Source organism: Desulfobacterales bacterium, assembly GCA_034003325.1.
GTDB lineage: Bacteria > Desulfobacterota > Desulfobacteria > Desulfobacterales > JAFDDL01 > JAVEYW01.
The window spans coordinates 1-49,758 of sequence record JAVEYW010000024.1 but is presented as its reverse complement, the minus strand read 5'-3'; the positions used below and the strand labels follow the sequence as shown (position 1 = coordinate 49,758).

Sequence of the window (49,758 nt, the reverse complement as noted above, 5' to 3'; positions counted from 1 at the left end):
CTATCTCTGACATTTTCCCGGTCGAGAATGGGCCCACAAATGCTCGTCGGAGACCGGGAAAATGTCAGAGCGTGTATCTGCCACTGACGGTCTCAGGATTTGCTTGAGGCCATAACAAATATCAATATAATCCAGCGGACGCAAAAAGCCGCGCCACTTATTTTGACTTTAGCTACCCAACTTTTCATCCGGTTCAATACCAAAGGAGACACAAAATGATAAAACGCACAAGACTCATCGCGCTGGGGTGCATCATAGCGCTGCTTGCGCTTCCACAGATCCAAGCTCACGCCCAAGACAAGATCAGCGCAGCGGAGGCGCGTGCCATCGCCAAGGAAGCCTACATCTACGGTTATCCCATGGTGGACAGCTACCGCATCGAATACGGCTACTTCGTTGACAAGAACGACCCCGAATACAAGGGGCCGTGGAATGTGATCCACAACATCCCGCGCGTCTACACCCCGGCGGACAAGGCTGTCCAGACGCCCAATTCCGACACCCCGTATTCCTTTCTCGGTGCAGACCTCCGGGCCGAACCGCTCGTGCTGACCGTCCCTGAATTTCCCAAGGACCGCTATTATTCGATACAGTTCGTCGATGCCTATACATTTAACTTTGCCTATGTCGGCAGCCGCGCTACCGGTAACGGCGGCGGAAACTTCCTGCTCGCCGGCCCGAACTGGAAGGGCAAAAAGCCAGCCGGCATCAAGGACGTCATCCAGTCAGAGACCAAGATAAACATCCTTCTCTACCGTACCCAGCTGTTCGATCCGGCCGACCTCGACAACGTGAAGAAAATCCAGTCGGAGTACAAGGTGCAGCCCTTGAGCCAGTTCCTCGGCCAGCCCGCGTCCGCCCCCGCCCCGGCCATCGACTACATCAAGCCGATCAGCCAGGAAGAGCAGAAAAGCTCTCTCGAGGTGTTCAATATCCTGAACTTCATCCTGCAATTCTGCCCGACCGATCCGTCCGAGAAGGAACTCATGGAGAGGTTCGCCAAGGTTGGCATCGGCGCCGGAAAGACCTTTGATCCCACAAAGCTTTCCCCTGAAATGAAGAAAGCCTTCGAGGAAGGCATCGGCGACGCCTGGAAAGAATTTGCGGGCGGCGTGCAGCTTCTCAACGAAGGGAAGATCACGTCGGGCGATGTCTTCGGCACCCGCGAGTTCATGAAGAACAATTACCTCTATCGCTGGCTCGCAACCATTGGCATCTGGGGAAATTCAAAACAGGAAGCGATGTACCCTATTTATTTTACTGACGCTAGCGGCCAAAAGCTCAACGGCGCTAACCGCTATACTCTGCATTTCTCCAAGGGAAAACTGCCACCCGCGCATGCGTTCTGGTCGCTCACCATGTATCAGCTGCCGGAGAGCTTGCTGGTGGCCAATCCCATCGACCGCTACCTCATCAATTCGCCGATGTTGCCGGACATGAAAATGGATACCGATGGCGGCCTCACGCTCTACATCCAGCACGAGTCACCCGGCAAGGACATGGAATCGAATTGGCTTCCTGCACCCAAGGGACCATTCTCATCTTACCTGCGCATCTATTGGCCAGAAGCAGCTGCTCTGGATGGTACGTGGACCGCTCCGAAACTGGAGATGGTGAAATAATCGATTCACCTCATGAAGAAAGGCGCATTAGCGCCACCACCCGAGTTGCTGCCGGCAACGCGGGCCTCACCCGATACAGGCTGGTTTGCCTAGCGCTGGGTTTTCACACTTCTCTACACGGCACAGCAACAGAAGGATAGGTTGCCTGAACCAAGCCAGAAGGCCAGGGAGGCAGTGGAAGAGGGTGGATTCAGCCGGAAATCCAGGGGGTTGAATAGATTGAGGCCGGAAAGACGGATATTTCAGGCATATCCAGCCTCCAGTTCTCAGCCTTGATATACAGGGGTGTTGCGGTTATTCTCCTTATACTTAGGGCCGTTCAACCTGACCATGCGTATTTACGCCCCGAAGCCCGATGCGCTCACCGGCAAATGGAACCCTCCGCCGGTGAAGCTAGTGCCCTAGCATAAAGAATCGGCCTGAGGCTTGGGATTCGTCAGGCCAGCTAACAAGTCGCTCAACCGGAGCGGCGGATGGACGCGGAATCAATATTCAACGCCTCTGCCGCCGCCCGGTTAGCTCAGGCGTTCAACTCAAGGATGATTATCCCATGTGCAACATTAACGGTAGGTTAAATAATCAACGATACCAACAATATCCGAAACACCCAAAAGTGAACAATGTGGCTATGTTCCTGGACTATCGCGATTTTCCCACGGCATGGACTGGCAGATACATTCTTTCGAATTGAAACCCGGGTAAACCAAGAAATGACCACCGGGTACTGACCCCGACGGCAACTAAAAACGTCAACTGAAAAATTGACAGGCAAGACCGGATTCGGTTACGGTGATCCATATCGAATACAGTCTTGCTATTTTAATAGATTCCGGAATAGTGATGGTTTTGGCAAGTATGGTGGCCTTATAACGATCCAAAAAGGAGGTTCAAATGGCGCTGATCAATACCGTTTCACCTGAACAGGCGGAGGGCACTATCAAAGAAGCTTACGATATGTTCATGAAAAACTTGGGCGTCATACCCAAGCCCTTGGAGATGATGAGCGCCAGCCCGGCCATTTTTGATCTTCAGCTTCAAAGAATCAAGTATTATACTGATCATCCTACGCTCAGTTTTGCCCTTCTATCCCATATCCGCTACCTGGTGTCCCGCAACCTGAACTACAGTTTCTGCACGGACTTCAACAAACATATTCTAAAAAAACAGGGTTTGAAGGATGATGATATTCTCCAAATGGAAGCTGATCCGACAAAGTCTCTGTTGGAGGAGAAAGAATCTGCCATGCTGGCTTTTGTCGTCAAGGCTGTCAGAGCCCCCGGCTCAGTGGGGGGTGGTGAAATTAAAAGACTCAAAGAGATGGGATGGGAGGACAGGGATTTGGTCGATGCCTTAGCTCACGGTGTCAACATGATCGATCATTCCATCATGATGTAAGTTTTTCAGATGGACCAGGACTGTTTGGTCGGTTGATAAAAATCGTAAAAAGGGATTGTGCTGATTACTGCTTTCACTCTGATGATTTCTGAAATAGTTTAATCTGACTTATCACGGCGCTGTCGGTTGCCGGACAAAGTGGACACTGTGGCAAGAAGTATTGCTAAGAAAAATAGATTCTAACCACGGCTCAAACTAGACGCTGAAATAGGGTATTTAGCTTCTTCGGGAGGGCACTCTTTCAATACCCCTGCTATCTCTTATAAAGTCCCTAAAACCTAAAGGGGGAGGAAAAGGATGAACCATGAATAGAACCCGTACGTTTTTCCTCATGTTATTACTGACTATTCTATTCGTCGTTGTTGGTGGTGCCATGGGAGGGAGCGAAGGTGCGGTCATGGCTTTTGTTTTTGCTGCCGCAATGAACGTCTTCTCCTACTGGTTCAGCGACAAGATCATCCTGAGGCGGTATGCGGCTTCAGAGGTCGGACCGGAGGATCAGTCACGCTTGTATAGAATTGTTGGTGAGTTGGCCCAAAAGGCCGGTTTGCCCATGCCGAAGGTTTTCGTTATTCCCGAAAAAATCCTAATGCCTTCGCAACCGGTCGCAATCCAGAGCACGCAGCGGTCGCGGCGACAGAGGGAATCCTGGAAAATCTTGATGATGATGAACTGGCAGAAGTCATGGGGCATGAACTGGCCCATGTGAAGCATCGTGACATCCTGACCGGGACTATCGCTGCAACGTTTGCAGGGGCTGTTGCCATGCTCGGACAGTTTGCCCGTTTCGGTGTCGGGAGTCGGGATCGGCGGGGGAATCCTCTGGGCCGCATGCTCATTCTGATCGGAGCGCCTCTGGGGGCCATGTTAATTCGCATGGCAGTTTCCCGCGTGAGGGAATATGCCGCTGATGAAGGGGGGACGGAAATAAGCGGGAAGCCTTTGGCTCTTGCAAGCGCCCTGGGAAAACTGCACCGGGGAGTTCAGGCCGTTCCCCTGACACGAGGGAATCCCGCCCATTCTCATATGTTCATCGTGAACCCCTTCTTCGGCGATTTGCAAAGGCTGTTATCAACTCATCCGCCTGTGGAAGAGCGGATCAGGCGTTTACGGCTTCTTGGTGGTAAAGAAGGGGATTTAGCGTGAAGGGTGTAGCGGCTTCATTCCGTGATGGAAGCCTGAAAAATGACGAGCAGCCTAATGCAGACCTATTGCCGCAACCAAAGAGAGAGTTTAAAACACTTGACACCATACCAGAAGGAGGACTCCATGGGATTATTCGATTTTGTTAAGGAAATCGGGAACAAGCTGTTCAACCGCGATGAAGAGGCGGCTGAAAAAATCAAGAAACATATCGAAGCGATGAACCCCGGCATCACCGGACTGGGAGTTGACTTCAGCAAAGGGGTGGTTTCCCTTTCGGGTCAGGCGCTGAGCTCCGAGGTGATGGAGAAGGCGGTGCTCATGGCGGGCAACGTGCAAGGGGTTACGGACGTAAAAATCGATGGATTGAAAGCCCCGCCGGTTAAGGAGAAGGTTGAATACTACATCATCAAGAAGGGCGACACCCTGTCCGCGATTGCCAAACAGTTCTACGGGAAGGCGAACGACTACCCCAAAATCTTCGAAGCCAACCGGGAAGTCATCAAAGATGCGAACCTGATTTATCCCGGCCAGAAAATCCGCATCCCCCTTGGCTGAGGCGTTAGGGTGAGGCGGGCGAAGGAGATGGCGAATTAAACTGAGAAGTACAGGAGGATTACGAAATGGGCATCAGTGATTTGTTAGGGGCGATGATGCAGGCGGGCATGGCGCCTTCATCCAACCAACGGCTGCAGAACGCTTTTGGTGGCGGCAGCGGAGGTCTCCTGGAAAGCCTGGGTGGCTTGCTTGGCGGGCAGCGGACCAGCGGCGGCGGGTTGGGAGACGTCCTTTCCGGTATGCTGAGCGGGGGGGGCGGAGGTCTGGGCGGCAGGCTCGGAGAGGTATTTGGACAGGTCGGGCAGGCGGCAGGTGGTAAACAGAACCTGGCTCTCGGCGGCTTGGGGGCGTTAGCCGGCGCACTGCTGGGCGGTGGGGGCAAATCCTTGGGTGGCGCCCTTGGCGGAGGAGTGATGGCGCTCCTCGGGGCAATGGCCTTCAAGGCGCTGCAAGGCAGCGGCCAGAGCACAGGCCATGTGCCTTTGGGTCTCATGGAGCCTCAAAGCGAAGTGGAGCGCAGGGAACTGGAAAATCGTTCAGAGCTCGTGCTGAAGGCGATGATCAACGCCGCAAAGGCGGACGGTAAAATCGACGAAGGCGAGGCCCACCGCATCGTCGGCAAGCTACAGGAAGCGGGGGCGGATGCTGACGACCAGCGCTACATCCTTGAGCTGATGAAACGGCCCATGGAAACCGAGACGCTGATTAGCGCGGCGGAAGGCCACCCGAATCTGGCAGCTGAACTTTACGCCGCCTCGCTCATGGCGATCGAGGTGGATACGCCGGCTGAGAAGGCCTACTTGGGGAAACTGGCATCCGGTCTGGGGCTTACCCCTGAGGTGACCGGGCGCATCGAGCAAATGGTTGGACTGTAACCTGCTTGATGGCAGCCCCTAATGACGGTGGACAGCCGGCAGTTCATAGGGTTGCTGTCCAACGCTTTACGTGAATGCGGCAATAGGAGACAAGACATGGCACAGAACATTATTGCATAGCTTAAAGATCAATTAAACGACGGCTTAATCGGCAAGATTGGAGAGTTACTGGGGGAAAGGAAAGCCGACAAAGTCGCGGAACAGGCGTGCGACGCTTTGGCTGGGTAGGGTAAGTTTTTCAGCAAGAAGTTGCCCGGCGGTGTTGAGCTCAACATCCCAGATCTCGGCGTGGAAAACAAACTGATCGACTTTATCGAAGATACGCAGCGCCCAGTTGACGAAAAGACATGGTTTTCGTTTGATCGGCTCACATTTGAGACCGGCAAGGCAACGCTGAGAACCGAATCGCATGAGCAGCTCGGAAATATTGCCGAGATCCTGAAGGCCTACCCAAAGGTGGCAATCAAGATCGGTGGTTGTACCGACAACGTTGGGGATCCGCAGGCGAATCTGAAACTCTCCCAGCAGCGGGCCAATGCGGTCATGGCGGATCTGGTCAAACTGTGGGTGGATCCCAGCCGCCTGAAGGCCGAGGGCTACGGCCAGGAACATCCGATCGCCGACAACAGCACTGAAGAAGGACGCGCCAAGAACCGGCGAATTGATTTAAGGATCACCAGCAAGTAATTCGGGAAACCTTGTGACCGGCAAGGTAATTGACTGTTGCCGGTCCCAATTCAAGGGGTTGACGCCGCGCTCATCGCTCTACTTGCCACCCTTCTTCCAACTACGGATTGCCAAAAAATTGCAATTGTTGGGTATTTTAAATTGCTGGCCCGGATTTGTTGTTAATAATAATTTTGTCGTGCGATCTCAGCTTACTGCCAACAACTTGGGGGCGCTAACAGCCCCCCCTTCCTTTTTACACACCGTGGATTTGACTCTATAAAAAATTAAGCTGGGGCAAGACTGTGGCTATCAATCCATCCAAACGTGGATGGCTGAAAAAGGAAGACTGGCGACGCCATTCCCTCTTCCTATGATCTTCTAACTGAGGCCAGTTGCGGCTTTTTATGCCAGAGCCATTTGCCGGCCAGATCAAAAAAAAGTTAGCTTGAAGCCCTCCATCACATCAGTTCCATAAATCTTTTCATATTGTTTTTGTGCCACCGCTTTTTTAAATCTTGCCATCATGTGAGACATGTCGCCACAAAATGAACATGGGTGCACCGGGAAATTAGTGCACCAATTCTTTCATGTTTTTTCCCAGAGCGGAACCCTTCGGATTTCATGCGATCCGACACCTGACCGCATCCATCCTTTTTGCCGCCGGGGAACCCCTGTGGAAAATCCAGGGAATTCTGCGGCATAAAAACCCCACCACGACAGAGCGCTACCTTCGTACACTGGGATTGGAGTCGGCTCGTGATGCCATGGAAAACAATCTTCGGGACCGGCTGAAGTCATCCCATTTCCCCAAAGCAAAACGCCCTCAGAGGTGGCACTCTGAAGGCGTTTTGTATCCGGATTTTGTATCCGGCTTGCGATAAGGTCGGCTTACATTGTGTAAGCCATTGAAATATTTTGGCGTCCCCAAGGGGATTTGAACCCCTGTTGCCGGCGTGAAAGGCTCACGATAGATTTTTTGTGCATCCTGGCAAAGTGCATAATATCAACAGCCGCCTATGTTTCAGTAAAACTATCCGGGTATTTTTGGGGTACGTATTGCCACCAAAAAACCCGGTTTTTTTTGCTGGGTACCCCAACACAGTACCCCGTTCATATGCCGATATCAACACCGTTCCGTCTTTGGATGGCGTCTAAAACGGCTCAATCCTTTTTAGGTTTGGGCCGGCCATACCCCGGCGCCCCCTTTCCCCCAAGCAACAGAAAAACAGCCCAAAGGTCCAACCGGGCGGATGAGATCGCGGGTCCTTCCTATGACCATTCACCGTAGGGGTCAAACAACCCCGGTCATCGTGTCCAGGTAAATTTTGAAAATGGAATGGAAAATGGAATATTACTTCTTTAATTCGGTCGGTTATTGGCTAAAAACCAGTTGTTTTCATACTAATTTTTTTGGGGCGTGTGGGCTATGGCTCAAATGACGGAAAAGATCACCGACATAAACGAAATTCGCCGGAAGGTGAACGAGCGCAAAGATGATGAAGCAAAGCGCCGAGGCGGCGGAGGGGACCATGGAGATGAGAAGATTTCATCCGGTTTCATCCGGGCGTGCCTGCGTACCAACCAGCACGGGGATGGAGAACTTTACAAAGCGCTCCACCGTGGCAAATTCGTGTTTTGTAAAACCCGCAACATGTGGCTGAAGTGGGCCGGCCACCATTGGGTCGAGGACATCATGGATGAAGCCGTTTCGGCAGTTGAAGCCGTCGCGGAGGCATACGAGGGCGAAGCGGCCGCGATCAAAAAAACACTTCCGGAGATCAAAGACAACCAGGTGGTTAAAGGTATGACCGCCCTGGTAGAGGCGCTTGAAAACAGGGCCAACCAGCTCAGGGGAAACAACCGCCGGCAGGCCTGCCTGGAATTCGCTCACACATCGGCCGGCGCCATCGCGATCAGCGGCAACGAGATCGACAGCAATCACCTCTTGTTGGGCTGCGCAAATGGAGTTGTCAATCTCGAAACCGGGAAGTTTCGGCCTGGCCGGCCGGAAGACTGGATCCTCAAGGCAAGCCCGCATCCCTGGGTTGACTTGAATCACCCGTGCGAGCGGTTTGAAAAAGCCGTGGCGTCCTGCATGGCCGATGACGACCAAATGGCGGAGTTTCTCCAGCGTCTCTTCGGGATGTCGATATCCGGGAAGGTGGTGGAGAAAAAGTTTCCGGTTTTCATCGGTCCCCATGGCGACAATGGGAAAACCACCATAATGGAAGCTGTCTCGTATGCCGTGGGTCCTTTGGGGGGGCCGGTTTCCAGTGACATGTTGGTTTCTGGGTACAAACCAAGCAGCAGCGGAATTGACCCTTCCATGATGGCGCTCAAAGGATTGCGGATAGCCTATGCATCCGAGACCGAGGACAACGCGAAGGTAAGCGCCGTTCGGGTGAAGGTCATGACCGGGAAAGATACGCTCACGGCAAGATCGCCATACGACAAGCGGCAAACCGATTTCGAGCCGACACACACTCTTTTCCTTCTTTCGAATTTCAAGCTCCGGGCGGACACGGAAGACGCCGCCTTCTGGAACCGCATCATTTATATCCCATTCAATATCAAGTTTGTGATGAACCCGGAAGCAGAAAATGAACGGCAAGCGGATCCCTATTTGGATGATGCGCTCCGGGAAGAGGCGTCCGGGATTCTTGCCTGGTTGGTGCGCGGGTATCTCAAGTGGCGAAGCGTCGGGCTCAAGATACCCCAGAAGGTTATCGATGAAAGCAAGCGGACGCGCGACGAGTTGGATTATTTCGGCTCATTTATTGAAGAGTGTTGCATCAAGGTTGAAGACGACGAAATCGGCATCGGGTCGAGCCAACTCTACCACTTCTTCGTTAAGTGGTATCAAAAGAATATCGGGAATTTCCCGCCGAAAATAAAGACGTTCGGCGGGTACATGAAGAAGCGGTATCGAAATGAAAAGTATGGCGTCACCCGGTATTTCGGCCTGGCAATCAATTATGACGTCATCAAGGCGTATGATCCGGAAGCGGTAATGACCGATTACGTGTAGACGGTCCGGCCATAAAATTTTGGAAGATTAGCGGATTTAAACACGATCTTCCAAAGCATTATCATACCGATATATTAATATATTTGCGCTTTGGCGGATATATGAAGACGGAATAAATATATATTTTTATCTTTTTTGCTATGCATTTTGAAAAAGAGAAAAATAGGGTGGATGTTCTAAAGGGGTTGAAAAAATTGGGAAAAAGTTTTGGCGGATACCTTGGAAGATTGGAAGATTAAATGGACATACTAACCGCGGTTCAATCGAAAGTGCAGCTCAGGCCGAACGGGAAGCGTCATGGCGCAGAGTTCGTCGGGCCTTGTCCTTTCTGCAAGGATGGAAACGACCGGTTCCATGTCTGGCCAAGCCACCCGAAGTGGAAGGGCGGCGGCTGGTGGTGCCGGTTCTGCGGAAAAAGCGGTGATCTTATCGCCTTTTTCATGCAGGCGGACGGGCTTTCCTACAAACAGGCCTGCCAAGAGGCCGGGATTGAAGGGCGGGAGTATGGGTACACAAAGCCCATTCTTCACTCAAATACCGCCCAGAAGGCGGTTTTCACCCCCACGGCTTACGACGCGCCGGCGGATTTATGGTCTGAAAAGGCGGCTGTGTTCGTTAACCAGGCGCATGATGCGCTGATGAGCAATCCGCCGGCTCTCGACAAGCTTCACCGTGAGCGCGGTATTACGGCGGATGGCGCGCGGCGGTTCCGGCTAGGGATCAACGGGAAGGATTTTTACCGGCCTCGAGAAAGCTGGGGGCTTCCAACAGAAATCGTTGAAAAAACCGGAAAGCCGAAAAAATTGTGGATTCCCCGCGGGCTGGTCATCCCGTATCTGGTTGACGGGCCCGTTTACCGGATACGGATCCGCCGGCCGAAGGTGGATGTGCAGTCAAATAACGGGCCAAGGTATTATTTCGTTCCGGGGTCGTCTCCGGCCATCATGCTGATCGGGAAAAGGCAACGCGCCTATATGGTGGTCGAATCCGAACTTGATGGAATCCTGATCGGCCAGGACGCGGGAGACCTGACTGGTGTTGTGGCCCTGGGGACCTCCGCGAGCAAGCCGGATTCCCGTTGCGCGGCGGATATATCGGCTGCCGCTGTTTTGCTGGTCTCTCTGGATTCGGATGCGGCCGGCGAAAAGGCAAGTGGCTGGTGGTTGGATAATTTCATACAGGCGGATCGGTGGCCGGTTCCGGACGGGAAGGATCCCGGAGATGTTTTTAGGTCGGTGGATGTTCGGTCCTGGGTTCTTGCCGGGCTTCCGCCGGCGTGGCACATCAACGAGACACCACCGGCCGATGGGCCGAAACCGTTGTTGCCGGAAAAGGCCGTGGTAAAAGAGTCAGCTCCGAAGCCCCAGCCTCAGAAACCGGCGTTTCCAGAAACCGTGATGGAACTCGGCGAGCTGCTGAAGCAGCACCCGGTCAGAATATATTCAACACCGAAGCGGCTCAAACTGGAATGGCCGCCAAGTTGGCGGAATGAGGTGGCCAGTAAACGAATCAGCAAGCTTGTGTATTTCGATGAAAACGTGAGCCGGTTCATCGGGAGGCATCCGAAAGAGAGAATCGACGGCCGCAACTTTTTTTTACGTGTTTGAATGAGAAAATCAGGCCATGGACAAGGAAATAATTGAAAAACTGATCGAAGCGGCAAGTGAGGCCGAAGCCGCCAAATTGCGGGTTTTGACGGCTGCGAATGAGGACCTGGTCGCAGCCTACATCTCGGACCGATCCGCCGCGAACCTGAAAAACTGGCAGGCGACAGAGGAGGCCCTCCAGCGCACGATCGAATCGCTGAACGCCAAGTATTTTTCGGAGCAGCCGGTATTTCCGAACATCATGGCCGTCGTTGAATATCTGCAAGCCGAGGGATACAAGATCAAAAAGAGTAAGGTCTACAAGGACCGTGATGCAGGGCTGATCCGTGTCGATCCGGACGGAACCATCACGCACTCAGAGGCAAGCGCCTATATCACCCGGGCAGGCCTCGAAAAACTGTCGGACCGTGCGGCCGGCCAGGTAGACATGCTGCACGCGCGGAAAACAAAAGTCGAAATCGAACGTCTTGAGGCCCAGACCGAAAAGGCAAAATTCGAAATAGAAAAGGAGCGAGGGAAATACTTGCTGAAAACGGACGTCAAGACCGAATTCGCATTGAAGCTTGGCGCTGTTGAAAGCATATTCCGAGGCCTCCTTCGGACAAAAGCCACGGATTACATCTCTATTGCCGGCGGGAACCCCCAGAAGGCTGGCGTGTTTTTGGACATGATTTATGCCGATCTGGACGACGTTTTGAACCAGATGTGCGCGCTGGAGGAGTTTGGGATTGATTTATCGGCGGGAGGTGTGGCGGCATAATGGATGAAGCGTTGAAAATGAAAAACGTTATTTCTGCTACTCATGGGGGAATTGAAATGAGAGTTATCAAAACACCAGGCCCCGAGTATGTTGGTGGGCCGATGCGCGGGCACTGCTATGATGGGACCGGATGGGTGGAATGCAGCTTTTGGAAGCACGGCGAGAAAGCGGAAGAAAGCCGTTGTATGCTTTTTGGAGCCCCAGACGGTGTGCCGAAGTATGCAAGTGAGGCGCTTCGCATTTGCGATAAGCTTTTCGGCGTGTATTATGATGGAGAGATATAACCTGATGACACCAGATCTACCCCAACACATCAGAATAAACCCACGATGGATCAACACCGCCGGCGGCATGGAGGCCATCGGGCGGTTTTATATCTCGGTGCGCAAAGAAAATGGGGCGGTCTATTTGCCATTGAGGTTCTCCCGGCAGGAAAAGCGGATTTTGCGGAAGCGCGCGCAGATCCCGGTTTCCGAGTGGGCGGAAAAACACCGTGTTCTTCCACAGGACGCGCCGATTCCTGGCCCATGGAAAAACCGGAACGTCCCATATGTGGCGGGCGTTATGGACGCGTCGTTTTTTCCGTCGGTGCAGGAAATTGTGGTTTGCGCAGCACCCCAGGCGGCAAAAACGGAAGGGGTTCTCACCTGCCTTGGGTACGCCGCCGACCGGAAACCGGGTAATGCGCTGATCGTGTTTCCGGATGAAAACGCGGCGAAAGAAACCAACAAAGATCGTATCCAGCCGATGTTCCGGGACAGCCGCCGGCTCAGGTCCTACGCGACAGGCTATGTCGATGACGAAAGCTCCCTTCGGATAAACCTCCAACACATGAGAATTTACATGGCGTGGGCGAATTCGGCCTCGCGCCTGGCATCCAAGCCCCTGCCATACGTCTTTTTGGATGAGGTGGACAAGTTCCCCGAAACGGCCAACAAAAAAGAGGCCGGGCCGATCGACCTCGCAAAGAAAAGAACCCGAAACTTCGGACACATGCGTAAGATCTGGATCACCAGCTCGCCGACGATAGAGACCGGCCCGATCTGGATGGCCCTGAACGAAGCCGAGGTGGTGTTCGACTACGTGGTGCGCTGCCCGTCTTGCGGGGCCACTCAGAAAATGGCGTTTCAGCAGATCAAGTGGCCGGACGGCTCCGGCGCCGATCCGAACGCCGTCGAGTCCGAAAAGCTTGCCTGGTACGAGTGCGAGAAGTGCACCGCGCACTGGACCGACACCGATCGAAACGAAGCCGTTCGTTCCGGCGAATGGCGGGACCGGGCCCATGACCGAGGTCTGATGACGGCCCTGAAATCCCTCCGGCCGCTGCGGATCGGGTTTCACATTCCGGCCTGGCTGTCTCCCTTTGTGTCCCTGTCCGAATGCGCGGCTGCGTTTCTGCGGGGGCTTGTGGATAAGACGAAGTTGAAGGATTTCAGCAACGGTTTTGCCGCCGAGCCGTGGCGGGTCTACCAGAAGGAACGGGAAGAGTCGAAGATCTTGGGGCTGAAGGATGACCGGCCGAGGGGAAGAGTCCCCGGAAAAGGTGTTGTGGCGGCGCTGACGGCCGGCGTCGATACCCAGGATTACGGGTTTTGGTACGAGATCCGCGCCTGGGGATGGGGCGGGCCTACGCTTTCAAAAGACAGTTGGTGCGTCCAAGAAGGATATGTGGAATCGTTTCTGGAATTGGAGAAGGTCCTGTGGGGAAACGTGTATATGGATGATGAGGGCAATGAGTACCCGGTGGTGCTGGTGCTTCAGGATGCCATGGGCCACCGGACGAATGAGGTCTATGATTTCTGCCGAAAACACCGGGGCATGATTTATCCGACCAAGGGGTTTCAGGACATGACCCTTAACTACCGATATGCGAACCAGGAATACTACCCGGGCGGAAAGAAGCCGATCCCAGGCGGGCTGAAGCGGATCGATATCAACACCAAGGTGTACAAAGACGAGCTGTCGAGGTTGCTGGACATATCCCCTGGAGACCCCGGCGCGTGGCGGTATCATTCCGAGTTCCCGGAGGCCTACGCCTTCCACATGACGGCTGAATTCCAGAACGAAAAGGGGCTCTGGGAGTGTCCGGCGCGCCGGCAAAATCACCTTTGGGATTGCGCCGTCCTGAACCTGTGCGCGCACGAAATGAAGGGAATCAAAACATGGAAACGAAAGGAGAAGGACCGGGAGATGATCATCGAGAAAGCGAAACAACCCTGGATTGGAAACAGTGATAACTGGATAAGGAGATGAGTCGATGGCGATGAAGCGGGAGCGTATCAAGTCGGTCAATGACGCGATTGAGGACAGGTATTTGACGGCTGTGGATGTGCAGCGGATGCTGTCGATATCCGAGGGCCAGGTGTACATGTACGAAAAGCACGGAATCCTGAAAAGCATCGATATTTCGGTTTCCGGAAATGGGGGACCCAAAACCCGGCGGTATTCACTTGAGTCCGTGAAAAAATTCGTTGAGCAAAGAAAAATCGATCCGCAAAAATTTTTCGAGTGAAAAAAACTTTTTTTAATACCCCATAATGCCATTTTATGCCTGTTGGCTTACCAGGCCGCCCCATGGATAATTAGAGAAAAATTATTCATGGGGTTTTTTCATGCCATACGATTCCAGAGACGATTTATCCATACGACTTGCCGAGGTGAGGGTTGAAATCGCCAAGGCGCGAAAAGTTCAGTCTTATTCCGTCGGACAGGATTTGAGCGTCGTCCGGGGGCAGCTCAAAACCCTCCTTGATGAAGAAAAGTGGCTTCTCTCCCAGATTGACAAAATAGACGCGACGGCCTCCGGTGGCGCTTCCAACAAGGTCCGGTTCGGGAGGCCGTCATGACCAACCTCATTACGAAAATCATCGATAATTCCATCGAAGTGGTGGCGCCCGGTCTGGCGCTTCGGCGCAGCGAGGCCCGGGCCAAGCTGAAACTTTCCAACGCCATGTATCGCGGGTCGGAAAATTCCCGCCTGATGGCGGACTGGATCCTCGGCAAATCCAACACGACACCCGACCAGTGGGAACTATCCACGCTCCGGGAAAGATCCCGCGACATCAACCGGAATGATCCGGTCGGAAGCGGCGCCACCGAGACCATGGCGGTCAACATTGTCGGCCACGGCCTTTCCCCTCAGTCCAAAATCAGGGCGGAAGCAATCGGCGTATCGCCAGAACGCGCGGAAGAACTGCAACGGCAGGCGGAAACCATCTGGGAGACGTGGGGACCGCTCGCCGGTGCCGACGACAGATTGTCGTTCGACGAGATCCAGTTCCTGGCCATCCGAAAAATAATCGAGGACGGCGAGGTTTTTGCCATTCCCACATGGGCGAATGATCCCTGGCGCACGCTCGGCCGCGTGATAGAGTTGGCTGAATCCGACCGATGCATATCGGAGAATCAAGGATTTGAGCAGGGAATCAAGCTCGGCGACAGGGGGCAACCCATCGCCTATTCATTTTCAAAACCGAACCTGAAAGAGACGCTCAAGGTTGAATATAAAGAGATTCCGGCAAGGGACAAAAACGGGAGACCACAGGTCCTGCACGTTTTTCCGCCTAAAAGAGTAGGTCAGCTACGCGGCGTTCCATTCTTCGCCCCTGCGATGTCCTTTTTTAAGCACCTTGCCGACTACCTTGAGGCGGAAGTGGTTGCCGCACGGGTCGCCGCGTGCCTCGCTATTTTTATCACAAACGCAGATCCGTTGGGGATGGCCGCAAGCCAGGCCGGAAGTACCCGGGCGGCGGACGGCTCCAGGGTCCAGGGGATCGAACCCGGCCTTGTCCATTACCTCAATGTCGGGGAATCGATCAATGTGGTCGACCCGAAGCGCCCGGGCGATGCCTTCGCGCCTTTTGTGGAGGGCGTGCTGCGTCTCATCGGCGTTTCTCTCGGAATGCCATATGAACTGCTGCTGAAGGATTTCTCGAAAACAAATTACTCGTCGGCCCGCGCCGCACTGCTGGAAGGCCGCCGGCATTTCATGAACTGGCGGACGTGGTTTTCCAAAAAGTTTTGTCAGCCGATATGGGAACTGGTCCTTGAGGAAGCGTATCTTCGGGGCCACTTCGATGCGCCCGATTTCTACAAATTCCGCCAGGAATTGTGTCGATGCTCCTGGATCGGCGGCGGATGGGGATGGGTCGACCCGGTAAAGGAAGTTGAAGCCTCGAAACTTGCCATGGACTACGGGCTGTCAACCCTTGCCGAGGAAGCCGCCGGCCAGGGGCGGGACTGGGAAGAGGTCCTGGAGCAAAAAGCGCGGGAGGACCGCAAGGCGAAGGAGCTTGGGCTCGATCTGTCGGCGCAGCCGAAAGCCAAAACGCCGCCGCCGGATGAACCAGAAGAAGGAGATAAACAAAATGCCAAAGATTGAACGATCGATAGTCAACATATCGGCGCCGGTTGAATTGTCCGAAGCCGCAGAGGGATCGAAAAGCAGGCGGTTTTCCGTTTTGGCTTATACCGGCAAGCAGATCGACACCTGGTTCGGCGCGTTCGTTATCGACATCAAGGGGATCAAAACAAAGGCGAAGGTGCCGATTCTGAGAAGCCATGACCATGGGAAAATTGTCGGATGGTCGGAAAAAACCGCCAAAGACGATGCGGGCCTGTCCCTTTCCGGCGTTTTCTCGGATTCGACCGATGCCGGGAAAGAGGTGCTGGCACTCGCGGACGAAGGATTCCCCTGGCAGGCATCGGTCGGCGTCCGGCCGCTTCAAATCCGGCAGCTCGGCGCAAAGGAAACGATGGAAGTAAACGGCAAGGTGTTGTCCGGGCCGAATGTGGAAGTATGGACCAAATCGCTTGTCGGTGAGGTCTCTGTGGTCCCGTGGGGGGCCGATAACGACACGTCGATCGCGCTGCTATCAGCCGGGGACAGGGTGTCTGTTGAAACAACCTTTTATACCGAAGGAGGGTCCGACATGGATCTGAAAGAGCTTAAGGAAAAGCACCCTGCGCTCTATGATGAAGTGTTTGCGCTGGGGGCGGCGTCCGTGGACGTCAATTCGGCAAGGGTGGAAGCGGCAAGCGCCGAACGTGAGAGGGTGACAGCGATCCTGTCTGAAAATGCGGATTCCACGGCCACGCTTCAGGCGATCAAGGATGGAACCAGCGTCGATGGCGCCTTCAAGCTGTTTTACAAGGCGGAAAAGGAGCGGAAAACGGCGGAACTTGCGGCGCTCGCGGCGTCCGGGAATAACGCCATCGGGCATCAGACCCCGGCAACCCCGGCACCGGTCATCACCGATCCAGCGGCGGAAGTATCTAGGCAGGCCCTGGCGTTGTCGGTGAAGGAAAAGATTTCGTTGGCGGATGCGACCACGCGGATTCTAACGGAAGACAAAACCCTGGCCGATAAATATTGGTCTCAATTCACCGTATAAAGGAGGGTGAAAAAATGGCTTACGAACAGAAAGTATTGGATGTCAGTTTTCCGGCTGCCGAGTCGCTGGTGAATGACCAGTATCGCTTTGTCGTGCTGGCCAGCACCGGTGTCAGGCGTCCGGACACGGCCGCCGAGGTGTCTATCGGTATTTTGCAGAATGCCCCTGCTGCAGGAGAAGCGGCCGTGGTGCGGATTTTCGGCGTCAGCAAGATGGTTGCGAATGCCGCGCTGGGGGTTGGCGCCTTCGTCAAACACGAGTATGTGGACGCGGCCGACGCCGGTAAGGGAGAGGTGAACACGGCTGCCCCGACCTATACCCGCGCAATGGTCGTGGGTGCGGCCGGTGCTGAAAATGATCTGGCGACGGTTCTGTTGACCTCCCCGTTCCCGGCCATCAATGACGCGGTGCAGGGGATAACGGCAGTTGCGACCATCAATACTGCCGGTGTGGCGACCTATACGGCGGCAAATCTTGTCGGCGGGTTGATTTTGAGGGATCCGGCCGGCGCAGGGCGCGAAGATGTTACCCCGACAGCGGCGCAAATAGTTGCAGCGGTTGCCGGTGCGATTGTCACCTCAAGCTTCGAATTCACAATCCGAAATACTGCGGATGGCGATGAGACCATCACCGTCACGGCGGGTGCTGGGATAACGCTGTCCGGGACGATGACCATCGCCCAGAACAACAGCAAGCGGTTCCTTGCGGTCGTCACCAATGCGACAGCAGAAGCCGAAGCGGTCACCATCTACAGTCTCGGGACCGTGGTTCATTGATATAGGGACGTTCAATTTGACGAGAAAGGATAACAGCCATGCTTCCAACGCCTGCCAGTGCCCATAAAGATGCGGCGCTCAGCAATTTGTCAATCGCCTACCGGAACAGCATGTTCATTGCGGATCAGGTGTTTCCGACTGTGCCGGTGAAAAAACAATCCGATTATTTTTTCAAGTTCCTGCGCGGGGACTGGTTCCGAAACGATGCGGGCCTGCGTGGACCCGGCGCGGATGCGCGTCGCGGCGGATACAAACTGACCGCTGATACGTATTCCTGCAAGGAATATGCGTTCGCGCACCCTATCCCGATCGAGCTGATCAACAATGCGGATATCCCGCTACAGCCCATCGCGACCGGGATTGACTTTGTCACACAATCAATCCTTCTGGCCAAGGAGAAGGTGGTCGCGGATCTGATTTGCACGGCCGCAAACTGGCCGAACATGACGGAGGACGCCGCCGGTTTATGGGCGGCCACGGATTCGACCAATACCTTTCTGACCGACATTTTGACGCGACGTGAAACGATCCGGCAGAGCATCGGCCTGTATCCAAACACCCTCATTATGGATGCCAAAACCTTCAAGGCGCTGAAAGAGTCATCCGTGTTGCTCGATCGCATCAAATATACCGGCACCAAAGGAAGTCCGGCCGAGGTCACGCCCCAGATGCTGGCCATGCTGGCCGAGGTTGACAGGGTGCTGGTGGGTGGCGCGATCTATTCGAGCGACGAAGAAACCCTCGCCGGAACCGAGTTCACGGCGGTCGACCTGTGGGAAACCAATACCGGACAGGGCTCCGCATGGCTCGGGTATGTCTCCCCGAGGCCAGCGATTGAAATGCCGTCCGCCGGCTACACCTTCACCTGGAACAACACCAACATCCCGGATGAAGTCATCCGGAAAACCGGCGCCAGATCCGTGCGCAGATGGTGGGAATCCAGCCCGAAACAATGGGTGGTAGAGGCGTCCGAGTGCTTCGACGCGAAAATATGCAGCGCGGTTTCCGGGTTCTTGTGGACTGACACGTACTTGACCTGATGAGTGGTGATCCATGACGTTTTGGAGCGATATATCATCCGACATGTCCATCATCCTGGGGGCTTCCGACGGTCCTTCCAGGATGGTGACGCATGTTCCCCACGTTCTTCCCGAGATGGAGGAAGGCGAGGAATACGAGCCGGTGCAGCTCCAGGCGATCATTGTCAGCCACGGGCGGCAGGATGACGCGGCGGTCAACAAGGTTTTTGCCCACGCCTATTTCAGCCGGGAGGATCTTGCGTCACCGCAGTATCAGGACACGTTGACGGCGGAAGACGGCACGGTGTGGAAGCTGATCCGGGACGCGGGGTCGAACGATGATTTGATGCGCTGGGAAGTGGAGCGGGACATACGGTCCATCATGGGGAGGCAGCGGGTATGATCGATATCCAGGTGAAAATGACAGGCATGACCGATCTTCTCAAGTCCGTGATCGATCTGCCGGGCGTTTTTTCCAGGTGTCGCGCATCGGCGCTGAAATCACTCGGATGGAATGTTCAACAGGATCTGAAGAAGACCGGCCGCGCGCTTCAGCCGCGTCTGAATCCCCACACGGGCGTTTTATCGGCAACGCACCCGACCGCAAAGCGATCGGGCCGGTCGGTAAAATGGTCCAAGGTCAGAAGAAATAAAAAATGGGTGTCCGGGACATCGAGGCTGCACGGGGCCGATGGACGGGTTGCCCAAAAGTTGAGCACCCGAAAAGAGCCGTTTTCCAGATTCGTCAACATGGTCCGGTACAGCGTTGATCCGGAAGATACGATGGTTGAAATCGGCCTGCTGAAACCAAAGCCGATTTATTACGTGTGGATGAAAAAGAACGTCGCCGGGTTCGGGACGAAGATAACGCCCAAGATGCGGCGGTTTTTGTTCGCGTCCGGATTTCCCGTCAGAAAAGAGACCGACACATTGAAAACGCCGGCAAGGCCGTGGGTCGATGTGGTGCGAAAGCGATGGGAGCAAAAGGCAACCAACCACTTTGAAAAGAAATTTTGGGAAGCCTATGACAAGTACGCCACAGGCGGCCGGTTCAACCCGAGGGGCGCATGATGCTGACGACATCCGAGTTGATAGAGAAAATACGGGATGCAGTGGCCAACAGCCAGGAGATATCGGCCTGGTGCGTGTCGAAGTACGGGAAGACGCCGACCGTTTTCGTCGGGATCGATATCGAAAATCCGCCGGCGGAGACCGATTACCCGGTAATTGTTATTGAGGGTGTCGCGGAGGCGTACGGTAATTCGCAAAGCATGATCGCATGGATCGCAAGCATCGGGGTCGGGGTGTACGACAAGACCATATCCACAGCGGTGGTAACGGTGCCGGGGGAAGACGAAGAGGATGACCCCATCGCTATATCCGCCACAAGGACATATGCCGGGATGCTCGATGTCGAAACCTTTAGGGAGAAAGTTCATGCTGTCCTGAAGGCCGAGCGGTTCGCGAAAATCACGTTTGATTCAAAATCAGAGACCATCAACGCGTATCCTGAGTTCATCAGCACGGTTGATGCAACCATAGAGCAAATCTATTCACGAAGGAGAACATGAAATGACAACCGCCTATCAAGAGGAAAGCTTCCTTGGCTCGGGTGATCTGCAGATCGCCATTTATGATCCGTCCACCGGCACGCTCGGGGGTGAGCGGGATGTCGGGAACGCCCAGAACTTCGTCATCAACCCGCCGAGCATCGAGAAAAAAGAACTGATCGGCATGCGGCGGGCAAATTACGCGCAGACGATCAAGTCCGTCATCACCAAAAGCGAGCAGGAAATCAAATTCACGCTCACGGACATCAACCGGAAAAACCTGGCCCTGGCCATGTTTGGAACGGACGCGGATAACGACCAGACCGAGGACGACAACGTTGGATCAGCCGAATCCATTGTGGCCCACCTGGACGCATGGACGCCGCTTACCCATCGGAATTTGGATACCCAAACGGCCCACAAGCCCGTGGTGAAAAATTCCGCCGGAGACGCCACTTATGATGAGGGGGATGACCACGACTATGTGGTGGACTACGAGACGGGCCGCATCATGGCGCTTTCCACCGGGGACATCGGGGACGGGGCCACCCTCAAGGTCGAATATTACTGGGCGGCCACAACCGGCTTCAAGGTCACCGCGAATGACGTGAACAAGTTCGAGTGCTTCATCCGGATGATCGGGATGGACCAGGCCAACGAGAGGGACTGCGAAGTCATTGTCTACAAGGCGCAAATCGAGCCGTCCGGGGATATGAGTTGGCTCACCGAGGACTTCGCGACGCTTGAATTCACCGGCAAGATTCTGGCCATGGCCGCCGGTACCTGGGCTGTACTCTTCCATACCGATGCCGCGGCGACGCCTATCGCCTAAGCCGCTTCGGTCAGGATAAACCCACTATCAAATCCACACCCCGCGGCGCCTCTTTGACCGCGGGGATTTTTCAAGGAAATGCGTTTATGCGAAAGCACAAAATCATCAAGCTCGATGAGAAAGAGATCACGGTCAAAGAGCTTCGCGTCAAGGATATCATCGAAATATTGGAGTCGGCGGACGGCAACGCTGCGGCCGGCATCAAAGAGCTTTTGATTGGTCATTTACCGAAGGTGGTGGACCTGAAACTGGAAGACATCATCGAAATGGCGCCGTCCGAGCTGCAGACGATTTGGGATGCCGCAAAGGAGGTAAACGCCGCTTTTTTCGATGTCGCCAGGGCGATGGGCGCGGAAAAAATCCTGTCGGAACTAAAGGCCTCTCTGGAGAAGAGCTTTTCCGGCATTGTTGCCGACTCGTTGAAGCTGGCCATATAGGCGCGCATGAATACGGGTTCGGTTATTTTCTGCTTGCGCTGGAATCCCTGGCGGAAATGCGGGACAGAGAGTTGAAGGATTCGGCACTGGCCTCCCGCCTGGGATACCATGCCGACAAAAAAGCGTTTTCGGAGTTCATGAAGAAATAGCGTCTGCTTGGCCCAGGGCCCAAAGGATTGAAAGCAGGCAGGCAAGCCCGATGACCGCGGCGGATGGTGAGAGTATCAGCCATAGGCCGGCGAAAACCATCGCAAGAAAAAGGACGCTCCCGATCACCGGAAGGAATGCGCAGATGGGAAACGACAACACCCGCGAAGCGATTACGATACCGATGATGGTGAAAAGAGTGTCCATGGAGACCCCCGGGAATGAATAATGCGCTGAACATCATCATAGCCCTGAAGCAGTCCGGCGGTCAAGTATTGAAGGGCCTTTCGGGCGGTATCAACCGGCTCAATATGTCGAGCCAGGCCTATCAGGCCACCTTGAGAAGCCTCAACGGAACCGCGAATCAATTCACCGGCATGCTCACCCGGATGGCGGCCGTTCTCGGCGGCGCGGATCTTTTCCGACGGGCCGCCGCAAGTGGTATCGCATTCAACAGCACGGTCGAACAGTCCAGGATCGGCATCGCCGCCCTGGTCCGCACGTTCAACACCTTCACCGATTCGCAAGGAAAGGCCGTCTCCGCCCAGGAGGCATACACGGCATCCATGGCGATAGCGGAAAGAATTCAGAAAGAACTTCAAATTGCAGGGCTCGAGACCACGGCGACCTATGAGGGGTTGCTTAGCGCCCTGCAGGAAGGTATCGGCCCTGCGTTCAAAGCCGGATTCAACCCGGCCCAAATCGTTAAATTCACCAAATTGATGACCCAGGCGGCCGCCTCCCTGTCCTTGCCGATAGACCAGCTGGGGCAAGAATTACGCGCGGTGTTGGACGGGACGATTGATCGTAACGCCAGAATCGCCAAGGCCCTGGGGCTGACAAACGAAAAAATCAAGGAGCTCACCAAGAGCGGGGAGCTCTTTGATTATCTGGTCCAGAAGTTAAAAGCCTTCGAGGATGCCGGGAGCGCCGCCGCAAAGACATGGACCGGCGCCGCGAGTAACCTTGCCGACGCCCTTCAGATGGCGTTTGGCGAGGGTCTTTCCGGCAGCTTTAAGAATGCCACGAAGATGCTTCTCAATCTGCGGGATGCGATTGTGACGGTCGATGAGTCGGCCGGGACATTCACGTTTAACGAGCGCATCGTTGCGGCATTCAAGGAAGTCGACAAGGCGATCGGGAAGGTCATCTCGGAGTTCGGCGGGGATCTCAAAACCAAGGTCGGCGAGATCGCGGACGTTTTCGCAAATGTCGCGATAGCGGGTATCCGGATCGCGGATGCCTTCTTGAAAATCACCTCCGCCATGGGGCCGGCCCTGCCCCTGATCGTGCAGATTGCGGCGGGGGCTGTGACCATGAAACTGGCATATATTGCGCTGGTGGGGCCGATATTGATGGTGTTCCGGCGCATGAAAGCGTTTGCCGCCGCCATCGGCGTACTGGGAGCGACCAAAACGGCGGTGGCCGGGCTTGGGGCGCTCAAAGCCGCGATTCTCGGGGTGTCGGGAGCTACGGCAACCCTCACCATCCAGCTCCGGGGCTTTGTCGCCGCGCTTGCGGCCTATGGGGTGTATGAAATCTATCAGCTGATCATCGCGATCATGCAATGGAGAACCGCATCCAACGAGGCCGGAAACGCCCAGGACCGGTTGAAAAAAAGCACCACCGGGCTGATGGAGAAGCTGAAGGAATACGCGGATTATAAACCGCCAGAAGGAAAGGACCTGGTCGGAAAGACCGACGAGGATCTGAAAAAACTTCAGGGCGACTTATCGAAGGCCAGGGCCTACTTGCTCGCGCTGAAAATGCAGCTGGAACAGCAGTCGGAGGAAACAAACTGGCTCGGGAACGCGACCGCCGAAGCCAAAAATGCCGCCGGCGCGCTTGAGCTTGTGAACCGGAGACTCGCCGAAATCGACAAGGCCCGGGCGGCAATCGCCAAAAACATCGTGGTCGCCCCGCCGCCGGATGCGGTGGCTGATCCGGCGCTTGTGCTGGCCGAACTCAATGCGGAGCTGGACCGCATGAAATCGGCCAACGAAACTATGCTGCTGAAGCTCCAGGAGGGGTATCGGCTCGGGAAAATCTCGCTTGAGAAATATTTCGCGGACAGACTTGCGATCATCAACCAGGAATACGGCAAGGAGGCGGCCCTCATCGCCAGGATGATATCGATGGAGGGCACCACCAATGCGGAAAGGGTCAAGCTCAACGCAAAACTTTTCGAGCTGGAACAGGCGCACGCGCGGGATGTCATCAACCTGAAAATCGAGCAGGCAAAGGAAGCGGCCGACATTCAGGACGCCATCGCACAGCGGGCGGTGGAAAGGAACCAGGCGGTATCCGAAACCGAACTGGCCGCGCTGAAGGTTCTCTATGATACCGACAAAGTTTCGCTGCAGTCGTACATTCAGAAACGCTCCGCCATCCTTGAAAGCACCTTCGCGCTCAACAAGAAGATCATCCAGCAGGGGATCGCTGCGGAAACCGACACCAAAAAGCGCATGGCGCTTGAAGACGAACTTTTCGCGCTGATCGAGCAGCACAAACGGGACATCCTTGGCATCAACCAGGAGCTTATCGACGGCGAAAAGTCCCTCGCGCTAGAGCGCGCCCAGGCCGTTCAAAGCATGTATCAGTCAATCGGCACCTCAAGCTTGGAATCGTTTGAGGCCCAGGCCGCCATCCTCGACCTGCAGGTGGAACGATACAAGAAGCTGAAAATCGATCAGTCCATTATCGACCTTTGGTACAAGAACGAGCTGGAAAACATCCTTCGCCAGCAGGCGCTCAATTCGGACCGGTTTTATGACGGCATCAAGCAGGCGCACAAGGACATGATCAAGGACCAGGACCGGCTCGGTCAGCAGGGATACGACGTATATAACGGCATGGTCCAAAACCTCACCGGTACGCTGTCCTCGTTTTTTGATGATGTGTGGTCCGGGCAGTTGAAATCAGCCGCCGACTACTTCCGCTCATTCGCGAAAGGCATCGTCAAGGCCTGGTCGGATATGGCGTCGCAAATGATGGCCAAATGGCTGATGATGAAGGCGATGAAAGGCTTTTCAGGCTTTTTCGGCCTGGGCGGTGAGGTCGGCGGCGGATCCGGATCTGCCGTGAAACTTGCATCCGGCGGCCGGATCCCCGGACACTCGCCCCACTCCAGGGCCGACAACATACCGATTTGGGCGACCGCCGGAGAATATGTGCACCCGGTGTCCTCGGTTCAGTATTACGGATCTGCCATTATGGAGGCGATCCGCAGGCGATTGATCCCGAAAGATTTCTTCGCGCAGTTTGCTCTGCCGGCGTCGGTTCGAAGGCCGTCGTATGCGCTCGCCTCGGGTGGTGAGGTGCCTGGTGCCCCGGGAGCTTTCTCCGTATCGGTCCCGGTCACCGTATCCGGCGCCGACAATGTCAACAGGCTGTCCCGGGTTCTCCCGGGTGAAATCGAGGCGCTGGTCATCCAGATCATGAGACGGGAGATGCGATAGATGGCGGAACAAACGCTTGGGAGCTATTCGTTCGAGGATGACCCGGAGAAGATGACCATTCCGGAAAGCAAAAAGGTGTTCGCCTCCGTCCAGACATATTCCGGGGCGGCGGTATTCCAGTGGCCTGCCAATATCGCGGGCCAACGCGTGAACCTGTTCTGGACCCTGATGTCGGATGAGATGTACGAAGAGCTGCGGACGCTTTACTTATCGCCGAGTGCCATCACATGGTGCCCAAAACCGAGCACCACGACGGAACACGGGATGGAATATGCGGTCGCCGTTGTATCCCTGGACGGGGTTTACAACGATGCGACGTTTCATCATCAGCCGTTTCGATTTGACGTAAAGCTCGTTCTCCAAATCATTTCGGAAACCGAACTGGCGTTATTAGACCCTCCGTAATGAGGTTAAAAAATGAAACTCAACATCAGAAGCTTCACGGCAACATGAGGTAATTCAATGGCATTAACATCCTATGCCCTTTCAGAAAATGCGCTATCCCGGCCGGTAGCGCAGGCGCTACTCCGCCATGCCTTTGACAAGGTTCCTTATGCGCCGCCGACTACCCTGTGGTGCGGCCTGCATCCCGTTACGGCGTTTGCGCAGACCGCCCTGTCCGCCGGGGCACCTTTTTTCGAGCCCGAGCCAAGGACCGATAACGGGTATCATCGGGTCGCGGTGGACTGGGAGCGGGTGGATACCCGGACTGTCACCAATGCAAGCGATGTCGTTTTTCCGGTCCCCATTGTGGATTTGGGAGCCATCGCCGGGTTTGCGTTATATGATGCGCCGGTGGGGGGCAATTATATCGCGCGGGCGATTTTTAACGACATGTTGATCCCCATTCCGGCATACGCCGGGAAGAAGATTTATTTTCCCGCCGGGACGTTGGATTTCACCTGGGATGCGCTCAATCATTATGACAACGGGGTGAACTGGTGTGGGTTCAGCGATTATCTGGCGGATAAATTGAACGGGCTGCTCTTCCTTCATGAGCCGTTTCCATGTCCGGATGTGTATCTTGGGGTCGCCAAAGCGGAGGTCACCCGGTCTGATACGGTTGCGACCATCACGGAATGCGATGCCGCCGATTATTTTCGGTTCCACATTTCGCCGTCCTCAGAAAGCGTGGACAACCCCCAGTGGTATTTTGATGAGATGCGATATGCGATGCTGGATGTCGAAGAGGACACGGAATACTCTCCGGGTGAGGTTGAATACGATCCAGTCGTCATGGACGGGTTTCTCTTTGAAAACTGGGGGTGGCTGCGTGGGTTTTATGTGGATGCAGAAACGCCCGGAACCGGGAATATTTTGGCCCATCATGGCCGGTTCGTAAGGATTGGCCCGGATGCAGCTATGACGACGGCAAGGAAATTCTATTCGATGAACAACAAAGCGATCCATGTAACCCCATCGATTGCTTCTGTGGAGATAAGATGATCACACTGGACCCGGCATTATTATCTGCGCAGAACAGTATGGAACGCCTACCCATCGTCAAAATGAGCTCATCGACCTATTTGCCTGAGCTGCCATTTGACGGAAGTATTTTTAACCCTAATTTCGCGGAAAACGAAGTGGCGCCGAACATGATCCGGCTCTCGGATGATTCACTGGCGATCCTTTATAGCGAGCCGCAGTATGACCGGGTTTATTTCATGCGGTCCGACGCGGATAAATTGCAGTTTACGCAGCCGGTGGTGATTTATGACGGCGTTTCAAGCGAGTTTATCCCCTGCATGGTCGAGCTGCCAAACGGCAACATCGGCGTGATCCTGGTGGACGTGCCAAATGGCCTGATCCGGAGAATGGTCATTACCCCCGCGGGCGCGGTCGTAACGGCGCTATCTACCATACAGGATTGGAGCACCAGCTATACCATCTCGGGCGGCACGGTCGTGAAACTGGCCAACGGCACCTATATGGCTGCCATTGGCATTTTAAACGAGAGCACCGGCGTCTGGAGTATCGGCAGTTATGCATCCGCTGATTTTCTGGCCTGGGGGGCCATCTCCTATTTCTCGCTGCCCGGGCTGGCGGATGATCGCGAAAAGCTGAACCCGTGCCTGTATCAGGCATCCACCGGGGCGCTGGTGCTGGCCATTGAATACGCGAGTTTCGAAAACGAGAACGGCCAGATCATTACCAACATCTTCACCTTTTTGTCGAACGATAACGGTGTCACCTGGGCAGCCGGGGATCAGGTCACGAATTATACCAACCTGGCGCAGGATGCGAAATACCCCAGTATCGCCGAAAAAAGCGACTGGGACATCATATTGGCCTACACCGAGGAGGAGACGGTCAGGTTTATTGATGCGGATTCGGTCGGGTATCTGGCGGCCAGCGGCGGCGAAGTCATTTATGACGATTTATACCCCACAGAAATGCATTATGACCCGGCTACTGGATTGCTGCATGTGCTCAATTCTTACAATAGCTCGGGCACCAAACATATTGTGGGCCTATTAACCATTGATATCGCGACCTGGACGATTCAAAAAGCGGTTACGAACCACACCGTGCCAGCGTTCAGCGATATTTATACCGCCAACAATATTTTGAGTGATAAATGGCGTAGCGATGGGCAGTTTCTCTGCTTCGGGATCAGCGGCGGATTTCATTTCGCTGTGTACAATGCCGAGGCCGATACCATTGTGCAATATAGCTTGAATGAAAGTATCACCTACGGCCTTGACCCGAACATGAATGCGCAAATGTCGGTGGGGTGTGCGTATGATATAAATCATAGCTGCCCCGTAATCGCAGCCCAGGTGGTGGCGAGCGACCGCCGGTTATACCTTCTATTGGCTTACAGCTCGGCTTATTGCGCGACGATCATCGTCGGATCGATTGATCTTGCTGAGAATGTCGATCCTATAACAAATCTTGCCAGTTTCACTGAGGTATGGAAAATCGGTTATCAGGCGACAAGGCTGGTCATAACTCAAGGCGACGATAATAATTTCCTGGTTTCTCCGGATGACGATCTCCTGTTCGTGGCGGCGCATAATTCCCTTGCGGTAGGCAACGAACAATACCATGGCGGGCTATGGGTAATCCAGCTATCTACCGGTCAACTGATCTTCTCCATGAATTATATTACAAACTCTTCTTTCCATAAATGCGGGATCAGAAGGCTATGTTATGCCAACGGGCATCTGTACGGATCGTTTGACTATTGCGAGAATTATGGCCAGGAAGACCGGCGCGGCTTAATGGATATCAATATCGCGGCTCAAAGCGTTTCTTATCACCGGCCGACTTATGCCTCCCTCGACAGTTATGCCCTGAATGGCAAGACAGTCGGCCCGGACGGTAAAATATTGATCGCCACCACAACTGAATTTGGCGTTGTCACGTTTGATCCACAAACTTACGAATGGACGTATTATAACGAGGAGACCGTTCCGGGGATAGCAAACGGCGGGTTACTCGGTTTTCGCAGTGTCGCTTACAACCCAACCGACCAGACTATCTTCGCAGGCGCATATTGGACGACCGGCTATCAGACCAAGTCCTACGTGGCGGCCTTCAATGAGACCGGCGCTTTTCAACAGAGTAAATATTACACCGGCGCGCTGGTGGAAGGGAACACGTATTCGTTTTCAGCGGAACCGGCCGTGCTGACGCTGAATTCGTATGATTACGATGCATCCGTGGTCTACGATGAAACGGACAGCCTATGGGCGGTATGGACAAACCGAAGGATAACCAAGCGATCCGTTATGTGGGACTCAGAGACGCAATCGCCCGATCTGACATCACGGCTGGTGTCCGGAACCCCTATCGACATTACCTGGGACATCACGGGCCCGAACAGGTTAACATTCTCCCTGGCAGACGGCCATCTCTTCGACCCACAAAATGCATTATCCACGCTGTCTAATGCCGTCAAAAAAGGCCGCGTGATCGATATCAGTTTCGGTGAAACGATCGGTGGCGTGCCTTACTGGCAATCTCAAGGGCTGTTTATCGTCACCGAAAACCGGGTTTCTTATGTGAAAGGGTCGGCGCCCGTTATTTCCGTTACCGCGGAAGACCAGCGCACAGTGTGGGAGCACATGAATATCGTGGCGACAGAAGATTATTCTTCGGCGATGCCGGATAATATTCTGATTGATTTACTTCAGGATCATTGCGGGCTGACGGCCTCCGGCTACGATGTCCCGGCGTTTGCCAATGAGCACGAATGCTTCATTCAATGGGTGGATCAAAGCTTTGCGGACATCGTGAAAAGTTTGTGCGACCATTTCGGGTATTTTGCCTGCGTGGATACCAGCAACAAGGTCACCTTTCGGCGGATTGATTTATCTCGCGCAGAAACCGATAATATCTACCCGCAGGCCGTGATCATCGAGTTTTCGCCGGAGGATAATTATTCGAATTTCGTCAATCAGGTGGTCGTGAATGGCGAGAGCCATGACAATATAGAGGTCCTCTATGAGGCCGAAGCAATCAAAACCCTCAACGGGACTCTTGGCTGGTGGGGTGGCGAGAACAAGGTCAAGGTTTGGTACTCCGAGGACAAATCAAGGACGTGCCTGAATCCGCGGCTGGAAGTCCATCAGAGCGTAAAGGATTACGGGCCGTTCATGGGCTTGTTCTCAGGATATGGCAGCGAGGGCATCGTGGGCGAGGACGATCTGCACCAATGGTGCGAGGTTAAGACCGAGATGCCGAGCCTGATCGGTTATGTGATCGGTGAGATTGCATTGCTGGTAGGGACAGCCACCATGGCTATGACATGTGATGGTAGCCGAAATTGCGGGATTTACATCGCCATGACATCAACGGCGTGTTCCGCGCTATTTGAAACGCTGTCTTCCGTGGCGATGTATCATTACACCGTCTGGGCATCCCCTGTTGGTTATGAGAAGCAGCAAATATCGGGCAAGGCTGATGATGTCGAAAAGCAACAAGAGATGAACGGGCAGATAGTAACCGAAAGTATCGATGATCCGTTTTGCTACGAGGTAGGGCATTGCTTAATGGTGGCCGCCTTTGAGCTTGGCATTGCCCGGGCGCAACGAAACACGGTCAAGGTTGTAAAAACGGCCCATTTACAGGATGAAATCGGAGATATAGTCAGTCTATCCCATCCGTACACAGGCCAGCCGATCCGCGGGTTTGCTACCGGGTTGACGCGATCCTATTTGAAACCGGATTCAAATGACGGTGGTGACGGCGGGTTCACGGACACCGTCACGATGTGGAGGCTGTAATGCGTCAATACGGCAGAAAATTTGTTGACCGGTATGTCGCTAAAAAAATAGCGGGCGCGACTGAAACCAGGGACGCCGTGCTGGTGGCTATCGATACGGTATCAAAGGTGGCAAGGGTTAAAATAAACGGGTCAAGCAAGCTCGTGACTGCCCATTACCCGCGCAACTGGTTTACGCTCCCGTATTATATGAAGGTCGGGAACGCCGTTCGGATCACGCATCGGGGCGGTGTCAGGGGCTACGTCGAAATCTCCGGCGAAGGCCGCGCCATTCCGTTCGCCGTATCGGTCACCGATTTGGTCAACCCGACATTGTCTGACGGCATCATCAGCGGGCTGGAAGTCACTATCGATTCGACCGGCACACGCTTTATCGTTTCTCCAGGCACCTATCGCATCAACGGGGAATTATACGCTTACGCCGGCACGGAGGTGATGGCCACAGTGGACCCGATGATGATGGAAGACCCATCCTCTCACACCATGGGGGATTTTGCCGTTATGGGGGAAACATCCGAATGGGCTGGGGACGACTTGCAAATCATTCCGCCAGATGGGTTCCCCGGCATGGGGTGGCACATTTTATTCGGATATATCGTTTTATCGATAGGAGTCGACGGGCCGGTGTTAACCGTTGGTGAATCCACCCCAGACTACACCATTCATGCGGCGCCGGTTATGCCGGATATTCCTTCGGATCATATCCAGCTGGCCTATCTGCTGGAATATACGCGGTATGGCATTGAACACGGGCCGTTATATGAGACCTCCGATTTGAATGTGCCCTGGATCGATCCATACCCATCCTATTTTAAGGTCACAAATTATCAAAACATATCAAAATGGCCATGCGATTCGATAGGCTATGAACCGCGAGGCGATGATGACGGTGACGGGGTTGGCGCGTATATTCATACCAACCCAATTAATTTAAAGATATGCGACCCCGATTGCCATTGGATAAAGCACTTCCCGTGCCCCGCACCGAAATACAGGATTACGGTGGAGGTCATGAACCAATATGATTGGCCTGAATGGGGACCAGATGGCGAACCGTGGCAGGTCAATGGGCAGATGATATATGGGTCCGGGAATTCTACGTTTGGCCCCGTGCATGTCATCGACCAAAGCAGGGGGTTAGTTAATCCGTCTCGTATTTTGACAACTGAGCTATCGTCGGAGGCACATACTGAGTTTTCATTCGAATATCTGCGGGATACGGCAACGGCAGGCATAGCCTCCGGGTATGACGTGGAAGAGGCGGACCCGGTGTTCCAATTGTCACTGAATAATAAGGGCTACGAGTACGTTGTGACCAATATCCACATCAATATCCTTCAAAAAGAAACGCAGGACAACACTGGGATTTTTATAAGTGGTTGCTTCATTCAGGGGCAGGTATATGAAAAGCCGGTATTTATTAATTTCGGGGGGAGCGAGGCTCCGACCCAGCTGAAGGTGGAAGATCTATGACGATTTTTAGGCGGCATAACATAATGATGGGCCAATTGGCTGAGATAAGGGAAGCCGTGGCGTATCAAACAAGGTTGCTCGAAACGATTGTGGACCAACTGGACATGCGGGAAAAAACCGCTGCGCAAGCTCGCATGGATTGGGAACAGCATAAAAAGCGCATTTCCGGAATGCTCACGAGAATGCCGGGAGTCGCCGGCAACCAGCAATATCAAGAGGCTATCAACAATATTTTCGACACCATCGGGGCAAACAAATGACAACAGATTATCACACGCCATACCAGGATAACGTCACGACGTTCCGGGCCGCGGACATGAACCCGCCATTGGCTGCATTGGATGCAGCGATTGGGGCAAATGCACTGGCTATAACCGGCAAGTCGGATTCTTCTCACACCCATGACGACCGGTATTACACAGAAGACGAAATCGATTCGATCGTATCTGGAATAGGCGATGGCGATGTCTTCGGGCCTGTAACCAACACCGCTGATTACGTTCCGCAATGGAATGGCGCCGACTCAAAAACGCTCAAAAATGGGTTGTCCGTGGTAACCACCATTGGGGATCCGGGGTCTGATGCCGCCATCCCGACAGAGCAAGCCGTCCGGGAGGCGATAGCGTCCATAGGCGGCGGGAGCCAGCCCTATATCATTGGCGGGTCGTTCAATGGCTCGCCAACCGCGAGTCTGGTGCTGGTGATTCACCCGTTTGCGATCGATGTGACATTCCCGGCCGGGCTGGCCACATCAAAACTGGTTGCGACTGTGGCGGCCACTGCTGAAACGGTGTTCAGTTTAAAGAAAAACGGGGTCGAGTTCGGGACGGCAACCTTCGCGGCGGCCGGAACCGTGGCGACGCTTGCGGCGGCATCTGACGCGACTTTTGATGAATCAAGCGGGGATATATTCACACTGGTTGCGCCGGCAACGCCGGATGCGACGCTGGCCGGTTTAGGCTGGGCGATAAGGGGGGCAAGATAACATGGGGGGAAACAGCTTGAAAAAATACTTGATGGCAATTCTATTTCTGTTGGCTTTTGCTGCGAGTGGCCATGCGGCTGTCGCCTACGTCGATCTGGTTTCAGGCAATGATACCACAGGAGATGGCACAGCCGGGAATCCATACCTGACAGCCGAAAAAGCAGATGATATTTTGACCGGCGGTGGGGATGAGATTCGTGTTGCCAAGTCCGCTATCACGGCCCTTTCCGGGACGCTCACCTTCACCAATGGGAGTGCTTCGATCACGACTAGCGCCGACCTTTCGGGCGTTCTCGCCGATGGATATCTAATCAGTAAAAACTCCGAAAGCGGCGGAACCGAGGGCTGGTGGCATGTAAGCAGCGTTACCACTGATACCATTACGCTATCCGCGCAGTACTGGGGAACCTCTGAAACGACCTCTGCTTATTACGTTATCCCCGCTGCAACCGATGATTCTCACTGGGATGGGGTCAAAGAAGGGGCATCAAAAACCAGCCGAATGAAGATCTCTGGCGGGTGGGATTTATCAACTGAAACACGAGATGGATACACGGCGGTTACCAACAGCGATATCTATGGCACTATTCGGATAAGTAGCAATTATATTGAGTTATGTTATTTTATTGCTGTGAATTTGTACTCAAGTGCCGCCTATGGCTCGTTTTATGTTACCTACTCTTACGGTTATTTCCATGATCTATATGCAAGTGGAGCGAATTTAAGTAGTGGGTTTTATCTGAGTGGCAAACAAAGCATTGTTTCAGATGTTGTCTGCACGGCTGGAGAGCGAAACTTTTACATTGACGGCGGAGATAATAATTATATAGAGGATTTATACTGTTATACCTCGTGCAACTCGTCCACGGTATATGGAAATCTTTATATGACATATACCTCTAATAACATTATCAAAAACGCGAACATTTTTAATTCTCCGATTTATGGCATCAAGTCTTCTCTCGCTGGATATATTTATATTAGCAATTCCACCATCTCTAATAATACTGGAGTTGGAGTTGTAGCGTCATCCGCAGGCCCAATTTTTATCAGCAATTCAACCATCTCATATAGCACGACCGCCATCAGTGTAGACTCTTCATCGCTTGCCTATCTTTACGCAAACACATTTTCGAACAACTCTGGATCTAATGTGGCAATTTCAGATGTTACAGGATGCCCTGTATCGTTGCCTGGCGCCTATGAACTGGATTCTGATGGCGTTCATAAAACACATTTTAGAGATGATGATAACGGCACTAGAATCTATCAATCAGATACAACTGAGGCCAGGAGCGGCACCTGCATTAATATCCCAGCGGCTGGTGGCTACGTTTACACCCCTGTAAAAATTGGCTCTGTAAAAATAACCTCAGCCGCCAACAACATAACCCTATCCGCCTACATGAAAGCTGATGCTTCCTACAGCGGGTTTGTCGCAATGTACGCCATCCAGAACGGCAAGCCGGTCGTTCCTTATACCGACAAAACCCTGACAACGAGCTACGCTCAGCAATCAATAACTGTTTCATCCGCTGCTCTGGTGGTTGGTGAATATCTCGATCTTTGGGTTGGTGTCTCCGGGACAGCCGGTAACGTCTACATCGACGATTTCAGCTACGCACAATAGGATTTTCTCATGGCCGGTGAAAACGATTTTACAGAATGGAAAGATGGGCAGCCGGTAATTGATTCTTCTGACGGCTCCCTTGACGACTGGAAGGATGGCGAGCCGATTACCCTTTCGACGGCTGACGCAGGGGAACCACCCGGCCCAGGTAGCCTTCAACCGGTAGTGTTTATATGCACATAGGTTAAGGATTTTCACGATGCCCTGGATACTCGAAAAATTAGAACACCCCGCGTGGGCAGCTAAATACGGCCCGGAACTGCGCGATACCACCCGATACGACCCCTACGCGCTTTCCTGCGTGATCGAGGATCGCGGGGACGGGGTCGCCTTGGTGTCCAATGCCGCTGGCAATAGCGGCCGTATCCCCGCGCGTGAGGAGCTGCGGGGGATGCTAATCGATTTAGGGTTTAGCCGTGTTCGGTGGATACGCTTAATAGATGAGGAGTTGCAGAAGAAATGACCCCGTTGCGAGTGGCGCTTGACTTTATCCTGAAGCAAGAGGGCGGCTATGTGAACGACGCCGTTGATTTGGGCGGCGTAACCAATCATGGAATTTCGTTCCGGTTTTTAAAGTCACTGGCCCCGGAGCTGGCGGACATCGATGGCGACGGCGACATCGATGCGGAGGATGTCGCCGCCATGACACCGGCGGCTGCCGAAATGATTTATGAAAAGGAATTTTGGGAGAAAATGGGACTCGCCATGCTCCCTGGGCCGGTTGCCATCGCCATGATGGATACCGCCGTGAATATGGGGCCTGCCGGCGCGACGCGGATTTTACAGAAAACGGTTCATGATATTGGCGCCGGGATCAAAATTGACGGCATTCTGGGGACCAATACCGTATTTCTGGCGGCTGCTTTTGGAAATGATCACGAATTTATCCCTCAGTTTCTTTTGAATCGGATTTGGAGATATCAGGAAATTGTGCTGGCAAACCGGAAACTGGCGAAGTTTTTGAACGGTTGGTTGTGCCGGGTATTCGCGTTGAACGCTTTATTGAGAAAGGCCCGATGATGCCAATAAGCAAAGAGGAGCGAGACGAGATCATCGCGATCGTTTTAAACTCAAAGAAAAGTGATTGCCTGTGCGGGTTGAACGGGGATTCCCAGGCGGAAATGGGGCATCTTTTCGGCCGGCTTCGGGACCTGGGGAATGGGAACCTGAGCTGCGGAATAGAGCGGTTTTCACGAGCGGTCGGCCTGATGGCGAAGGTAAGTCGATGCGGTGAGAAGGTGGGGGGGGCCGTTGCGGTGTTTATCGTTATCTCTATTCTCGGCGGGTTTGGGCTTTTGATCAGGATGGGGATAGAAAAAGCGCTGGAAAAAGGAGGCCCCTGAAGTGAACGACATCATTCTAAGGCCGGGGGATATTTTTTGCACGGAAAATCCGATGGCCATCGGACGGGCCATCAATGCGGTGCAGGCGTTCTGGGACCCGGACGGGGAATCGAAATACTCCCACTCGGGAATCATCATCAGCGAAACCGGCGAAACATCTGAAGCCCTGTGGACCATTAAGAAATCCAATATCGATCAATATGCCGGCAAGCCCATTATCATCGGCCGGCATCGGGACATGACGCTGAAGTTGTTCCGCCAGGCCTATGGACGGATAGAAAGCCAGGAGGGGGCCTGGTATCCCCTGTGGCGGCTGCCGTTGCACCTGTTCCCGCCGTTGGCAAAGTATATCTGTTTTACCAGCATGCCGGTATGCTCGGAATGGACCAGTAAATTTTTGCAGGCAGCCGGCATCTTTCATGATTGGTCCGGGAAAACGCCGGACTATTTGGCTGATATGATAATCCGGTGGCGATGGTGGGACGTGGTTTACGAAGGCATATGGGAGAAAAATCGATGAGCAAACGACTTCTGATTGTGTTGCTTTTAATGTCAGGCCTCATGTCCGGTTGCTTATTTGGCAGGGACACGGGGGTTGCCCTGGTTGTTTCTACCACTGTGATTACGGAGACGCCGGCGACTGAGACGGAACCAGCCAAGAAGGTTACCACGATAAAGGAAGCCAGGTACGAACGGAGTGCGTGGGTTGACCAGCAGATTGAGGGGGCATCATTTACTCAGCAGGTAGACGGAACGATTAATTTTACCCTTACCGGGCAGCAATCACAAAGCACGGCATTGGTTAAGGCGGTGGACGCTGTAGTCAGTACCAATGAAATGCTGAAAGAAACCATCAAAAAGGTGCCATGAAATGAAATGTCCAAACTGCGACTGCAATCTCCCTGTTGACCGGTACGGGAACGTGGACTGGAGAGAAGTGCTTGACCGGAAAGAACGAATCGTCAAACGGGTTAGGCACCTGACCATTTACCGGCAATGGGATCATCAATCCGCATTCGAGCAGGCCAAGCAGGAAATTTATTTCGGGAGTCCAGAGGCGCTGTGAGCAAAGTTACCGACGCCTGCCGAATAGCTGAAAGCTTTATGCGGATTGGCTATGAGCCTGAGGGCGCCCTTCTGCTGGCAACCCGGCGGGTGAACGGAGAGGAGATAAAGGGCATGGCCGGCGTCGTGCGGCGGATAGCCGAAGATATCAACACTCTGGCCGCCAGAATGCCTAATGAGAACATGGCGTTTGCGGACAAGGTGTTGACGGCCGCGGTTAAATGCCGGTTTGTTTTAAATGATGTGCTGCAATAACTTTCAGGCGGAGGATATCCGTCCTCCCACCGGCCCACCCTCGGGCTTCCTGGGTAGGGGATCGGGCGCGACATTGACGCCGGTAGATAATGGCTTATTTGGGCTGTCATCGCATTTGTGATATTCCCATAAAAATTCGTTGTGCTCGATCTGCCGTTTCAACCGGTTGCGCATTTGGTTTTTGCGGGGGTGGAAAAATTTCATGGCCGAGGCTCCATCCGTGATGTGCGGAACAATAAAAAAGCAGAATGTATGGGAATGGTAAATGGGGCTGTTCCAGTTTTAAATAAGAATTACGATGGATAGTTATTACGGGCGGCCATTCGGGTCGCCGCCTGCACGCGCCCGGGCTTCTGGGGTAGGGGCTCGGGCGCGACTACTCTTTATTCAGCGTGACTTTCGATATATTCCTTGGCGGCCTCCTGAAGTAATGCTGACCGCTTTAACCCGGTTTTTGCGCGGAAGGCGTCCACCTCCTGCAACAGGCTGGCCGGGAAAGACACGTTGAAGCGTTTCGTGTCCTCATACCCGCGCAGAATTTTTTCATCCACCGGTACCGGAATAATTTGCGCCCCAGGGTATTGTTTTTCCAGATCCGCTTTTGGCGTTCTGGGATGTACGGTGGTTTCAGCTACCGAGAGACACCCGGCCAAAGCATCCACCGCGTTTTCATAGGCCTCTTCCCAGGTGCCGCCGAAGGTTTCGCATACCTCAACGTCCGGAATGGAGGCCGTTACGTTCCCCTCCGGATCTTTTTTGAAAATTCCATAATAAAATTTTTCCATCATCTACTCCTTTCTTTTTATATGAACCAAGCGGCGGCCCCTTTCGTGGCCTCGCGCTTTAGTTTTGGGTTTTGATTCCGGCCCGGGTCAGGATGTTTTCCACGGTGCCCTTCGGGATATCCCCTTTATGCCTTGGGATGGGGATGGTTATCCCGCCGTTGCTCCAGATTTCGTGTTTTCCCTGGCGAACCAGCTTCCAGCCGTTTGCTTTGAGGATCTTTTCCAGCGCTGTTTTTTTCATCATTCCTCCTCAATAGGTATGATTTGACTATAATGTGTTATTACACACTTGTCAACGATAAAATGTATCAAAACACACTATGTTTAATGGGGAATAAAAAAACCCCGGCCGAATGAACGGGCGGGGTTTTTTATTGCTCGGGGGGAAAGTGCTTTAACAGGTTTCGTGGCAACTTGCTTTTTGTTTTGTCCACATCCAGGGGTGAATATCCAGGTGTTTCCCTGTCTTATGTTTGGCTATGATCTCCGGGAAAAACCGCTCTAACAACTCCTTTTTTTCTTGGGGCTGAAGCCCCTTGAAATCGGCATAAACGAGCCGAAGGATGCGGTCATACTCCTTTGATATTGCCTGCGCGTCATTTTCCCATCTTGAAATGGTTGCGATATCGGCCCCGATGATCTTGGCCAGCCGGGTGGCCGTCAGGCCGATGTTTTTTCTTAAAAAGCGGATTTCCTTTCCACTTAACAAGGAGTCCTGCCGGATAATGGCCATGCCGATCACCCTGTGCAGATCGGGAAGCGCCGGAATGCTGATGATGCTTTCCCCGCATTTGCACCGATAAATATCCAGATTTTTAATTATCAAATTGTCGAGCCCGGATTCGATATACGGATAATCCTCGGGCTTGCATGTCATATCCGAATGACAGAACGGGCATTTCATAATAGCCTCCATTTTAGCCGTGCACGGTGATGCAAAGCACGGCAGGCTCTTTTTCCAGAAGTGCCACGACAAGCGTCAGGTCCTCGCCGTCGATGTCTTTCCCTGTTATTTTACACTTGTGGTTGTGTTGTTCAGGATCTTCTTCCACGCTGACAATTTCGCCCCAATTAATCACATAGAGGTAATCATCCATTGTTGCGTTGCGCGCGGCCATCTGGTCTCGGCAGTGCTGGGTGAATCGCATGCATTTATTCTGAACGATATCTCTAATTAGGGATCGAGCTGTTTCTTTATCCATATATTGCGTATACCCGAGGTCTGTTTGTCAAGAACTATTTGACGCGGCGTCAAACATTATTAAGTTATATACAAGATGTTGTAGAATTTTGATTGTAAATATCTATGTATACTATTACTGATTAAATTTTAATCCCCTGTGAGCCCTTCCCATCCACCCACCCGCCGCATTGAGGACACTCAAGCGCCCCATTATTTGCCTAATCATCAATTATATACTTTACAAACCGCCGCCCGAATCCAGTCAGAACAATAGCCGATACGCCGGTTGGGGTCATCTCTGTAACGCATAGGCTGTTTAGATGCATCACGAGATCCCTGACTTTTTCTCCACCTATCCCAGGAAGATGATGTTGCAAGGAGGGAAATTGCATTCCCTCATTTCTTTTGCCATCGGCTGGGGTGTTGGCGATTAACACCTTGATTATTTTTAAGTGATCGATTTGCATTTCTTCGATAATACGAAGGCATCTGATTTGCTCATCGTAATCATCGGTGGCAGACTTGATCGAATTCAAAAGAAACCGTCGGAATAGATCTCTTTTTTCCCGGTTTTGTTCTCCAGCAGCTTTTATCATCGTCTTTTCAAATAGTTCTTTAAACGCTTCCGTGTTCACGTATTTTTCAGATGCCTCGGATTTTAAATCATTTAGATCGTCGCATAGCCGTTTAATCACCTCATAAACACGATCTTCTTTGCGATCGATAGAGACGCCAGACAAGAAGGCACTGATCGGACCACCAAACCTATCCATGGTGCTGGCGATAATTGTCAAGAGCCCCAACATTTTTTCAGATGCGTCTGACTTACGTAATTGATCTATTTGGTTGCTGTCCACAGGGTATCTTTCTAATAGGTTTTATATATTATCCGGCAGCCGCATAATGGGTTCATCGTCTTTATAATGTCCAAAATCCCCGAGCGGACGGGCATTGGTGAATCGCCATGGCGCCTTGACCATGATTTCAAGCGCCGGATCCCCCATGCCGATCAGATAGACGGGGATCGAAAGGCCGAGCAGTGTCAATGTTGACCCGATGGCCACGGATAAGCTGACAGGCCGCACCAGAACAAGATCGACCACCTTGAGACCGGCAGATGGCCGCCAGGTTTCATCAGCAAGCGTGCGACTGGATGAAAGCATTATAAATAACCCGGTCGCCAATACTATACGCAATCCCTTTTTCATAGCCCCTCCTCATTGTAGTTGACCGCAATCCTGGCCAGGACGCCGTTTTTTCTTTTGATCTGCCCCTTAATGGGTGGCCCCGATTCCCTAATCAAATGTATTGCAAAACCGCCTCTTGAATTGCAAGCGAACACTTGGTTTTGCTACCATCCGGAAAAGGACTTTGCCCATATGCAAATCTGTTCTCATCGAAATTATATCCACATTTCATGTAAGTTAGGGCCGTAAAATCGATGATATCAACCCACGGCGACTTTGATTTGTCTATGATGATATAAAACGATCTGGTTCCGCGTATCTTTTCGTTTATTTGAATATGTAGCATTTTATTAAACACTGGGACGCCTTTGTCGTCTAATGAAGCCTTCCGTATAAATGCTTTTATGATATTTTCGCGCGTTATTTTTGTGTTTATTTTTTCTCCAATAATCGTTTTGGAGATATGTTTACAGCATCTCCGAAAATCAGTAACAGGAAAACCGGCTCTTCGTTCAACGAAATCCGGGCATGTGCAAGAAAGTTGTGACAAGTCAACTACATATTCATTTCCTTTAGATCCGGTTACTTTAATACTTTTTGGAAGCTTTTTGAGTTTATCGATATCATATTGCGGGATTTGCGTTTCTGTAATGGTGGCATCCACTGAGGTAATTGGCTCTCTATGTTTTCTTTCTGGAAGGAGTCCATTGAACTCTTCCCAGGTCTCCATCAGCTCCTTCAAAAAACCCGTTGGGCTCCTATATTCGAATGGGTACATGCCGTCATCCCATTTTTTCTTTTTTATGTCGTAAACATATTCATAATTATCTTCTTCACAACAAAGGCCTTCTACCGCTATTACTTTAATTTTGATTCTTGAATCACCTTGTTTGGATATATCGGCCGTCAATGTACCTATGGTATCCGGGCCAATTGTTTCTTGTGATGTGAATCTTACGTAATCGCCGAAATCTTGTTTTGAATTGGCTTCATGGGTGCGAAAATGGGGCTCTAAATTTTTTGTTTTTGGCTTTGCTCGGCGGGGTTGCGTGCTCTTAGGCTTCGATCCCAAAAAAAAAGAGGCAATGGCTATTAAAACTAAAACCGCAATAAAAAAATTCATTCGATCACCCTAATCTCAGATCTATCATTTTTCCGACTATCCTTTATTTTTCGTGAGATATAGAACAACAAAACGAATTAATAAGGTATTATTGGTTGTGCGGGTTTACAATAGGCACTCGTGCCTATTTTTATATAGGTAAAAGTGCCTATATGCTGCTGTAAGATCCAGATACCCATGCATAATTAAGGGGCAACTTACCAACTATCTGTATCCCGTCCGTCCCAGTAATCGAAGAAGTTCACAACTTTACAATTGGTACCCATCGAGCACACCCAACTCATTTTGAGTTGGTGCTGCCTCGGTTCTTTTGTTCCGGTTTGTTGATGGTCGTTGCTCTAACTTCAGCAGCAACTGTTTTTATGTATGTCGCTAATTCTTGAAACCGTTCGGGCTTAAGCTTTTCTATTTCGTTCAAATCCTCATTGACGCTTAACGCTAACTCTTTGTTAATAAAGCGCTTAACGACTGAAAGGTGTCGGAGTTCAACAATATTGTCACTCTGCGCCTCGATTATTTCAGGGATATCTGAATCGGTATACACGGGTTGTTTTTGAAGCGACCCTTTTGGTGATTGGCCTATCATCTCTTCGTATGGGATATTAATTTCTTTGGCGACAAACCGTCGCCATTCTTCACTGCCTCCTCGTCTTTCCGCTAGCACATTAGAAAGCTGTTTATCGCTTATTTTCAAACGCTTGGCTAAGTCGCGTTGTTTGCCACGATAGCTCGTATTGAACCATTTTTTAAGCTCCCTGCAAAAAGACAAAGTAAGATTATCCATAATAAATATTCATATCGAAAAAAAAGTTTTCAATGTGAATCTTTTTTGTTGACATGAGGTTTCATATTGAATACTATCGAACCATGAAACGACAAATCAATATAGCTAAGGAAACGGGCCTCCACCCATCGACCCTTTCAAATGTAATTAATGGTCGCCGGCGTCCATCATGGAAATTGGCCAAACGCCTCTGCCAAGCCGTGCCTGGCACCACCCCGGAGCTGTGGCTTGAAGGCGCTCCGGAGCAGATCCGAGCCGCCATCGAATCGGCAGAAATACCAGACCAGGACAACGAATCATGCACGGAATGCGGCGCGGTAAAACTGCGCTGCGAGCAGGAGGCCGTCAATGGATACTGAAAAAAACACAGATACCGAAGCCATGCAGATTTTGGACTGGCTTATCGCCGGCGCTAAGCAGTGGGCAGCGTCCCAGGGCCGGCCGCAATGGTTTCAGCAATCCGCCGCATCAAACCGGGATTGCTCCGGTAAAGAGTGATTTGTGCGGAGGCTTCGGCCTCCGAGAGTTCTTTATCCAGATCATAATGCGTAGGAAACGCGGCGCGAAAAACGCCAAATGCAAAAACAGCCTCCTCTTTGGATATACGGGCATATTCAGAGAGCAGCTTAATGATAATGTCAGCATGCGTCATGACACCCTCCATATATTTTTTGGGGGTTGAAAACATATAATAATATTCGCTTTTTTTTCTTGATACCACAGAAAATCGAACTGCAAAAGGAACCCCCATGCGAGATGAAGTGATTGATGTCCTGGACGCGGCGGCTAAACGCTACCCAATTAAAAGGCTGGCTGGAGACCTGAACAAGGCCGAAAGCAGCCTGAGAAACGAGCTGACCCAGCAGAACGGCTACAAGCTGGGGCTATGGGACGCCGTCCTGATCATGCAAAAGACAGGTGACCTGACGGCCCTGAACATGCTCGAAGAGTATTTCCACCGGATCGCCTTCCCCATCCCCAGCCCGAACGACCACAGCCCGCACCCGCTGATGCGCCTCATGGCGGACATGAGCAAGGAGTTCGGGGAGACCATCGGAGCCCTGTCCGATGCCTGGCGGGACGGGGTGATTTCAAAGGCGGAAATCAAGCGGTGCCTGAAGGAGAACCAGGATTTGATCAAAAAGTGCATCGAGGTCGAGGCAAACCTGAAAAACTACCTGGGGGAGAGATGAAACCATCCAAAGGCGTATCCGATTTCTTGTGCGGGCTACTGTTTATGTCCGCCCTCATTCTGGCCGGCTCAGACGGGATTTATTTCCCGCTGCCGAACCTGGCCGGGATCGCGTTGCTCATGGTGTTTGCGGTGATGGCCAATGTTCGATCCCGGCCGGAGTCTTCAAACAAACCATATCGCGCGCGTCCTCGATATGGTCGAAGGCAATCCTTGTTTTCTTCCCGCCCGCCCGTGGCGGTAATAACGGGCGCTCCTCCTCCTCCAATGATCCCGGAAAAAGGGTGCTGCCGCTTACCGCCCGTTTGCGGCGGCACTCTCTGGGTCAACGGGGCGTGAGACATGGTTCCGGTTAAAATCACCGGCATATTGGAGACAACCCCGGACGGTGTCCGCGTTGTGATCGAATCCACCGGGCGCCCGGCGTGGCTGCCAAGGGCGCACGCCACCTTTTTCCCGGGCATGGTCGTCATCCCGGAGTGGTTGGAGAAGAAGCTGTATGCAGGAAAATATCAAAACAAAAGCAGATCTCTTTGAGCCGCCGGCACTCACGCCCGAAGGAGAGCTGTGGGCGGCGGTGATCATGACCGCGGTGCAGGACCTCCATGATAAAAGATCCACCAGGGAAAAAGAGCGTAAGCGGAGATCCGCGGCGCATTATTTATTCGAATCCAGGGCCGAGGGCGTCGGCAGCCTAAAATGGGTGTGTGACAATTTCGGGATTTGTAGCGCGTATATTCGCAAGATGGCGGCAAAGCGGGGAGTTGTGGATTCGAAACGGCATCTGGTGCAGAAGGGGTAAATAAAAATGGGTAAATTATACGCTTTTTCAGGGGCGCACGGGACTGGCAAGACCACGTCCGTCTATGCGTTTGCAGCGGAGCTGAAGCGAGACGGCGAGGGGGATGTCGCGGTGCTGATGGAGACCGCCCGGCGGTGCCCGTTGCCGGTGTTCGGTGTGGGCTCGATGTCGTCACGGGACGCCCAGCGGTGGATATTCTGCGAGCAGATGCGGCGGGAGATGAATGCGGTAATCCAAAACGACATTACGGTGTCGGACCGGACAGTGGTGGATGCCATCGCCTATTCGCTGCTGCTGGGTTTTGAGGATCTGGCCGCGGATCAGATGACCCTGGCAAAACACCATATCGGGATTTACGATGTCGTGTTTTTTAACATGATCTGCGGCCCGCCGGCCAACGATAATTTCAGGTCGACCGATGCCGCTATGCAGCGCGAGTGCGAGCGGATCATGCGGAACATATACCGGACGCTGAATCTGCCGGTGATCGAAATACGAATGAAGATGGAGGGGAAATTCAATGGAAGCGCCGACCTATATTCCGATTCCAAAGAGCGCATGCGAGCTGGTGGGCCCGTACCGGTGCCCGGAATGCTCCGGGGCGGTAATGTTTGACCGCCGGTGGGCCAGCATGGAGGATACGCTGTTTTGCCCGTATTGCCTGGCTACGCTGAGACGCCCGGCCAATTTAACCAACTGTGTTGTAAAGGAGGAAACGATCAATGCCTGAAGAAGCAGAAAAGCTGTCCCTGATCAACATTATCGACGGCGGCGCCGTGGAAATGTTCGATCGCGCCATGGAGCGGGTGCTGGAAAACATCAACGATATCAACACCACGCTGAAACCTCGTGAAATTGATCTGAAGGTAACGTTTGCACCTATTGACGACAGAACCCTGGTGGTCATGAATGTGCAATGCGTCCCGAAGCTCCAGGGGCAAGAAGGCATCAAGTTTACGGCGGACCTCCGGATTGACTCACGGGGCCGGGCGTATGCCATGGAGCGCCGATCGATGCAGCGGCCACTGCCGCTTTTAAACGTGACCGAACTATCGAAACAAAATTAAGGAGGACTCATGTTGGCAGCATTTGTGGATAAAATATTGAGCCTGGGGGCTATTCAAAAAACGGAAATCGGCGGTCGCATCTACACCAAAGGGGCCATGACCCTGGTGCAGGCGCCGGAGCACAGCGGGCCGGGAACACTGAAATTCAGAACGTTGCGGGGGCTTGCGGATTACGTTTTTAAAAACGCAGACATAACCTGTCTGGAGGATACGTTTCTGCATGTGCATGATTTTAATCGGGTACTTCTTCAAGGCCATCTAATACCGGCGGCCTGCAACACACGGTTTTTGTATGCCGAGGCGGAACTCCATGCGAAGTCTTTCGGGTTCGGCGTCTGGTATGACCTTGAGAACTTCATCATAGCGCTGCAAAGCATGTTTGTTGCCGACGATGCGACCGAGTCTTTGCTTGGCTTGCTCCGTCACCTTGCCAATGAGCATGTGGTGGAAAACAAGGATGACGGGTTCAGCCAGGGGGTGCAGATCAAAACCGGTATTACCACAAAATCGCAGGTGAAAATCACCAACCCGATGACGTTCCGGCCCTACCGGACGTTCCGGGACATTGAGCAGCCGCCTTCGCAGTTTATTTTCCGGCTGCGAAAAGGCGACAAAGGCTTGCTATGCGTCCTTTTTGAGAGCGACGGCGAAGCCTGGAAGCTGGACGCGATTGCCGGCATCAAGGCGTGGCTCGAAGCGCAACTTCCTGAAGCTATTGTTATTGGTTAGCGGGTTATATTTATATTATGAAAATTTTGGACGCATGTTGTGGAAGCAAAATGATGTGGGGCGATAGGCAGAATCCGGCCGTCGTGTTCGGTGACATTCGCTCTGAGACAATCACTGTCACCGATAGATCGCACGGAAAAACGGATGGCAAACGGACGCTTGTAATCGAACCGGATATCCAGCTTGATTTCCGTAGTCTACCCTATTCGGATAACACTTTCAGCCTAGTTGCTTTTGACCCGCCACATTTGGAGCGGGCGGGCCGTAAAAGTTGGATGGCAGCCAAGTACGGAAAGCTCGGCGAGAACTGGCACGATGATCTGCGCCAAGGCTTTGATGAGTGCTTCCGGGTGCTGAAAAAAGACGGTGTGTTGGTCTTTAAATGGAACGAAACCCACGTGGGCATTAAAGAAGTGTTGAAACTCGCACCAGTGCGGCCGCTGTTTGGCCACCTGACCGGCCGGAAAGGCCTTACTCATTGGCTGGTATTCATGAAGGAGGGTGACTCATAATGAGCAAAGCGCTTAGAAACGTGCTGACGTCCATCGCCATGTGTGAGGCTATGGTTAAATCAATAGCCGAGGATTACAGGTCAAGAAGCCGTAATAAGACTGTGCTTGGCTTGACGGCGCGTATTGTGGATTCAACCCAGGCCGCTATGCGGGCGTGGCCTGGCGAGCTTGACGGCAAGGCAATCAAAAAGATTTCCGAGCGTCTCGGCCGCTTTGAAAAAATATACGGGAAAGTGAATGAGGTGGTCTTCATGACATCAACTTCCCTTGGCATTTTGGAGGATATACTGCCCCACATTAAAGACCAGGAGAAGTGCGCTGCTATTGAAAAGCTCATTTATGCCATTAACCGCCTGCATGTTTATTTTGACCGGTCATTGAATAAAATACCGGTCTATCAGCGGGCGGGAGAAGCTGTCAAAACCTGGCGCATGCTGGAGGCGTGAGATGCCTACAAAAATAGAATGGTGCGATGAGGTGTGGAATCCAGTTACAGGTTGCACGCCAATCAGCGAGGGCTGCAAGAATTGCTATGCTGCCCGCATGGCAAAGCGATTGGGCGGTCGGTATGGGTATCCAGCTAATGATCCGTTTCGGGTGACGTTTCATCCCGACCGGCTGAACGATCCATTAAAATCGAAGCAGCAGCGCCGTATCTTCGTTTGTTCCATGGGTGATCTTTTCCACGATGAAGTGCCGTTTAATCATATAGCGGCCATATTTGGTGTTATGGTTTCGGCATCGCGCCACACATTTATGCTCCTGACCAAACGTCCTGATCGGGCAATCAAGTTTTTTGAATGGGTGGCAAAAAGGGCAGAAGACGGTCGGTTCCTTTTCCCATATGACAACAACGAATGGAGAATTTGGCAAATGCTGTGTGTTGAGGGGCGGAGATTCAACGCGGATATTCCCCCGCACCATGGCGGAGAGTGGCCTTTGCCGAACGTCTTGATCGGTGTTACAGCCGAAAACCAGGAACAGGCCGATAAGCGGATACCTGTCCTTTTGCATATCCCGGCTGCCGTGAGATTTGTTTCGGTAGAACCGATGCTGGGGCCTGTAGATTTTCAAAATATCCACCTCGGGCAGGATGTTTTTGCGAACGTGCTGTCGGGTGATGCCTGGTGCGCAGGGAGGGGGCCGCAAACCAATTTGGATGCGACAATAAACTGGGTCATTTGCGGCGGAGAAACCGGGCCGGGCGCCCGCCCGATGCATCCGGACTGGGTTCGGTCGCTGAGGGACCAGTGTTTTGGTGATGGAGTGCCGTTCTTTTTTAAATGTTGGGGTGACTGGGGGCATGGCTCACACTTTAAAAAAACATCTCACGTTGTTTTTCAAGACGGCCAAAATACAGAATGCACACGTGATAAATTGCACAGGATCAGGCTGATCCATGGCGACGGTTATGTTGGAAAGGGGTCTACAATGGCAAGGGTCGGCAAAAAAGCAGCCGGCCGCATGCTCGACGGTCAGACATGGGACCAAATCCCGGCTGGGCCGTGAAATCCTGTAACAAAAAAGGCATTGACAGTGGCAACTGACATTCCAAAAATAATGTCCGCAAAGCAGGTGGCCGATTTATTGCAAAAAAACCACCGGTGGGTCTATAATCATTCGCGAGAGCTGAATGGGGCAAAGATCGGCGGCGCATTATTTTTCACATTGGAGGGGGTGCTGTATGCCATACAAAGACGGCAAGGGATGGCGGGCGGTTGTAAAGAAGGACGGAAAACGGATAGCCCAGCGGTTATTCGCTTTAAGGAGGGACGCCGTAGACTGGGAGATTCAGCAAAAGAAGGCGCTGAAGAAAGCCGAGAAGAGGCAGCGCGCCGGGCTGGACTTACTGAGTTTTTGTAGCAAATACCTTATCTACGCCGAACGATACACCAAAAAGGTCTATGACGAGAAGAAAAACGTATGCAAAAGAATCATGAAAATCTGGGGCCCGGAAACATTTGTGGACGACATCTCGACAGAGATGGCCGAGTCGTTTCTCTTGGACCAGAAAGAGGAGCGATCAGCCAACGCCTCGAACAAGGACCGAAAGAACCTCATGGTTATGTGGCAGAAGGGTGTTTTAACCTGGGGGGTGGAGCAAAATCCCTTTACGTTGACGGAACGCTATGCCCACGACCGAGCAAACCAATACACGCCGCCATCGCAGGATGTCCTACAGGTCCTGTTGGTGGCGACCAGGAAAGAACGTGTGCTGTTATATGCCTACATCCAGACCGGCGCGCGTCGGTCCGAACTCTACAGATGGAACTGGATCGATGATATCAATTTCGAAAAGCGACAGTATCGACTGGGCACCCGGAAAACCCGCGATGGATCAATGCGGCACGAATGGTTTCCGATGTCAGATGAACTCTACGATGAACTGTGGTGGTGGTGGCAAAACCGGCCGATCAAAGACAGTCCGTGGGTGTTTACGGATGATCAGCCAGGCCCACACTATGGCAAACAATATAAGGAGCGCAGGCGGTTTATGGCGGGCCTCTGTAAGCGAGCAGGCGTCAAGCAGTACGGATTCCATGCCCTTCGCAGATTCTGTGCCTCATGCTTGGCCGATGCCGGAAAGTCAACCAACGCGATCCGACGCTTCCTTCGCCACCAAAACGTCAGGACGACAGAGATTTACATCCAAAATATTAACGACGATATGCAGGACGTTGCGGACGCTCTCACAACCAAGAATTTATTCCCGGTACCCGGCAGCGGTACCCCGGAAAACGAAGAAGGAGTCAACCAAAGCGGCTAACTCCTTCTTTTTATTATGGCGTCCCCAAGGGGATTTGAACCCCTGTTGCCGGCGTGAAAGGCCGGTGTCCTGGACCAGGCTAGACGATGGGGACGAGAGCCTGCATAAAATATGTGGTGGGCCGTGTTGGACTCGAACCAACGACTCTCTGCTTAAAAGGCAGATACTCTGCCGACTGAGTTAACGGCCCGCGTGAGAGTCCTGTCTTTTACATGTCTGATAGGGGCTTGTCAATAAAAAAGATAAAAAATGTTACGAACAAATGAATTGTCCGGACTTGTAGCACATGATTTGTCCGGTTTTATATGTACCTATGGAGGTGCATATGAAGCCGACAGAATTGCGACAGGAGATTCGGAAGATGAGATTTGAAGAAG

At 52.8% G+C, this 49,758-nt stretch carries 58 protein-coding genes, 2 tRNA genes and 1 pseudogene; 48 read left to right on the top strand and 13 right to left on the bottom strand.

The annotated features are described in order from the left end of the window. The first annotated feature begins 215 nt into the window (after positions 1-215). The 23 genes and pseudogenes from RBT11_19200 to RBT11_19090 all read left to right on the top strand — a co-directional run bounded on the left by RBT11_19200 (position 216) and on the right by RBT11_19090 (position 21,664). Entirely contained in the window at positions 216-1,622 is a 1,407-nt protein-coding gene (locus RBT11_19200) for a DUF1254 domain-containing protein (protein ID MDX9788911.1), read from the top strand. An 891-nt stretch (positions 1,623-2,513) separates the two neighbouring features. Then, positions 2,514-3,017: a hypothetical protein gene (locus RBT11_19195; protein MDX9788910.1), complete on the top strand. Its 504-nt coding sequence runs from the start codon at positions 2,514-2,516 to the stop codon at positions 3,015-3,017. A 304-nt stretch (positions 3,018-3,321) separates the two neighbouring features. Next, positions 3,322-3,726, top strand: a complete 405-nt coding sequence (locus RBT11_19190) for a hypothetical protein (protein ID MDX9788909.1) — start codon at positions 3,322-3,324, stop codon at positions 3,724-3,726. Further along, positions 3,654-4,163 (top strand): annotated as a pseudogene (locus RBT11_19185) (M48 family metalloprotease). Before RBT11_19190 ends, RBT11_19185 begins: the two are co-directional and overlap by 73 nt. Before the next feature lie 123 nt (positions 4,164-4,286). After that, positions 4,287-4,718, top strand: coding sequence for a peptidoglycan-binding protein LysM (gene lysM, locus RBT11_19180; GenBank protein ID MDX9788908.1), 432 nt, complete (start codon positions 4,287-4,289; stop codon positions 4,716-4,718). A 65-nt stretch (positions 4,719-4,783) separates the two neighbouring features. Continuing rightward, positions 4,784-5,593, top strand: a complete 810-nt coding sequence (locus RBT11_19175) for a tellurite resistance TerB family protein (GenBank protein MDX9788907.1) — start codon at positions 4,784-4,786, stop codon at positions 5,591-5,593. 288 nt (positions 5,594-5,881) lie between these two features. Further along, positions 5,882-6,280, top strand: coding sequence for an OmpA family protein (locus RBT11_19170; protein ID MDX9788906.1), 399 nt, complete (start codon positions 5,882-5,884; stop codon positions 6,278-6,280). A gap of 1,408 nt (positions 6,281-7,688) precedes the next feature. Beyond that, complete coding sequence (locus tag RBT11_19165; GenBank protein MDX9788905.1) at positions 7,689-9,290, top strand: phage/plasmid primase, P4 family; 1,602 nt, start codon at positions 7,689-7,691, stop codon at positions 9,288-9,290. A 239-nt stretch (positions 9,291-9,529) separates the two neighbouring features. Then, positions 9,530-10,897 carry a CHC2 zinc finger domain-containing protein gene (locus tag RBT11_19160; GenBank protein ID MDX9788904.1) on the top strand — a complete coding sequence of 456 codons (1,368 nt, stop codon included), beginning with the start codon at positions 9,530-9,532 and terminating at the stop codon, positions 10,895-10,897. Positions 10,898-10,913: 16 nt separating this feature from the next. After that, positions 10,914-11,657 (top strand): hypothetical protein, encoded by a 744-nt coding sequence (locus RBT11_19155; protein ID MDX9788903.1) that lies wholly within the window; start codon positions 10,914-10,916, stop codon positions 11,655-11,657. Further along, positions 11,657-11,941 carry a hypothetical protein gene (locus RBT11_19150; GenBank protein MDX9788902.1) on the top strand — a complete coding sequence of 95 codons (285 nt, stop codon included), beginning with the start codon at positions 11,657-11,659 and terminating at the stop codon, positions 11,939-11,941. Before RBT11_19155 ends, RBT11_19150 begins: the two co-directional genes overlap by 1 nt. A 4-nt stretch (positions 11,942-11,945) precedes the next feature. Continuing rightward, on the top strand, positions 11,946-13,910 hold the full coding sequence (locus RBT11_19145; GenBank protein ID MDX9788901.1) for a phage terminase large subunit family protein: 1,965 nt from the start codon (positions 11,946-11,948) through the stop codon (positions 13,908-13,910). A gap of 4 nt (positions 13,911-13,914) precedes the next feature. Further along, positions 13,915-14,169: a hypothetical protein gene (locus tag RBT11_19140; GenBank protein ID MDX9788900.1), complete on the top strand. Its 255-nt coding sequence runs from the start codon at positions 13,915-13,917 to the stop codon at positions 14,167-14,169. 100 nt (positions 14,170-14,269) lie between these two features. Next, on the top strand, positions 14,270-14,503 hold the full coding sequence (locus RBT11_19135) for a hypothetical protein (GenBank protein ID MDX9788899.1): 234 nt from the start codon (positions 14,270-14,272) through the stop codon (positions 14,501-14,503). After that, on the top strand, positions 14,500-16,038 hold the full coding sequence (locus tag RBT11_19130; protein ID MDX9788898.1) for a phage portal protein: 1,539 nt from the start codon (positions 14,500-14,502) through the stop codon (positions 16,036-16,038). Before RBT11_19135 ends, RBT11_19130 begins: the two co-directional genes overlap by 4 nt. Then, positions 16,025-17,050, top strand: a complete 1,026-nt coding sequence (locus RBT11_19125; protein ID MDX9788897.1) for a hypothetical protein — start codon at positions 16,025-16,027, stop codon at positions 17,048-17,050. The genes RBT11_19130 and RBT11_19125 overlap by 14 nt, the downstream gene beginning before the upstream one ends. A gap of 14 nt (positions 17,051-17,064) precedes the next feature. After that, positions 17,065-17,826: a hypothetical protein gene (locus RBT11_19120; protein ID MDX9788896.1), complete on the top strand. Its 762-nt coding sequence runs from the start codon at positions 17,065-17,067 to the stop codon at positions 17,824-17,826. A 38-nt stretch (positions 17,827-17,864) separates the two neighbouring features. Continuing rightward, on the top strand, positions 17,865-18,866 hold the full coding sequence (locus RBT11_19115) for a hypothetical protein (protein MDX9788895.1): 1,002 nt from the start codon (positions 17,865-17,867) through the stop codon (positions 18,864-18,866). A 13-nt stretch (positions 18,867-18,879) separates the two neighbouring features. Further along, on the top strand, positions 18,880-19,248 hold the full coding sequence (locus RBT11_19110; GenBank protein ID MDX9788894.1) for a hypothetical protein: 369 nt from the start codon (positions 18,880-18,882) through the stop codon (positions 19,246-19,248). Then, positions 19,245-19,916, top strand: coding sequence for a hypothetical protein (locus RBT11_19105; protein MDX9788893.1), 672 nt, complete (start codon positions 19,245-19,247; stop codon positions 19,914-19,916). The genes RBT11_19110 and RBT11_19105 overlap by 4 nt, the downstream gene beginning before the upstream one ends. After that, positions 19,913-20,416, top strand: coding sequence for a hypothetical protein (locus RBT11_19100; protein MDX9788892.1), 504 nt, complete (start codon positions 19,913-19,915; stop codon positions 20,414-20,416). Before RBT11_19105 ends, RBT11_19100 begins: the two co-directional genes overlap by 4 nt. A gap of 1 nt (position 20,417) precedes the next feature. Next, positions 20,418-21,227: a hypothetical protein gene (locus RBT11_19095; protein ID MDX9788891.1), complete on the top strand. Its 810-nt coding sequence runs from the start codon at positions 20,418-20,420 to the stop codon at positions 21,225-21,227. Between the two features lie 86 nt (positions 21,228-21,313). Further along, entirely contained in the window at positions 21,314-21,664 is a 351-nt protein-coding gene (locus tag RBT11_19090) for a hypothetical protein (GenBank protein ID MDX9788890.1), read from the top strand. Between the two features lie 135 nt (positions 21,665-21,799). Here RBT11_19090 and RBT11_19085 read toward each other — a convergent pair whose 3' ends face one another. Further along, the gene (locus RBT11_19085; protein ID MDX9788889.1) at positions 21,800-22,018 is read right to left on the bottom strand and encodes a hypothetical protein; all 219 of its coding nucleotides are present in this window, start codon (positions 22,016-22,018) and stop codon (positions 21,800-21,802) included. Positions 22,019-22,032: 14 nt separating this feature from the next. Between RBT11_19085 and RBT11_19080 the strand changes: the two genes are divergently transcribed. From RBT11_19080 to RBT11_19010, 15 genes are all read left to right on the top strand, one after another. Next, positions 22,033-25,269 carry a hypothetical protein gene (locus RBT11_19080; GenBank protein MDX9788888.1) on the top strand — a complete coding sequence of 1,079 codons (3,237 nt, stop codon included), beginning with the start codon at positions 22,033-22,035 and terminating at the stop codon, positions 25,267-25,269. Continuing rightward, a complete protein-coding gene (locus tag RBT11_19075; GenBank protein MDX9788887.1) occupies positions 25,270-25,674 on the top strand; it encodes a hypothetical protein in 405 nt (134 codons plus the stop codon). A gap of 57 nt (positions 25,675-25,731) precedes the next feature. After that, complete coding sequence (locus tag RBT11_19070; GenBank protein ID MDX9788886.1) at positions 25,732-26,715, top strand: hypothetical protein; 984 nt, start codon at positions 25,732-25,734, stop codon at positions 26,713-26,715. Beyond that, entirely contained in the window at positions 26,712-30,500 is a 3,789-nt protein-coding gene (locus RBT11_19065; GenBank protein MDX9788885.1) for a hypothetical protein, read from the top strand. Before RBT11_19070 ends, RBT11_19065 begins: the two co-directional genes overlap by 4 nt. Continuing rightward, a complete protein-coding gene (locus RBT11_19060) occupies positions 30,500-31,972 on the top strand; it encodes a hypothetical protein (protein ID MDX9788884.1) in 1,473 nt (490 codons plus the stop codon). The genes RBT11_19065 and RBT11_19060 overlap by 1 nt, the downstream gene beginning before the upstream one ends. Before the next feature lie 23 nt (positions 31,973-31,995). Beyond that, positions 31,996-32,232, top strand: a complete 237-nt coding sequence (locus tag RBT11_19055) for a hypothetical protein (protein ID MDX9788883.1) — start codon at positions 31,996-31,998, stop codon at positions 32,230-32,232. Then, positions 32,229-32,957, top strand: a complete 729-nt coding sequence (locus tag RBT11_19050) for a hypothetical protein (GenBank protein ID MDX9788882.1) — start codon at positions 32,229-32,231, stop codon at positions 32,955-32,957. The genes RBT11_19055 and RBT11_19050 overlap by 4 nt, the downstream gene beginning before the upstream one ends. Before the next feature lie 16 nt (positions 32,958-32,973). Next, positions 32,974-34,587, top strand: coding sequence for a NosD domain-containing protein (locus tag RBT11_19045; protein ID MDX9788881.1), 1,614 nt, complete (start codon positions 32,974-32,976; stop codon positions 34,585-34,587). A 199-nt stretch (positions 34,588-34,786) separates the two neighbouring features. Beyond that, positions 34,787-35,050, top strand: a complete 264-nt coding sequence (locus RBT11_19040; GenBank protein ID MDX9788880.1) for a hypothetical protein — start codon at positions 34,787-34,789, stop codon at positions 35,048-35,050. Further along, positions 35,047-35,607, top strand: coding sequence for a glycosyl hydrolase 108 family protein (locus RBT11_19035; protein ID MDX9788879.1), 561 nt, complete (start codon positions 35,047-35,049; stop codon positions 35,605-35,607). Before RBT11_19040 ends, RBT11_19035 begins: the two co-directional genes overlap by 4 nt. After that, the gene (locus RBT11_19030) at positions 35,604-35,930 is read left to right on the top strand and encodes a hypothetical protein (protein MDX9788878.1); all 327 of its coding nucleotides are present in this window, start codon (positions 35,604-35,606) and stop codon (positions 35,928-35,930) included. Before RBT11_19035 ends, RBT11_19030 begins: the two co-directional genes overlap by 4 nt. Position 35,931: 1 nt before the next feature. Next, positions 35,932-36,450, top strand: coding sequence for a hypothetical protein (locus tag RBT11_19025; GenBank protein ID MDX9788877.1), 519 nt, complete (start codon positions 35,932-35,934; stop codon positions 36,448-36,450). Then, on the top strand, positions 36,447-36,800 hold the full coding sequence (locus RBT11_19020; GenBank protein ID MDX9788876.1) for a hypothetical protein: 354 nt from the start codon (positions 36,447-36,449) through the stop codon (positions 36,798-36,800). Before RBT11_19025 ends, RBT11_19020 begins: the two co-directional genes overlap by 4 nt. Position 36,801: 1 nt before the next feature. Further along, positions 36,802-36,996 (top strand): hypothetical protein, encoded by a 195-nt coding sequence (locus tag RBT11_19015; protein ID MDX9788875.1) that lies wholly within the window; start codon positions 36,802-36,804, stop codon positions 36,994-36,996. Then, positions 36,993-37,250 carry a hypothetical protein gene (locus tag RBT11_19010; GenBank protein MDX9788874.1) on the top strand — a complete coding sequence of 86 codons (258 nt, stop codon included), beginning with the start codon at positions 36,993-36,995 and terminating at the stop codon, positions 37,248-37,250. Before RBT11_19015 ends, RBT11_19010 begins: the two co-directional genes overlap by 4 nt. A gap of 383 nt (positions 37,251-37,633) precedes the next feature. On the opposite strand, the gene RBT11_19005 is transcribed toward RBT11_19010, so the two are convergent. The 8 genes from RBT11_19005 to RBT11_18970 all read right to left on the bottom strand — a co-directional run bounded on the left by RBT11_19005 (position 37,634) and on the right by RBT11_18970 (position 42,312). After that, the gene (locus tag RBT11_19005; GenBank protein ID MDX9788873.1) at positions 37,634-38,038 is read right to left on the bottom strand and encodes a type II toxin-antitoxin system HicB family antitoxin; all 405 of its coding nucleotides are present in this window, start codon (positions 38,036-38,038) and stop codon (positions 37,634-37,636) included. A 55-nt stretch (positions 38,039-38,093) separates the two neighbouring features. Beyond that, positions 38,094-38,279: a type II toxin-antitoxin system HicA family toxin gene (locus tag RBT11_19000; GenBank protein ID MDX9788872.1), complete on the bottom strand. Its 186-nt coding sequence runs from the start codon at positions 38,277-38,279 to the stop codon at positions 38,094-38,096. Positions 38,280-38,429: 150 nt separating this feature from the next. Then, positions 38,430-38,939, bottom strand: coding sequence for a type II toxin-antitoxin system MqsA family antitoxin (locus tag RBT11_18995; GenBank protein MDX9788871.1), 510 nt, complete (start codon positions 38,937-38,939; stop codon positions 38,430-38,432). A 13-nt stretch (positions 38,940-38,952) separates the two neighbouring features. Further along, the gene (locus tag RBT11_18990; GenBank protein MDX9788870.1) at positions 38,953-39,183 is read right to left on the bottom strand and encodes a DUF4258 domain-containing protein; all 231 of its coding nucleotides are present in this window, start codon (positions 39,181-39,183) and stop codon (positions 38,953-38,955) included. A gap of 253 nt (positions 39,184-39,436) precedes the next feature. After that, positions 39,437-40,075, bottom strand: coding sequence for a hypothetical protein (locus RBT11_18985; protein ID MDX9788869.1), 639 nt, complete (start codon positions 40,073-40,075; stop codon positions 39,437-39,439). 21 nt (positions 40,076-40,096) lie between these two features. Further along, positions 40,097-40,426 (bottom strand): hypothetical protein, encoded by a 330-nt coding sequence (locus RBT11_18980; GenBank protein MDX9788868.1) that lies wholly within the window; start codon positions 40,424-40,426, stop codon positions 40,097-40,099. 91 nt (positions 40,427-40,517) lie between these two features. Next, entirely contained in the window at positions 40,518-41,528 is a 1,011-nt protein-coding gene (locus RBT11_18975) for an SWIM zinc finger family protein (GenBank protein MDX9788867.1), read from the bottom strand. A gap of 280 nt (positions 41,529-41,808) precedes the next feature. Further along, positions 41,809-42,312: a hypothetical protein gene (locus RBT11_18970; GenBank protein ID MDX9788866.1), complete on the bottom strand. Its 504-nt coding sequence runs from the start codon at positions 42,310-42,312 to the stop codon at positions 41,809-41,811. 53 nt (positions 42,313-42,365) lie between these two features. Here RBT11_18970 and RBT11_18965 point away from each other — a divergent pair, with 53 nt between their 5' ends. Next, entirely contained in the window at positions 42,366-42,671 is a 306-nt protein-coding gene (locus RBT11_18965) for a helix-turn-helix domain-containing protein (GenBank protein ID MDX9788865.1), read from the top strand. A 53-nt stretch (positions 42,672-42,724) separates the two neighbouring features. Here the strand turns inward: RBT11_18965 and RBT11_18960 are convergent, their stop codons facing one another. Beyond that, entirely contained in the window at positions 42,725-42,964 is a 240-nt protein-coding gene (locus RBT11_18960; GenBank protein MDX9788864.1) for a hypothetical protein, read from the bottom strand. Positions 42,965-43,061: 97 nt separating this feature from the next. Here RBT11_18960 and RBT11_18955 point away from each other — a divergent pair, with 97 nt between their 5' ends. Next, complete coding sequence (locus tag RBT11_18955) at positions 43,062-43,505, top strand: hypothetical protein (protein MDX9788863.1); 444 nt, start codon at positions 43,062-43,064, stop codon at positions 43,503-43,505. A gap of 79 nt (positions 43,506-43,584) precedes the next feature. On the opposite strand, the gene RBT11_18950 is transcribed toward RBT11_18955, so the two are convergent. Then, the gene (locus tag RBT11_18950) at positions 43,585-43,968 is read right to left on the bottom strand and encodes a hypothetical protein (GenBank protein MDX9788862.1); all 384 of its coding nucleotides are present in this window, start codon (positions 43,966-43,968) and stop codon (positions 43,585-43,587) included. A 35-nt stretch (positions 43,969-44,003) separates the two neighbouring features. Between RBT11_18950 and RBT11_18945 the strand changes: the two genes are divergently transcribed. The 8 genes from RBT11_18945 (at position 44,004) to RBT11_18910 (ending at position 49,381) form a co-directional block, all read left to right on the top strand. Beyond that, entirely contained in the window at positions 44,004-44,306 is a 303-nt protein-coding gene (locus RBT11_18945) for a hypothetical protein (GenBank protein ID MDX9788861.1), read from the top strand. A gap of 6 nt (positions 44,307-44,312) precedes the next feature. Beyond that, entirely contained in the window at positions 44,313-44,921 is a 609-nt protein-coding gene (locus RBT11_18940) for an AAA family ATPase (GenBank protein MDX9788860.1), read from the top strand. A 107-nt stretch (positions 44,922-45,028) separates the two neighbouring features. Then, entirely contained in the window at positions 45,029-45,373 is a 345-nt protein-coding gene (locus RBT11_18935) for a hypothetical protein (GenBank protein ID MDX9788859.1), read from the top strand. A gap of 9 nt (positions 45,374-45,382) precedes the next feature. After that, positions 45,383-46,102, top strand: a complete 720-nt coding sequence (locus RBT11_18930; GenBank protein MDX9788858.1) for a hypothetical protein — start codon at positions 45,383-45,385, stop codon at positions 46,100-46,102. Between the two features lie 50 nt (positions 46,103-46,152). Continuing rightward, the gene (locus RBT11_18925; protein ID MDX9788857.1) at positions 46,153-46,614 is read left to right on the top strand and encodes a class I SAM-dependent methyltransferase; all 462 of its coding nucleotides are present in this window, start codon (positions 46,153-46,155) and stop codon (positions 46,612-46,614) included. Further along, positions 46,614-47,060: a hypothetical protein gene (locus RBT11_18920; GenBank protein ID MDX9788856.1), complete on the top strand. Its 447-nt coding sequence runs from the start codon at positions 46,614-46,616 to the stop codon at positions 47,058-47,060. The genes RBT11_18925 and RBT11_18920 overlap by 1 nt, the downstream gene beginning before the upstream one ends. 1 nt (position 47,061) lies before the next feature. Beyond that, positions 47,062-48,123, top strand: coding sequence for a phage Gp37/Gp68 family protein (locus tag RBT11_18915; GenBank protein ID MDX9788855.1), 1,062 nt, complete (start codon positions 47,062-47,064; stop codon positions 48,121-48,123). Between the two features lie 175 nt (positions 48,124-48,298). Next, positions 48,299-49,381, top strand: a complete 1,083-nt coding sequence (locus RBT11_18910) for a tyrosine-type recombinase/integrase (GenBank protein MDX9788854.1) — start codon at positions 48,299-48,301, stop codon at positions 49,379-49,381. A gap of 16 nt (positions 49,382-49,397) precedes the next feature. On the opposite strand, the gene RBT11_18905 is transcribed toward RBT11_18910, so the two are convergent. Both RBT11_18905 and RBT11_18900 read right to left on the bottom strand, forming a co-directional pair. Then, positions 49,398-49,475, bottom strand: a tRNA-Glu gene (locus RBT11_18905). 20 nt (positions 49,476-49,495) lie between these two features. Further along, positions 49,496-49,571: transfer RNA gene (locus RBT11_18900), tRNA-Lys, on the bottom strand. Between the last annotated feature and the right edge of the window lie 187 nt (positions 49,572-49,758).

Excerpts from the sequence above, each read along its gene's own strand:
- RBT11_19190 (MDX9788909.1), top strand. The coding sequence starts at position 3,322 with ATGAATAGAACCCGTACGTTTTTCCTCATGTTATTACTGACTATTCTA.
- RBT11_19035 (MDX9788879.1), top strand. The coding sequence starts at position 35,047 with ATGACCCCGTTGCGAGTGGCGCTTGACTTTATCCTGAAGCAAGAGGGC.
- RBT11_19135 (MDX9788899.1), top strand. The coding sequence starts at position 14,270 with ATGCCATACGATTCCAGAGACGATTTATCCATACGACTTGCCGAGGTG.
- lysM (MDX9788908.1), top strand. The coding sequence starts at position 4,287 with ATGGGATTATTCGATTTTGTTAAGGAAATCGGGAACAAGCTGTTCAAC.
- RBT11_19200 (MDX9788911.1), top strand. The coding sequence starts at position 216 with ATGATAAAACGCACAAGACTCATCGCGCTGGGGTGCATCATAGCGCTG.
- RBT11_18920 (MDX9788856.1), top strand. The coding sequence starts at position 46,614 with ATGAGCAAAGCGCTTAGAAACGTGCTGACGTCCATCGCCATGTGTGAG.
- RBT11_19090 (MDX9788890.1), top strand. The coding sequence starts at position 21,314 with ATGCGAAAGCACAAAATCATCAAGCTCGATGAGAAAGAGATCACGGTC.
- RBT11_18980 (MDX9788868.1), bottom strand. The coding sequence starts at position 40,426 with ATGAAAAAGGGATTGCGTATAGTATTGGCGACCGGGTTATTTATAATG.
- RBT11_18915 (MDX9788855.1), top strand. The coding sequence starts at position 47,062 with ATGCCTACAAAAATAGAATGGTGCGATGAGGTGTGGAATCCAGTTACA.
- RBT11_19160 (MDX9788904.1), top strand. The coding sequence starts at position 9,530 with ATGGACATACTAACCGCGGTTCAATCGAAAGTGCAGCTCAGGCCGAAC.
- RBT11_19125 (MDX9788897.1), top strand. The coding sequence starts at position 16,025 with ATGCCAAAGATTGAACGATCGATAGTCAACATATCGGCGCCGGTTGAA.
- RBT11_19050 (MDX9788882.1), top strand. The coding sequence starts at position 32,229 with ATGACAACAGATTATCACACGCCATACCAGGATAACGTCACGACGTTC.
- RBT11_19100 (MDX9788892.1), top strand. The coding sequence starts at position 19,913 with ATGATGCTGACGACATCCGAGTTGATAGAGAAAATACGGGATGCAGTG.
- RBT11_18970 (MDX9788866.1), bottom strand. The coding sequence starts at position 42,312 with ATGGATAATCTTACTTTGTCTTTTTGCAGGGAGCTTAAAAAATGGTTC.
- RBT11_19175 (MDX9788907.1), top strand. The coding sequence starts at position 4,784 with ATGGGCATCAGTGATTTGTTAGGGGCGATGATGCAGGCGGGCATGGCG.
- RBT11_19015 (MDX9788875.1), top strand. The coding sequence starts at position 36,802 with ATGAAATGTCCAAACTGCGACTGCAATCTCCCTGTTGACCGGTACGGG.
- RBT11_18910 (MDX9788854.1), top strand. The coding sequence starts at position 48,299 with ATGCCATACAAAGACGGCAAGGGATGGCGGGCGGTTGTAAAGAAGGAC.
- RBT11_19140 (MDX9788900.1), top strand. The coding sequence starts at position 13,915 with ATGGCGATGAAGCGGGAGCGTATCAAGTCGGTCAATGACGCGATTGAG.
- RBT11_19000 (MDX9788872.1), bottom strand. The coding sequence starts at position 38,279 with ATGATGAAAAAAACAGCGCTGGAAAAGATCCTCAAAGCAAACGGCTGG.
- RBT11_19030 (MDX9788878.1), top strand. The coding sequence starts at position 35,604 with ATGATGCCAATAAGCAAAGAGGAGCGAGACGAGATCATCGCGATCGTT.
- RBT11_18960 (MDX9788864.1), bottom strand. The coding sequence starts at position 42,964 with ATGACGCATGCTGACATTATCATTAAGCTGCTCTCTGAATATGCCCGT.
- RBT11_19120 (MDX9788896.1), top strand. The coding sequence starts at position 17,065 with ATGGCTTACGAACAGAAAGTATTGGATGTCAGTTTTCCGGCTGCCGAG.
- RBT11_19075 (MDX9788887.1), top strand. The coding sequence starts at position 25,270 with ATGGCGGAACAAACGCTTGGGAGCTATTCGTTCGAGGATGACCCGGAG.
- RBT11_19195 (MDX9788910.1), top strand. The coding sequence starts at position 2,514 with ATGGCGCTGATCAATACCGTTTCACCTGAACAGGCGGAGGGCACTATC.
- RBT11_18935 (MDX9788859.1), top strand. The coding sequence starts at position 45,029 with ATGCCTGAAGAAGCAGAAAAGCTGTCCCTGATCAACATTATCGACGGC.
- RBT11_18990 (MDX9788870.1), bottom strand. The coding sequence starts at position 39,183 with ATGCGATTCACCCAGCACTGCCGAGACCAGATGGCCGCGCGCAACGCA.
- RBT11_19070 (MDX9788886.1), top strand. The coding sequence starts at position 25,732 with ATGGCATTAACATCCTATGCCCTTTCAGAAAATGCGCTATCCCGGCCG.
- RBT11_19065 (MDX9788885.1), top strand. The coding sequence starts at position 26,712 with ATGATCACACTGGACCCGGCATTATTATCTGCGCAGAACAGTATGGAA.
- RBT11_19130 (MDX9788898.1), top strand. The coding sequence starts at position 14,500 with ATGACCAACCTCATTACGAAAATCATCGATAATTCCATCGAAGTGGTG.
- RBT11_18930 (MDX9788858.1), top strand. The coding sequence starts at position 45,383 with ATGTTGGCAGCATTTGTGGATAAAATATTGAGCCTGGGGGCTATTCAA.
- RBT11_19105 (MDX9788893.1), top strand. The coding sequence starts at position 19,245 with ATGATCGATATCCAGGTGAAAATGACAGGCATGACCGATCTTCTCAAG.
- RBT11_18945 (MDX9788861.1), top strand. The coding sequence starts at position 44,004 with ATGCAGGAAAATATCAAAACAAAAGCAGATCTCTTTGAGCCGCCGGCA.
- RBT11_19055 (MDX9788883.1), top strand. The coding sequence starts at position 31,996 with ATGATGGGCCAATTGGCTGAGATAAGGGAAGCCGTGGCGTATCAAACA.
- RBT11_19005 (MDX9788873.1), bottom strand. The coding sequence starts at position 38,038 with ATGATGGAAAAATTTTATTATGGAATTTTCAAAAAAGATCCGGAGGGG.
- RBT11_18975 (MDX9788867.1), bottom strand. The coding sequence starts at position 41,528 with ATGAATTTTTTTATTGCGGTTTTAGTTTTAATAGCCATTGCCTCTTTT.
- RBT11_19060 (MDX9788884.1), top strand. The coding sequence starts at position 30,500 with ATGCGTCAATACGGCAGAAAATTTGTTGACCGGTATGTCGCTAAAAAA.
- RBT11_19150 (MDX9788902.1), top strand. The coding sequence starts at position 11,657 with ATGGATGAAGCGTTGAAAATGAAAAACGTTATTTCTGCTACTCATGGG.
- RBT11_19095 (MDX9788891.1), top strand. The coding sequence starts at position 20,418 with ATGACAACCGCCTATCAAGAGGAAAGCTTCCTTGGCTCGGGTGATCTG.
- RBT11_19165 (MDX9788905.1), top strand. The coding sequence starts at position 7,689 with ATGGCTCAAATGACGGAAAAGATCACCGACATAAACGAAATTCGCCGG.
- RBT11_18955 (MDX9788863.1), top strand. The coding sequence starts at position 43,062 with ATGCGAGATGAAGTGATTGATGTCCTGGACGCGGCGGCTAAACGCTAC.
- RBT11_19080 (MDX9788888.1), top strand. The coding sequence starts at position 22,033 with ATGAATAATGCGCTGAACATCATCATAGCCCTGAAGCAGTCCGGCGGT.
- RBT11_19155 (MDX9788903.1), top strand. The coding sequence starts at position 10,914 with ATGGACAAGGAAATAATTGAAAAACTGATCGAAGCGGCAAGTGAGGCC.
- RBT11_18965 (MDX9788865.1), top strand. The coding sequence starts at position 42,366 with ATGAGGTTTCATATTGAATACTATCGAACCATGAAACGACAAATCAAT.
- RBT11_19110 (MDX9788894.1), top strand. The coding sequence starts at position 18,880 with ATGACGTTTTGGAGCGATATATCATCCGACATGTCCATCATCCTGGGG.
- RBT11_19040 (MDX9788880.1), top strand. The coding sequence starts at position 34,787 with ATGCCCTGGATACTCGAAAAATTAGAACACCCCGCGTGGGCAGCTAAA.
- RBT11_18950 (MDX9788862.1), bottom strand. The coding sequence starts at position 43,968 with ATGCCCGGGAAAAAGGTGGCGTGCGCCCTTGGCAGCCACGCCGGGCGC.
- RBT11_18995 (MDX9788871.1), bottom strand. The coding sequence starts at position 38,939 with ATGAAATGCCCGTTCTGTCATTCGGATATGACATGCAAGCCCGAGGAT.
- RBT11_19085 (MDX9788889.1), bottom strand. The coding sequence starts at position 22,018 with ATGGACACTCTTTTCACCATCATCGGTATCGTAATCGCTTCGCGGGTG.
- RBT11_19145 (MDX9788901.1), top strand. The coding sequence starts at position 11,946 with ATGACACCAGATCTACCCCAACACATCAGAATAAACCCACGATGGATC.
- RBT11_19020 (MDX9788876.1), top strand. The coding sequence starts at position 36,447 with ATGAGCAAACGACTTCTGATTGTGTTGCTTTTAATGTCAGGCCTCATG.
- RBT11_19115 (MDX9788895.1), top strand. The coding sequence starts at position 17,865 with ATGCTTCCAACGCCTGCCAGTGCCCATAAAGATGCGGCGCTCAGCAAT.
- RBT11_18925 (MDX9788857.1), top strand. The coding sequence starts at position 46,153 with ATGATGTGGGGCGATAGGCAGAATCCGGCCGTCGTGTTCGGTGACATT.
- RBT11_18940 (MDX9788860.1), top strand. The coding sequence starts at position 44,313 with ATGGGTAAATTATACGCTTTTTCAGGGGCGCACGGGACTGGCAAGACC.